The organism is Aeoliella fuhlenseeensis (assembly GCF_052161615.1).
Lineage (GTDB): Bacteria > Planctomycetota > Planctomycetia > Pirellulales > Lacipirellulaceae > Aeoliella.
This window is the reverse complement of the sequence record NZ_CP197417.1, coordinates 2,364,533-2,421,768: the sequence shown is the minus strand read 5'-3', so window position 1 is coordinate 2,421,768 and position 57,236 is coordinate 2,364,533. Positions and strand designations below refer to the sequence as shown.

56 protein-coding genes (2 of these 56 running past the window's edge) are annotated in these 57,236 nt (G+C 60.1%); 22 read left to right on the top strand and 34 right to left on the bottom strand.

Annotated elements, in window-relative coordinates:
* On the bottom strand, positions 1-1,726 hold the 5' portion of the coding sequence (locus SH292x_RS09425) for a TolC family protein (RefSeq protein ID WP_442485352.1). 1,307 nt of this gene lie to the left of the window's left edge; 1,726 of the gene's 3,033 nt are visible here — the first part of the coding sequence; the start codon lies at positions 1,724-1,726; its stop codon lies off the left edge, out of view.
* Positions 1,727-2,189: 463 nt separating this feature from the next.
* Here SH292x_RS09425 and SH292x_RS09420 point away from each other — a divergent pair, with 463 nt between their 5' ends.
* The 4 genes from SH292x_RS09420 (at position 2,190) to SH292x_RS09405 (ending at position 4,603) form a co-directional block, all read left to right on the top strand.
* Entirely contained in the window at positions 2,190-2,420 is a 231-nt protein-coding gene (locus SH292x_RS09420) for a hypothetical protein (protein ID WP_442485351.1), read from the top strand.
* Between the two features lie 106 nt (positions 2,421-2,526).
* On the top strand, positions 2,527-3,021 hold the full coding sequence (locus SH292x_RS09415; protein ID WP_442485350.1) for a hypothetical protein: 495 nt from the start codon (positions 2,527-2,529) through the stop codon (positions 3,019-3,021).
* A gap of 90 nt (positions 3,022-3,111) precedes the next feature.
* Positions 3,112-4,128 carry a hypothetical protein gene (locus tag SH292x_RS09410; protein WP_442485349.1) on the top strand — a complete coding sequence of 339 codons (1,017 nt, stop codon included), beginning with the start codon at positions 3,112-3,114 and terminating at the stop codon, positions 4,126-4,128.
* Positions 4,129-4,216: 88 nt separating this feature from the next.
* Positions 4,217-4,603, top strand: a complete 387-nt coding sequence (locus SH292x_RS09405; protein ID WP_442485348.1) for a cytidine deaminase — start codon at positions 4,217-4,219, stop codon at positions 4,601-4,603.
* Here the strand turns inward: SH292x_RS09405 and SH292x_RS09400 are convergent.
* Both SH292x_RS09400 and tatC read right to left on the bottom strand, forming a co-directional pair.
* On the bottom strand, positions 4,577-5,389 hold the full coding sequence (locus tag SH292x_RS09400; RefSeq protein ID WP_442485347.1) for a class I SAM-dependent methyltransferase: 813 nt from the start codon (positions 5,387-5,389) through the stop codon (positions 4,577-4,579). The two genes, SH292x_RS09405 and SH292x_RS09400, sit on opposite strands and share 27 nt — an antisense overlap.
* A 49-nt stretch (positions 5,390-5,438) precedes the next feature.
* Positions 5,439-6,425, bottom strand: coding sequence for a twin-arginine translocase subunit TatC (tatC, locus tag SH292x_RS09395; RefSeq protein ID WP_442485346.1), 987 nt, complete (start codon positions 6,423-6,425; stop codon positions 5,439-5,441).
* A gap of 209 nt (positions 6,426-6,634) precedes the next feature.
* On the opposite strand from tatC, the gene SH292x_RS09390 reads away from it, so the two are divergent.
* Both SH292x_RS09390 and SH292x_RS09385 read left to right on the top strand, forming a co-directional pair.
* Positions 6,635-7,603: a type I phosphomannose isomerase catalytic subunit gene (locus SH292x_RS09390; RefSeq protein ID WP_442485345.1), complete on the top strand. Its 969-nt coding sequence runs from the start codon at positions 6,635-6,637 to the stop codon at positions 7,601-7,603.
* A 939-nt stretch (positions 7,604-8,542) separates the two neighbouring features.
* A complete protein-coding gene (locus tag SH292x_RS09385; protein ID WP_442485344.1) occupies positions 8,543-9,490 on the top strand; it encodes an ADP-ribosylglycohydrolase family protein in 948 nt (315 codons plus the stop codon).
* A gap of 212 nt (positions 9,491-9,702) precedes the next feature.
* Here SH292x_RS09385 and SH292x_RS09380 read toward each other — a convergent pair whose 3' ends face one another.
* The 3 genes from SH292x_RS09380 to SH292x_RS09370 all read right to left on the bottom strand — a co-directional run bounded on the left by SH292x_RS09380 (position 9,703) and on the right by SH292x_RS09370 (position 12,264).
* Positions 9,703-10,149 (bottom strand): hypothetical protein, encoded by a 447-nt coding sequence (locus tag SH292x_RS09380; RefSeq protein WP_442485343.1) that lies wholly within the window; start codon positions 10,147-10,149, stop codon positions 9,703-9,705.
* Between the two features lie 722 nt (positions 10,150-10,871).
* Positions 10,872-11,435 (bottom strand): class I SAM-dependent methyltransferase, encoded by a 564-nt coding sequence (locus tag SH292x_RS09375; RefSeq protein ID WP_442485342.1) that lies wholly within the window; start codon positions 11,433-11,435, stop codon positions 10,872-10,874.
* On the bottom strand, positions 11,419-12,264 hold the full coding sequence (locus SH292x_RS09370) for a rhodanese-like domain-containing protein (RefSeq protein WP_442485341.1): 846 nt from the start codon (positions 12,262-12,264) through the stop codon (positions 11,419-11,421). Before SH292x_RS09370 ends, SH292x_RS09375 begins: the two co-directional genes overlap by 17 nt.
* A 276-nt stretch (positions 12,265-12,540) precedes the next feature.
* Between SH292x_RS09370 and SH292x_RS09365 the strand changes: the two genes are divergently transcribed.
* From SH292x_RS09365 to SH292x_RS09330, 8 genes are all read left to right on the top strand, one after another.
* A complete protein-coding gene (locus SH292x_RS09365; protein WP_442485340.1) occupies positions 12,541-13,062 on the top strand; it encodes a hypothetical protein in 522 nt (173 codons plus the stop codon).
* 321 nt (positions 13,063-13,383) lie between these two features.
* The gene (locus tag SH292x_RS09360; protein WP_442485339.1) at positions 13,384-13,740 is read left to right on the top strand and encodes a tetratricopeptide repeat protein; all 357 of its coding nucleotides are present in this window, start codon (positions 13,384-13,386) and stop codon (positions 13,738-13,740) included.
* Positions 13,741-13,774: 34 nt separating this feature from the next.
* Positions 13,775-13,960 carry a hypothetical protein gene (locus SH292x_RS09355; protein ID WP_442485338.1) on the top strand — a complete coding sequence of 62 codons (186 nt, stop codon included), beginning with the start codon at positions 13,775-13,777 and terminating at the stop codon, positions 13,958-13,960.
* A 325-nt stretch (positions 13,961-14,285) separates the two neighbouring features.
* A complete protein-coding gene (locus SH292x_RS09350) occupies positions 14,286-14,639 on the top strand; it encodes a BON domain-containing protein (RefSeq protein WP_442485337.1) in 354 nt (117 codons plus the stop codon).
* A 156-nt stretch (positions 14,640-14,795) separates the two neighbouring features.
* Positions 14,796-15,116 (top strand): RNA recognition motif domain-containing protein, encoded by a 321-nt coding sequence (locus SH292x_RS09345; protein WP_442485336.1) that lies wholly within the window; start codon positions 14,796-14,798, stop codon positions 15,114-15,116.
* A gap of 145 nt (positions 15,117-15,261) precedes the next feature.
* On the top strand, positions 15,262-15,432 hold the full coding sequence (locus tag SH292x_RS09340) for a hypothetical protein (RefSeq protein ID WP_442485335.1): 171 nt from the start codon (positions 15,262-15,264) through the stop codon (positions 15,430-15,432).
* Positions 15,433-15,466: 34 nt separating this feature from the next.
* Entirely contained in the window at positions 15,467-15,679 is a 213-nt protein-coding gene (locus SH292x_RS09335) for a hypothetical protein (RefSeq protein WP_442485334.1), read from the top strand.
* Positions 15,680-15,907: 228 nt separating this feature from the next.
* Positions 15,908-16,195, top strand: a complete 288-nt coding sequence (locus tag SH292x_RS09330; protein ID WP_442485333.1) for a hypothetical protein — start codon at positions 15,908-15,910, stop codon at positions 16,193-16,195.
* Positions 16,196-16,453: 258 nt separating this feature from the next.
* Here the strand turns inward: SH292x_RS09330 and SH292x_RS09325 are convergent, their stop codons facing one another.
* Positions 16,454-19,063, bottom strand: a complete 2,610-nt coding sequence (locus SH292x_RS09325; RefSeq protein WP_442485332.1) for a CHASE3 domain-containing protein — start codon at positions 19,061-19,063, stop codon at positions 16,454-16,456.
* 427 nt (positions 19,064-19,490) lie between these two features.
* Here SH292x_RS09325 and SH292x_RS09320 point away from each other — a divergent pair, with 427 nt between their 5' ends.
* Entirely contained in the window at positions 19,491-20,381 is an 891-nt protein-coding gene (locus tag SH292x_RS09320) for a pseudouridine synthase (protein ID WP_442485331.1), read from the top strand.
* Positions 20,382-20,494: 113 nt separating this feature from the next.
* On the top strand, positions 20,495-21,349 hold the full coding sequence (locus SH292x_RS09315; RefSeq protein WP_442485330.1) for a dihydroorotate dehydrogenase electron transfer subunit: 855 nt from the start codon (positions 20,495-20,497) through the stop codon (positions 21,347-21,349).
* A gap of 145 nt (positions 21,350-21,494) precedes the next feature.
* Here the strand turns inward: SH292x_RS09315 and rpsT are convergent, their stop codons facing one another.
* The 6 genes from rpsT to SH292x_RS09285 all read right to left on the bottom strand — a co-directional run bounded on the left by rpsT (position 21,495) and on the right by SH292x_RS09285 (position 28,612).
* Complete coding sequence (rpsT, locus tag SH292x_RS09310) at positions 21,495-21,764, bottom strand: 30S ribosomal protein S20 (RefSeq protein ID WP_442485329.1); 270 nt, start codon at positions 21,762-21,764, stop codon at positions 21,495-21,497.
* Positions 21,765-21,843: 79 nt separating this feature from the next.
* A complete protein-coding gene (locus tag SH292x_RS09305; protein WP_442485328.1) occupies positions 21,844-23,355 on the bottom strand; it encodes a tetratricopeptide repeat protein in 1,512 nt (503 codons plus the stop codon).
* A gap of 119 nt (positions 23,356-23,474) precedes the next feature.
* Positions 23,475-26,465, bottom strand: coding sequence for a secretin N-terminal domain-containing protein (locus SH292x_RS09300; protein ID WP_442485327.1), 2,991 nt, complete (start codon positions 26,463-26,465; stop codon positions 23,475-23,477).
* 272 nt (positions 26,466-26,737) lie between these two features.
* The gene (locus tag SH292x_RS09295) at positions 26,738-27,736 is read right to left on the bottom strand and encodes an isocitrate/isopropylmalate dehydrogenase family protein (RefSeq protein WP_442485326.1); all 999 of its coding nucleotides are present in this window, start codon (positions 27,734-27,736) and stop codon (positions 26,738-26,740) included.
* 109 nt (positions 27,737-27,845) lie between these two features.
* A complete protein-coding gene (locus SH292x_RS09290) occupies positions 27,846-28,217 on the bottom strand; it encodes a hypothetical protein (RefSeq protein WP_442485325.1) in 372 nt (123 codons plus the stop codon).
* Positions 28,218-28,219: 2 nt separating this feature from the next.
* The gene (locus tag SH292x_RS09285) at positions 28,220-28,612 is read right to left on the bottom strand and encodes a hypothetical protein (RefSeq protein ID WP_442485324.1); all 393 of its coding nucleotides are present in this window, start codon (positions 28,610-28,612) and stop codon (positions 28,220-28,222) included.
* Positions 28,613-29,286: 674 nt separating this feature from the next.
* On the opposite strand from SH292x_RS09285, the gene SH292x_RS09280 reads away from it, so the two are divergent.
* Entirely contained in the window at positions 29,287-30,135 is an 849-nt protein-coding gene (locus SH292x_RS09280; protein WP_442485323.1) for a fatty acid desaturase family protein, read from the top strand.
* Positions 30,136-30,194: 59 nt separating this feature from the next.
* On the opposite strand, the gene SH292x_RS09275 is transcribed toward SH292x_RS09280, so the two are convergent.
* Entirely contained in the window at positions 30,195-30,971 is a 777-nt protein-coding gene (locus SH292x_RS09275) for a hypothetical protein (protein ID WP_442485322.1), read from the bottom strand.
* Between the two features lie 198 nt (positions 30,972-31,169).
* Here SH292x_RS09275 and SH292x_RS09270 point away from each other — a divergent pair, with 198 nt between their 5' ends.
* Positions 31,170-31,358 (top strand): CPXCG motif-containing cysteine-rich protein, encoded by a 189-nt coding sequence (locus tag SH292x_RS09270; RefSeq protein WP_442485321.1) that lies wholly within the window; start codon positions 31,170-31,172, stop codon positions 31,356-31,358.
* 1 nt (position 31,359) lies between these two features.
* On the opposite strand, the gene SH292x_RS09265 is transcribed toward SH292x_RS09270, so the two are convergent.
* The gene (locus tag SH292x_RS09265; protein ID WP_442485320.1) at positions 31,360-32,463 is read right to left on the bottom strand and encodes a methyl-accepting chemotaxis protein; all 1,104 of its coding nucleotides are present in this window, start codon (positions 32,461-32,463) and stop codon (positions 31,360-31,362) included.
* A 244-nt stretch (positions 32,464-32,707) separates the two neighbouring features.
* On the opposite strand from SH292x_RS09265, the gene SH292x_RS09260 reads away from it, so the two are divergent.
* Positions 32,708-33,511, top strand: a complete 804-nt coding sequence (locus SH292x_RS09260; protein ID WP_442485319.1) for a polyphosphate kinase 2 family protein — start codon at positions 32,708-32,710, stop codon at positions 33,509-33,511.
* Positions 33,512-33,590: 79 nt separating this feature from the next.
* On the opposite strand, the gene SH292x_RS09255 is transcribed toward SH292x_RS09260, so the two are convergent.
* The 4 genes from SH292x_RS09255 to SH292x_RS09240 form a co-directional block, all read right to left on the bottom strand.
* Complete coding sequence (locus SH292x_RS09255; protein WP_442485318.1) at positions 33,591-35,957, bottom strand: penicillin acylase family protein; 2,367 nt, start codon at positions 35,955-35,957, stop codon at positions 33,591-33,593.
* Positions 35,958-36,126: 169 nt separating this feature from the next.
* Positions 36,127-36,762 carry a hypothetical protein gene (locus SH292x_RS09250; protein WP_442485317.1) on the bottom strand — a complete coding sequence of 212 codons (636 nt, stop codon included), beginning with the start codon at positions 36,760-36,762 and terminating at the stop codon, positions 36,127-36,129.
* Between the two features lie 208 nt (positions 36,763-36,970).
* Entirely contained in the window at positions 36,971-38,062 is a 1,092-nt protein-coding gene (locus SH292x_RS09245) for a protein arginine kinase (RefSeq protein WP_442485316.1), read from the bottom strand.
* Between the two features lie 60 nt (positions 38,063-38,122).
* Positions 38,123-38,656 carry a UvrB/UvrC motif-containing protein gene (locus SH292x_RS09240; RefSeq protein ID WP_442485315.1) on the bottom strand — a complete coding sequence of 178 codons (534 nt, stop codon included), beginning with the start codon at positions 38,654-38,656 and terminating at the stop codon, positions 38,123-38,125.
* A 256-nt stretch (positions 38,657-38,912) separates the two neighbouring features.
* Between SH292x_RS09240 and trpE the strand changes: the two genes are divergently transcribed.
* Both trpE and SH292x_RS09230 read left to right on the top strand, forming a co-directional pair.
* Positions 38,913-40,454, top strand: a complete 1,542-nt coding sequence (gene trpE / locus SH292x_RS09235; protein ID WP_442485314.1) for an anthranilate synthase component I — start codon at positions 38,913-38,915, stop codon at positions 40,452-40,454.
* Between the two features lie 45 nt (positions 40,455-40,499).
* A complete protein-coding gene (locus tag SH292x_RS09230; protein ID WP_442485313.1) occupies positions 40,500-41,060 on the top strand; it encodes a YqgE/AlgH family protein in 561 nt (186 codons plus the stop codon).
* On the opposite strand, the gene SH292x_RS09225 is transcribed toward SH292x_RS09230, so the two are convergent.
* The 13 genes from SH292x_RS09225 to SH292x_RS09165 form a co-directional block, all read right to left on the bottom strand.
* A complete protein-coding gene (locus tag SH292x_RS09225) occupies positions 41,057-42,244 on the bottom strand; it encodes a hypothetical protein (protein ID WP_442485312.1) in 1,188 nt (395 codons plus the stop codon). The two genes, SH292x_RS09230 and SH292x_RS09225, sit on opposite strands and share 4 nt — an antisense overlap.
* Positions 42,245-42,474: 230 nt before the next feature.
* A complete protein-coding gene (hisC, locus tag SH292x_RS09220) occupies positions 42,475-43,533 on the bottom strand; it encodes a histidinol-phosphate transaminase (protein ID WP_442485311.1) in 1,059 nt (352 codons plus the stop codon).
* Positions 43,534-43,602: 69 nt separating this feature from the next.
* Entirely contained in the window at positions 43,603-44,253 is a 651-nt protein-coding gene (locus SH292x_RS09215) for a response regulator transcription factor (RefSeq protein ID WP_442485310.1), read from the bottom strand.
* Between the two features lie 2 nt (positions 44,254-44,255).
* Positions 44,256-44,948 carry a hypothetical protein gene (locus SH292x_RS09210; protein WP_442485309.1) on the bottom strand — a complete coding sequence of 231 codons (693 nt, stop codon included), beginning with the start codon at positions 44,946-44,948 and terminating at the stop codon, positions 44,256-44,258.
* A gap of 332 nt (positions 44,949-45,280) precedes the next feature.
* On the bottom strand, positions 45,281-45,676 hold the full coding sequence (locus SH292x_RS09205; protein WP_442485308.1) for a response regulator: 396 nt from the start codon (positions 45,674-45,676) through the stop codon (positions 45,281-45,283).
* A 42-nt stretch (positions 45,677-45,718) separates the two neighbouring features.
* Complete coding sequence (locus tag SH292x_RS09200; protein ID WP_442485307.1) at positions 45,719-46,729, bottom strand: response regulator; 1,011 nt, start codon at positions 46,727-46,729, stop codon at positions 45,719-45,721.
* A gap of 17 nt (positions 46,730-46,746) precedes the next feature.
* Positions 46,747-48,081, bottom strand: coding sequence for a sensor histidine kinase (locus SH292x_RS09195; RefSeq protein WP_442485306.1), 1,335 nt, complete (start codon positions 48,079-48,081; stop codon positions 46,747-46,749).
* 5 nt (positions 48,082-48,086) lie between these two features.
* Positions 48,087-49,841 (bottom strand): pilus assembly protein TadG-related protein, encoded by a 1,755-nt coding sequence (locus tag SH292x_RS09190; RefSeq protein ID WP_442485305.1) that lies wholly within the window; start codon positions 49,839-49,841, stop codon positions 48,087-48,089.
* A 26-nt stretch (positions 49,842-49,867) separates the two neighbouring features.
* Positions 49,868-50,299: a TadE/TadG family type IV pilus assembly protein gene (locus SH292x_RS09185; RefSeq protein WP_442485304.1), complete on the bottom strand. Its 432-nt coding sequence runs from the start codon at positions 50,297-50,299 to the stop codon at positions 49,868-49,870.
* A 49-nt stretch (positions 50,300-50,348) separates the two neighbouring features.
* Positions 50,349-50,771 carry a TadE/TadG family type IV pilus assembly protein gene (locus SH292x_RS09180; RefSeq protein WP_442485303.1) on the bottom strand — a complete coding sequence of 141 codons (423 nt, stop codon included), beginning with the start codon at positions 50,769-50,771 and terminating at the stop codon, positions 50,349-50,351.
* 2 nt (positions 50,772-50,773) lie between these two features.
* Positions 50,774-51,697 carry a type II secretion system F family protein gene (locus SH292x_RS09175; protein WP_442485302.1) on the bottom strand — a complete coding sequence of 308 codons (924 nt, stop codon included), beginning with the start codon at positions 51,695-51,697 and terminating at the stop codon, positions 50,774-50,776.
* Positions 51,698-51,706: 9 nt separating this feature from the next.
* On the bottom strand, positions 51,707-52,615 hold the full coding sequence (locus SH292x_RS09170; protein WP_442485301.1) for a type II secretion system F family protein: 909 nt from the start codon (positions 52,613-52,615) through the stop codon (positions 51,707-51,709).
* 32 nt (positions 52,616-52,647) lie between these two features.
* On the bottom strand, positions 52,648-53,997 hold the full coding sequence (locus tag SH292x_RS09165; protein WP_442485300.1) for a CpaF family protein: 1,350 nt from the start codon (positions 53,995-53,997) through the stop codon (positions 52,648-52,650).
* Between the two features lie 202 nt (positions 53,998-54,199).
* Between SH292x_RS09165 and SH292x_RS09160 the strand changes: the two genes are divergently transcribed.
* A complete protein-coding gene (locus SH292x_RS09160) occupies positions 54,200-54,922 on the top strand; it encodes a response regulator transcription factor (protein WP_442485299.1) in 723 nt (240 codons plus the stop codon).
* Here the strand turns inward: SH292x_RS09160 and SH292x_RS09155 are convergent.
* Together SH292x_RS09155 and SH292x_RS09150 are read right to left on the bottom strand one after the other, a co-directional pair.
* On the bottom strand, positions 54,869-56,071 hold the full coding sequence (locus SH292x_RS09155) for an AAA family ATPase (protein WP_442485298.1): 1,203 nt from the start codon (positions 56,069-56,071) through the stop codon (positions 54,869-54,871). The genes SH292x_RS09160 and SH292x_RS09155 overlap by 54 nt on opposite strands.
* A 227-nt stretch (positions 56,072-56,298) precedes the next feature.
* Positions 56,299-57,236: the 3' portion of a porin gene (locus SH292x_RS09150; RefSeq protein WP_442485297.1), read on the bottom strand. 532 nt of this gene lie beyond the right edge of the window; only the last 938 of its 1,470 coding nucleotides appear in the window; its start codon lies beyond the right edge, outside the window — the gene reads right to left on this strand; it ends in the stop codon at positions 56,299-56,301.

Here is a 57,236-nt window from a genome sequence, read left to right as displayed (position 1 = left end):
GTGCAGGGGCTGGGGCTGGCTGAATCGACTCGGGCGCGAGTACTTCCTCGGGCACTTGGAGCGTGCCGTCCCCTTCGATCTCCACCAGCCGGCGCGCGAGCAGCGTACCCTTCACTTCCTCGTACCGTGCTTGGGCCGAGTAATAGTCCGAGACAATGTTGTTCACGCGATACACCGCGTCGAGGTACTCGCGAAGGTTATCGAGGTAGAGTTCGAGAGCAAAAGCAGGGCTCATGCCAGCGGGCGGGGTATCGTACTGCGCCTTGGCAGCTTCGCCATACGTCCGCAGGGCGTCCACTCGATCCTGCGCGACGCCATACTGCCGATAGTCCCACACCATCCGGCGATGCGCGTCTACCACTTCGAACGAAGCTTGGTGCGCCACTTGGTCGAGCAACGATCGCTCGCGCATGATGTTCAGTTGTCTGGACCGAACCTTGGCTTTGGCTTCGCGGCGGCCGAGCGGCACCTGGAACGTCAGGCCCATTTCCCAGTCGCGATAGTCGTCCGCCGATTGCATCTCGAGCGAGTTACCAAGCTCGTTGCCAAGACCATTCAGCCGCCAGAACGCGTTGAAATCGAGCAACGGCTTCAGGCTATTCTCCGCTAGGACCTCTTCCTGCTGTGCGACATAAACCGCTAGGCGTTGACGCAGGACGTCGGGGCGTTGACGCAGCGCGGTGTAGACAGCCGACTCCACGGATTCGACTGGCGGAGCGAGCGTCGTAATCGCAATGGTCGTAAGGTAGTCGCCATCCGCTGGATTCACACCGATCAAGTTGCGAAGGACGATCTGGAACTCGTTCACCCGCGATATGATCTCCAGTCGGACTTGCTCCAAGCGGTACATCTCGGCCTTCGCACGCGCCACCTCGGCCGCGGTGCCGGCGTCACTGGCACCACGTTCGCTGCGAATCCGGACAACCTCGCGGTACAGTGGCAGAACTTCGTCAATGGCACGCAAGTTCTTTTCCTCAGCGTGCAGCGCCCAGAAGGCCGTCTCGACGCTACGCACCAAAGCCAAGACTTCTTGCTTAAATCTCCAGTCGGTCCGCTCTGCTTCAGCCGAGACGATGCGAATATTCGCCATCGTCACGTCCATGCCCAGGTTGCGGAGCAACGGCTGATTGACGCGGAACTGCGTGTACGAGAAGTACTGAGGGTTGGGGTCGAGCGACACGGGATTCTGTGGATTGAACAGGTAATCCACCACGCCATCCACGCCAAAGCGAGTACCGCCAGGCAGCAATTGATCGAGCGAGGTGATAAAGTCGGCGTTGTCGAGTTGCGGCGGGCGATTACCAATGCCGCTGAACGAAGTGCCCGGCGGAATGTCCTGCCGGTTCCAATACATGTTGGTCGTCCACATCGGATCGAAAATACCCCACTGCGCGTCGGCCTCCGCCGCGGCAATCATCGGATCATAGGTGGTGATCTCGCCGCGAATGATGTCGTTGTCCGAATTCGCATCCACAAGTCCCAAGTTGCGAACCACTTCGGAGTTGGAGAGTGCGATGTTGATCGCCTCGTACACCGACATCGCATTCCGAGGAGCCGTTGAGGGATCCAAATAGGCTTGGTCGTCCGGCACATGCACAGTCGGCAAGGGAATGCAGTTCGCCGCGCGAGAAGGGCAGCAAGGATCGTACTGGTTCTCGCAGCAATCAAGCGGCGGCACCATCGGACGAACCTGACCCTGCACCGCCGGCGATGTAAGGCTGATCACAGCAATCGAGGCAAGCAGAAACCAATGCCCTCGTCGAGCGCCGATGGAGCGCGACTGGTTCAACAGCCCTGCCCCTAGGAAGGAAGCAAGGCGAGTGGTTTCAGAAAATGCCATAAGTTTGTCTGCCGCGACTCAATCCTTGAGCAATACTATCCTGGTACCTGGTCTCCGCTATCTCCACGGAGCCAAACGCTTCGCCGGTCAGAGCGAAGCAGCAGCACAGCTAGCAACCCGCGGCGGGTGTGCATGCTGATTTCCTCCACTCTGGTATCGAACACCTTGGGCGCCACTCGGAGTGGAATCTTCGCAGCAAGCCGCACTCGGCGGCTGTCCTTTGGCAAGCTGTATTGCCTAACGCGAATCTGAGGTCGGGAAACCCGAGCGCTCACCTTCGCGTCGCTCTTCTCGCCGATAATCGGGCTGTGATATGCTTCGCGGCGGCCACACCCAGCGAGCTCCTTTCATGCCAGGCGAACATCTGGACTTGTCGAGCGACAGCACCTCCGCGGAACGCCCCCGTTCCGTAGGCCGCCACTACATTGGCGTCCATTTCGCCTGCTGCGACCTCTATCAGCGGATCTACGTCAACCGCGATCAAACGGCTTATGCCGGCTACTGTCCGCGATGTGCTCGACGCATTCGGTTCGAGATCGGACCGGGCGGAACCGACGCCCGCACCTTCCGTGTCTCTTAACGCCTGATGCTAGCACCGCGACTTCGCGTTGCGTGAAGCGCCGCAATCCGCTACGGTTCCGCGACTTCGTGGTTCCCTCAGCCTTCCATTGCAGAGCGATCTCCCCGTGCTCGACTTCGATGTCAAACGCTCGACCCGCCGCTGCGCCGCCACCAGCGTCGAGTTTGCGCCGGGTTCGAAGTACTACTCGGTGCTCGAGGCCGAGGGAGCAGAGGTAGTTCGCCGCGACTACGCCCGCGACGCTTGGCAGGGACCACCGGCCAGCGCCATTGGTTGGTGGGAGTCACACGTGCCCCTCGAAGGCGTTAGCAAACCGAAGCTCGCTCCCAGCGAAGTGGCGCTCGAACTGTTCGACCGCTGGCGGGACGACCCCGAGCATCAAGACTCCGTCTACATCCTCGCGCTATTCCTGGTCCGCAAGCGAGTATTCCGTTTCGCCGAAGCCGCGTTCGCCACGGTGTCGTCCGATGGCGAAGTGTTACGCGTATACTGCGCTTCGCGAGCGGCGGAATACGATGTGGCCGTCGTGCCGGTAACGCGCGACCGAGCGGCCGAGATCCAACAACAGCTCATGGACTTGCTGTATAGCGACTGCCAGTAGTTTTAGTTCCTTCCGAGAGTGGCCCAGCCTCACCGCGTGTCAAATCCTTTACTTCACCACCGAATAATCGTAGTCGCCTTGCTAATCGGCATGAGCGGGATGGTGGGATGCGTACGCAACAACTTCTTCCGACCTCCCGGACCCGCGGCACCCGTTGTTCTGCAAGGCACCCCAACCGCCCAGCAAATCGTCGCGGCGGTCAATGCGAATACGGCACGCGTCCGTTCCTACTACACCACCTCCGCCAAGTTCACCGTTCCCGGCATGGCGGGCATCCCGATGCTACGCGGCAATATCGCGCTCGAACGGCCGCTCAACTTCCGGCTCACGGCGGGCATCGCGCTCACCGGTGGTGACGAGATCGACATGGGCAGCAACTCCGAGCTCATGTGGCTCTGGGTAAAACGGAACGATCCCCCCGCGCTGTTCTTCTGCCGGCACGACCAGTTCGCCAACAGCGGTGCGCGGCAAGTCATACCCATCGATCCCACTTGGATCGGCGACGCTCTAGGTCTCGTGCAACTCAATCCCGCGGCGCAGTACGAAGGCCCCGTTCCGCGGCCCGATGGCCATTTCGAGCTACGCTCGCCGATTGATTCTCCTTCGGGTCCCATGACGCGGGTGATTGTGGTCGACGCGACGCGTGCGTGGGTTCTCGAACAGCACCTTTACAACTCAACCGGTGGAGCACCGGTAGCCAGCGCCATCGCCGAAGATTTTCGTTACGACGAAACAGTTCAGGTTTCGCTCCCACGCCGGGTAACGATTCGTGTCCCCGCCTCCGACCTTGCACTCACCATCGACGTCGGTCAGGTAGCACTCAACGTGGCGATTCCAAATGCTGCAGTGATGTGGACTCCGCCCTCTCTCGAAGGCTATCCGCGTGTAGACCTCGGCAGCATGCCTGCTGGCATGGCGTTCGACCCCCGGTCTATTCCGGCGACCAGCACGTTGCCTCCCGTTCAGACGCCAGCGGTTGTTGCTACTCCGGTGACAGTTCCACCAGCCATTCAGCAGCCCGCGACGCTCCCGGCCACCTCGACGCCAAGTGCGTATCAGCTTCCGCCGGGCGGCATCGCGCTCGATCCCGTATATCCAATTCGGTAAGGCCATTCTGCTTGTGGGGTTGGAGTTTCAGCAGGCCGCGGTCACAATGATCGCGGGTGCTTCATCTCCCTTTCCCGAAAGCAGTCCTTTGGACATCGATACCACTCAACTGCTCCGCGCGGCCGAAGCCGCCAGCCAGCAGGCTTATGCTCCCTATAGCAAGTTCGCCGTTGGAGCCGCGGTGCAAGCCGCCGATGGTCGTGTCTTCACTGGGTGCAATGTCGAAAACGCCTCGTACGGTCTCACCAACTGCGCGGAGCGCTCGGCTGTGTTCGCTGCGGTGTCAGCAGGGGCTACCCAACTGGTCGCCGTTGCAATCTACACGCCAACGCCCCAACCCGCTTCGCCCTGCGGCGCTTGCCGTCAGGTGCTGTCGGAGTTCTCTCAGCGCATGAAGGTCATCCTAGGCTGTAAGGGCGATCAAGTCACCGAGTACGACCTCGCCGACCTACTGCCTCACGCCTTCGAATTCTGAGGACGTAGCCTCGTCTTCCCCGGCCTCCGAATCACGCTCGCCTCGCTTCCAGCGTTTGAGTTCCACTTCTTCAAGTGGCGAATCGTCGCGTGCCAGGAAGAATACGTGCTGCCAGGGCAACTCGTCGTACTGCCCCACGAGCTTAAACCCGTTCGCCTTGTACTCCTTCATCACTTGTCGCTGCGACATCTTGTGCAGAGGCTTAATCGGCACGGTGCGATCTTCGGCGCGATACTCCACAAGTGCAACTCGTCCCGAGGGAGCGAGACTCTTTCGAATCTCCGCCAGCATCTCGGCGGGGTGCGAGAACTCGTGGTACACGTCCACCAGCAACACCAAGTCGATCTCGCCTTCGGGCAGATTCGGAGAAGTGGCGGTACCGAGTGCCGACTTCAAGTTCGGCACGCCACGGGCTTCGGCTCGCTCTTCGAGCAGCTGGAGCATCTCGGGCTGGATGTCCACGGCCCACACGGTGCCCTGAGGCCCCACGAGCTTGGCGAGCTTCAGCGTGTAGAATCCGTTGCCGCACCCTAGGTCGCACACGGTTTGCCCGTCTTTGACCTCCAGCGCGGCGAGCAGCTTGGTGCATTCCTCTTCTCGCTCTCGCGACTCACGCACCAACCACGGGGCACCCGCGTAGTGCATGGTCTCGGCGATACGGCGTCCCATGTACTTATTGGACGCCGACCGTTCGGTGGTCGACTGCTGCGCGAAGAGACTACCGGTGTCATGCAGTGAGAACAAAAGAGCGAGCAACAACAACCGAGTTAGGAAACCGTGGTTCATCGCTCACTCCTTTACATTTACCTTCGAGAGACCACACATCCCCCAGCCATCAACTCTCGACTAGCGAACCAAAAGGTGTCTTGCGTCTTGGCATGTAATGGCAGAGCATGATTCCACCAAAGTACAGGAACACCAGCGGAACCGCCATCAGCACCATGCTTTGCGGATCGGCTGGGGTGAGTACCACGGAGATGATCAGGATTACGACCACGGCCATCCGCCATTGCTTCAGGTAGATGTCGACGCTGAACACGCCGATGCGTTCGAGGAACAACATCACCAGCGGCAACTGGAAGCTAATCCCAAAACCAAGCGGCAGGATAAGGATAAAACTCATCCAGTCGTTGATCACCGGGTAAGGGGCGATGTCCAGTGCGTGATAGAACCAAAACAGGAAGTCGAGCACGTAGTACAGCGCCCCGAAGAACGCGAGGGCCGCACCCGCAAAGAACAGCACCAAACTGAAGGGGAGGAAAATGTAAACGTAATGCCGTTCGTGAGGATAAAGCCCCGCGGCGACAAACGCCCAGACGAAATAAATCACGAAGGGGCTCGCGATCAATAGCCCCAGCACCATGCCGGCCTTCATCCACACCGAAAAACCCTGCGTCACGCCGGTGCCGATGATCTGCTGCGGATCGTCGGCGACCCGTTCCCACACGGTGATCGATAGCAACTCTTCGTCGGACTCGATGTTAAGCTGCTTCGGCTCCATGAAGACTTCGCGCGGGGCGAGTCCCCGCTCGATGCGTTCGGCGATAATCTCATCGATGTTTTTCGGAATCGTTTCGCCACGATCCTTTCGGATTTCGATCTCACGCTTGTATCGCCCCTCGGCGTCCTTCAGCATGTAGTTGTCGATCGCCGTTTGCAGCGGCTGCTTGATGAACTTCACGAAGTCGGTCGCGAAGTACATGCCGATGCCAAAGCCGATGGCGATCGCCAGCAGCGATTTGATCAGCGCTCCCCGTAGCTCCTCCAGGTGCTGCCCGAAGGTCATCTTGCTCTTCTCGAACAGGTCGTCGTGCTCGGCCATTGCGAATCGGGGACTGGGGACGGGTGGGGCAGGGGGGCGGGAGCCCGGCGGACGGGCGAAACTTCCATTCTAGCAGCCCGGCAAGCGGGGTCCCACTCTCCAGCATGTGCGGAGCTTTTGGACTGATGGCGGGCGGTAGCGAAAACGCGGATAACTCCGATAATGGCAACCAACTTTCCCTATCCCACCCCCACATTCTTCGGTTTCCCATGCTCTATCCCCTTCGCTTTCAGCCGTTGTTCAAGGAGTACCTGTGGGGAGGGCGGCGACTCGGGACACTGCTCGCCAAGCCCATTGGCGATGGTCCGACGTACGCCGAAAGCTGGGAAGCGGTCGACCACGGGGACGATCAAAGCATCGTGGCGAATGGTCCGCTCGCGGGCAAAACGCTCCACGAGATCGTTACCAACCACCGTGACGAACTCTTCGGCAAGCACGCGCCGCAGCCCGTGTTCCCGCTCCTGTTCAAGTTCCTCGACGCGAAGCAAACGCTGAGCGTCCAGGTGCATCCCAACGACGAGCAAGGTGCAAAGCTCGACCCGCCCGACCTCGGCAAGACCGAAGCCTGGGTGGTCCTCGCTACCGAACCAGGCAGCAAGATCTACGCGGGACTGAAGCCGGGCGTGGATCGACCAACTCTCGCCGCGGCGATTGAGCGAGGGACGAGCGACGAGTGTTTGCATGTCATCGAGCCCAAGGTCGGGGACTGTGTTTTCATTCGCGCGGGTACGGTCCATGCACTTGGGTCAGGCATCGTCATCGCCGAGATCCAGCAGGCGAGCAACACCACGTTTCGGTTGTTCGACTGGAACCGCGTGGACAAGGATGGCAAATCCCGCCCGCTGCATATCGCCGAGTCGCTCGAAGTGACCGACTACGTCCGCGGCCCGGTGGAACCACAAGTTCCAGAGCCCACGAGTGAAACTGGTATCGAGCGATTGGTCGATTGCGACAAGTTCGTGCTCGATCGCGCCACGCGAAGCGAACCTTTGGTGCTTGACCTTACGAATCGCTTCCATCTCATTGCGGCGATCGACGGCGAAGTGGAAGTCGAATGCCAAGGCTCGACGATGTCGCTGCCCCAAGGCCAAACCACCTTGATCCCTGCGTGCTGCGAGCATGTCACTCTCGCTCCTCGCGGAAATGCGACGTGGCTCGACATGTATCTGCCGGGGTAGTTTGGGAAGCGGCGTAATGTCGCAATTTGCGATTATTTCATTGGGTGCGACATTACTCGTTTTCGGTCCTTCGGAAGTTTCGACGTAAGTCTAGTCGCCTCAACTGCTTGCGAAGCCCGAGGCGACTCGACTCCAAAGAATAAAGTCGCAGGGACAAACCGCAGGTGCGACTTTACTAAGGGGGAAGGTGGAACTCGGAACGGGGAATCCTAGTAGGCCGTATCAAGCTCCGCGCCGATACGGCGCTTGAGGGTACCGACCTGCGCCGAGTGCGTCAGGGGACCAGTCCAACGAGCCCCCAGCATTCTCACCCTGGGGGCTCGCGGAACTCGTCCTCAGCCACCCAACGCGTGAACGAGGGCTAATGGGCCGCATTTTTCTCTGTATATTTCAGTTGTCAAAGAACACACGTTCACCACGCTGGTGAACGTGTTCATGAGAACACAAGCAGAGCGCGCTTTCTAGTCACATTTTTGAAAAAAGTCGAAATAGTCGTACAACGGAATTCATTCCGTTTTTTAGGCATTTTGCGACGTGACGCAGCTCGGCCCGATGGCGGTCTCGGCGATGCCCCGGACGATGGTGAGTCTCTCGCTCGACCTCCAAATTGTTCTGGCACGTTTACCCAGGGTAACCCCCGCGCTCGTGGAACTCGCGAGGAGGCAACCCTGGGCTGACAGACAGAACCCCTTTGGGGTAGGCAAGGTAGGTCGGCCGTCCCCGGCCGACTAGAGAAACCGTCGCCACTTCTGGAGGCCGGCATCGTCAGGTCCCGTCTGATCATCAACCGTTGACGAACTGGCAACGTCGGCTGATGGTCCTGACGACCGCGCCTACTGGGGGAATGGGACAATTCCGTTCGGCCACATTGCAATCGGCAATAGTTTTGCGACGGAAGGCGGTATGATTTGGTACTCCTACCTTCGCGAACTTTGACCAATGAGCAATCCTCCCCCCACTCTCGACGAGCGATTCATAGGATCGCTCCTCGGGCTCGCGGTGGGGGATGCGCTGGGGGCTCATTTCGAAGGTCGGGCGGCGGCTTACATGACACGGACGTATTCGTCGGCGCAGGAGTTGATCGACAACCCGCCGCCCGGCGAACTGTGGTACACCGACGACACGCAAATGATGATCGGCGTCGCCGAGACGCTGGTCGAGTGCGTCCGGATTGACGATCGGGTGCTGTGTCGCCGTTTCGCGGACAACTTTCTGCCGCAGCGGGGTTACGGACGGGGTGCGAGGCTGGTGCTCGAAGCGATGGTCGATGGGCACGACCATCAGTACCTAGCGGAGAATCTGTTTCCGGGAGGTTCGTTCGGCAACGGTGCGGCAATGCGAGTGGCACCAGTCGGCTTGATGTTTCGCGACAACCACGATGAACTGTGGGAGCAAGCTCGGCTGTCGTCGCTGCCAACGCATGTCCACCCGCATGGAGTCGAGGGAGCGCAGGTGATTGCGATGGCGGTCGCGGTCGCCACGAAAGTCGAGACATTGGATCGCGAGGCGTATTTTTACGAAGTATCGCAGCGGTGCACCTCGCTGGAGTTTCGCGGCCCTCTCACTCGCGCGGCGAAACTCGACGATCTGCGCGACCTCGGGCTGTTCGGAAATGGGATCGAGGCCACCGATTCGGTCGTCACCGCCGTCGCGTCGTTCGGCCTCACGCCCGATTCGTTCGCCAAGACAATTGGCAACGTGATCCTACTCGGCGGCGACACCGACACACTGGCCGCGATGGCCGGCGCGATTAGTGGAGCCTACCTTGGTGTTCAGGGCATTCCGGCTCACTTGGTCGACAGGCTGGAAGATCGAAAGCAAGGGAAGTCGTTTATTGAGGAGCTGGCGCGGGAGTTGTGGCGGGTTCATCACGCCGACCTAGGCTAGCTCAAGCGGCCATTGGCAATTCATTCCGATAGCCAAAGTAGGTCGGTCGTCCCGGCCGACGAGGGACAGCGTCGCCACGTTTGGAGGTCGGCATGGTCAGGTCCCGTCCGACCAAGAACAGTTGACGAAGTGATACAGTCGGCTGCCGGCCGGGACGACCGCGCCTACGGGAGGGGGAAGTCGCAGAGTAGAACCACTCCATGGGGAGCGCCCTACGCATCCTCGTCGTCATCTTCGTCCTCGGCCAGGTCGTAGGTGGGTTCTGCATCGGCGTAGCCATTCACCTGCCAACCGCAGTAGACCAGCACATCGGAAGCCGTGTCCCACGCGTGTCCACTGACCCAATCAGAACTGTCTTGAAGTCCCCGCTCGATAATAGGCACCACCCGCTCCGGATCGATCGGTCCTTCGGTCGTGGCGTTACCGAATCGCCTGGCAAGGTGCCCCATGCATAGAATGGCGTTCCCTCTTACCTGATCGTCGGCATGCTCCGAGCATTGGAGCATTAGTTCCCATGCTTGGCCTGGGCGATCGGTACTCAATGCGTAACCCACAAGCGCCACTGCGGCGCCGCGATAGTCGCCCGTCGAGAGCATCTGCGTTACATCCGCTGCCTCGGCGGAGGGCAGTTCGCGGTATTGATTGTTTTCTGACGGCATGGGATTCCACTGAGTCATTCGTTAGCGGGCACCAAAAGCATCCCGTTACAGGAAGCATGCGGAGCGTACGTTCTCCCCTACTCGGTGCCTTCGCTCCGTTCCGTCAATTCTGTCAATTCGAAACATCGCGGGCACACTGAGTACGTTCTGTCCAGAGATTCCTGCCACGCCTCACTGCACTTCGAGCACAATCGCCATCCGTCGACCAACCGCTCGGCTTTGATGGCGTTGGGAGATGCTGGATACGCACCGTATCGGGGGCGGACTTCAGAAATCGCGTCGTCGAAGAGCGTGTACTCGATCTTAGCTCCACAGATCCAAGTATCCTTTCGGCTATTGAAGTAAATCGTCTTATACCAGTCGTCCATATGACAACTTAGTTCTAACTCACCAGTCCTACCAAGCTGTTCCACACTCACCCCTCGCACCATGAACTCAATTGCGGCCACATCATTACCGTACGGTAGGATAATTAGAAGTCGGATATTAGACCCGTCACTCCACGGCATCGATATGTAGTAGTATTCTTGTACATAGGCATCTGCCCAGTTGATGCCGCGGACCAATGCATCGAATTCAGCAACGGTGCAAAGCTCTGTCATAACGAGGGATCCGTGCATTGTACGTTGTCTACGTAAGCAACTTGTTGTTGGAGTGCAAGGCGTCGCCGCGGACGGCATCACCAAGCCCACGTGCTACATCGTAATGGATTTCGGCCACCACTACCCCTCATGCTTACACACCATCCCATAATGCCACGGGGGGAGGTCGATGGGTTCGCTTGCGGTCGCAAGGCCTGCGACGGTGGCCCATTCGGCGATTTGTTTGGGGCGGGGGCGGATGTCGAGGCTCGGTCCGCGCGGGGTTTCGCCGTGTTGCCAGTGGATGATGAGCACTTCGCCGCCAGGACGCAGGGCGCCGGCGGCGTGGCGGAGCAGGTCAACTGGCGACTCGCAGTGCAGGATGTTGAAGAGCAACACCGCGTCGACCTCCACGCCAAATCCGTGCTGCACCACGTCCCGCTCTTGGCATTCGATGGAGAGCCCTTGGCCACGCTCGCGGGTGCGGACGAGCATCGCGGGGTCAATGTCGAACGTGTAGAGCTTGCCGGTGATGGCCTGGGCAATGGGCACCGTAAAGGTCCCGTAGCCACAGCCAAGCTCGGCGACGTCGTGAAATCGACCGGTGCCTAGGTGATTGATGCCCAGGCGGTCGAGGATCAACGGGACATCGAACAGCGATTCCCAGAACTCCTCCTCGGGCATGCCGCTATCGCGAACTCTCATCGGCCTTCTCAAACCCCGCTTCTACGAATTCATCAATCCCTGGCTTGACCGCACGGACGTTGTAGCCCTGTTCCTGCAGCACCTTGGCGGCTTTCTTGGCCCGCATGCCGACGACGCAGTAGGCGTAGAGGATTTTTTCCTCGCTTTTGGCGGGGAGGATCTTGGCGACTTTATCTAGGTCGAGGCTGCCACGACCGAGGGACGTCTCGGGGAGGTGCGTCGAGTTCGCGAGGTGCATCGTGTTCCATTCGCCGATGGTGCGAACGTCGACCAGCACCGCCTTGCCTTCGGCGACGCGGGCCTTGATGGTTTCGAGCGAGTCGGTAGTGTGTTCGATCACGTTGCGCTGGCGGGGATGACGGGGGTCCTGCTTGGGGTTCACGTAGTTCATCACCCAGGGGCCTTCGCCATGAAGTTGGATGAGCGTCTCGCCCTCGGCCAGCGCGAAGTGATTGACACCCGAAGGCCACTCGGCATGCTGGCCGGCGATGAGGGGCGTTGTGGCCTGCTTGTCGAACTTGTCTCCGGCGCCGACGTGTAGCTTGCCCGAGAGGACGGTGAGCCGTTCGGCGGTGGCGTGGAAGTAGGGGGGAAGCTCAAACCCATCGGGGAGCTTGATCCACACCAGGTACGGACCTTCCGTCGCGGGGTCGCCCAGCAACTTGGCCATGGTCGCCCCCTTGGGGTAGGCCGCGGGGCCGGGCTGCCAGTCGAGCTTGGGGGTGGTGAAGGCTGTGGGGGGAACGCTCGAATCGGTAGTGGGTTCGGCATGCGCCGAGGTCGCCAGGATGGCGGCCAGCAGCAGCGCGATGGTGCAGCTTGATAGCATCGTGTTGTTAGCCTCTCGCTAGGTGTCCGAGGAAGTGGGAGGGTAGGACAGGTCGCCGCACCAGTATAACCGGCTTCGCGGCGAGGCACCGGACGAATGGTTTTAGGTGGGGGAAATGGGCATCGCCGTGCAGGAATTATCGTAGCGCAATGGCTCGTGGGGGAGGCCGTAGAGTGCGAAAATGCGGGGATTTCTATTGCATGTCACTTAATTGCTGGTACAATAATTGTATCTGCAAATAGTGCATGTCAGATCCTTCTCCCCCTTAGCGAACCTATGGCCAAGCACCAAATCACCCGTGACGATTTTCTGGAAGACCGACAGGGACGGACCTTTGCCGACGTGCTGAACGACTCGCAGCAGCCTTTTGACGAAGTGCTGGCGTTTTTTAGCGATAAGGATCGGCAGCGGCGGATGGAAGAGTCGGAGATTCATCACGATCGCGCTCCGCTGGCCGGCGTCGTGCGAGAGTTGGAGTCGCAACCAGCAATCAATCAGTTCCTGGGCGAAATCCACGCCAAGCGCAGCCAACGCCTGCGTCAGGCGATTGGTGTGGTCGTGCGAATGGTGATGGAGCGTCGCGGTTGGAAGAAGACCGGCAAGAAGGGATCGCTGGGCGTTCGCGCCGCGAAAACTCGCTCCACTCCCACGCACAACACGGGTGGCCTGGCTCTCTGGTTCATCCGAGCCGAACGCTACACGCTACCCGATGGCATGCCGTATCGCACGGTGATTGCCCGCCGCGAGGCAATGCCGACGCCAGCCCCACGCAAGCGTACGACGAAGGCCCAAAAGTAAGGCAAACAGACTGTCGATTTCTACCACTCGTGACTCGTTGGTCACTTTAACCGACGAGGGGTACGCCTGCCGAATTAACGTCGTTGGGTTGGCGGCAGCGCACCTGCTGGCCATGCATCTGAGTCGCGCGTTCGTTTTTCAGACGAGCGAACCATTTGTGGCGGGCGTTCGGCCCAGCGAGTTTAGTTTTCGGGTTGCTTACGGGTCCCAGTTGACGCAGCGCGACTTGGCAAGATTGCTGGCGACCTTCCCCGGAGTGCGGCTCGAGATCGCAACGCCGGCTCGCCCCGCACGGATACCGACCAGAAGGGGAGAAACGCAATGGCCCTCCTAAGCTGGCTCCGTGGCAAACTGTCGCACTCGTATCGAGCGAACTGGATCCTCGGTCGCGCCATTCTCAATGCGCGCGCGGGGCGTACGGACGCAGCACTCGAGAGCTATAGCGAGGTGATCAAGATGGAAGGCGCTTCGGCAAACACACGGGCGATGGCGCTGTTCAATCGTGGTCTCTTGCGGAACGCTGCCGGCAACACGGAAGCGGCGGTGGCAGATCTGGAACAGATTTTGGAAATGCCCGGCGTTCGCGAGCAAGTGGTCACCGAAGCAAGGCGGAAACTGATGAGGATGACTCGCAGTACCGACCGAACCTCACCCTCTGATGGACACAGAGCACAGTAACACGACGTTACGCCCACTCACTTGGAGGTTTGCGATGATGATCAGCGAACGAGACGCCACCAGATTGTGGCAGCGATTGTTTCGAGGCCAGCCCATCACGGCGCTGACCTTCGAAGAAGCGAATCGCTTGATCGATGGTCTACCGGAGACCAGTCCGCTTCGATACCGCTTGGCAACGGAGCTAGTTGAACTGCGTGCGAGAAATCCTGACCATGAGTGAGAAGAAACCAATGCCGCTAATACTGTCACGCACTCGTCCCGTTTGTCCGGTGTGCGGCCATTCGATTTACTCGGCCAGTGCCATTCATCCCCAATGCGCAGGGGTCCAAGCCGACCGGTTGCGCATGACAGGGGTTCGTGGCAAGCCACGTGTCGTGTCGTCGAAGCGGCACGGAGCGGTGCAGACCAAGATGTGCCCCGATTGTCACAAGAAAACCATTGCGACGACTGGCAGATGCGAGTGCGGGTTTCAATTCGCGGGCGTCAACTAATGCTTTCGGGCGTCAATTAGCGCCTGCTTTTCTGCGATTACCAAGGACGTAAATATGTTTGGCCAAAACCAGCAGTCGGATAAAGAGCTTCAGAAGACCGTATCGAAGCGACTGGAGCGCACCGGCACGGGATCGCAATCAAAAGTGCAGGCAGTCGTGCGACGCGGTGCTGTCACCCTGACGGGCAAGCTGCAGTACGAACGGCAGCGTAGTCCTATTCTCAAAGCGGTGCAGTCGGTTGCCGGCGTTCGCCAGGTGATCGATCAGCTTCAAACGCCACCGAAAGTACGGCCGCATTCGCAGCCCACGGAGCATCGAAAACCACGTGTCGACGAGCCCGTTGTGCTAGAAGATTCGCCGATTAACGATATCGGCTCTATCGCGCAGGACCCGATTCCTGTAGAATAAGGGCGGTAGGTCAGCCGATCGTGATGACGCTTTCAGCCCTCTCTTGGGTTGGTCCCCGACGCTCCTTCGCCCGCCCCGCCTCTCCGATTGTCATTTTGGCAAGCTGGATTTCTGGGCAAAGAAGATGCCCCTTCACGTTCTGATGGGAGTGGTCCGTTGGGAAGAAAACTTTATTGCGGCAATCTTGGCTACGACGTTTCGGCACTCGATCTCGAGAAGCTCTTCGCCCAGTTTGGCCAAGTGCGTGACGCTCAAGTGGTGTCGGACCGCGATACCGGCCAAAGCAAAGGCTTTGCGTTCATCGAAATGAATTCCGATTCCGAAGCAACCGCGGCGATCAACGGTCTGAACGGCACCATGCAGAATGGCCGCCCGCTGACAGTGAATGAAGCCAAGCCTCGCGAAAGTCGCGGTGGTGGTGGCGGCGGCGGTGGTGGCGGCCGAACCTTCGGCGGTAACCGTGGCGGTCGCTATTAGGCCTTGCAACTCCCCTAAAAGAGCTCTCCACACGGAGCTCGTAGCGCTGCGGTGCCGTGCGCCTGCAGTGCGATAGTCGCCTTGAGAGAAATCAATTCATGGGTTGGTCTTCAACCAACCTCTCCGCGTTATGAGGTAGAAGCTTTTGTCAAGAAACCAGAACACGGTCGAGAAGCGCCGCCGCGAAATGGACAAGAAACTGAAGGCCGAGGACAAACGGCGCAAGCGCCTGGAACCTAAGAAGCCTCAAGACGAATCGCCGCTGCCCGCTGAATATGGCGATCGCACTGACGACGTTCCGCCCCGCGGCGTTTGACCTACCCACTTTCGAGAGACTGAGCGAACCGAATATGACCACCATTGCCGAAGAACGAGTGTTGAAGCGTTTTCTCGAATTCCACATGAAGCCCGACAAGATGCTGTGCTTCTATGGCCTCGACCTCGAAGCCAAAGCGCCGGCCCTCAATAGCCTGGTCGACAAAGAGTGCCTGGTCCGCGAGAAGTTCGCGGGGGCGTTCTCGCTGACGCTCAAGGGCTACCGGCATATGCGGCAGTTCGCTTAGGCGAGCATGGGCTTTGCCTCGGCCACTCGCCGTAACCCTCCCACTCCCCGCAGACCGTGCGCTCGTCAAAATGCGCCTAGGCGTCGATTTTGCGGGGCGAATGAGGGCTAGCGGTTGGATGGCCGATGCTAGCTCCGGTGCCCGCTGGCATGGAGTCGGCTCGTATTGGCACCCGCGGACGTGGCGGCTACAATCGCCGCCCCCCATCTCGCAAGCGAGGACGGAGCCTTGATACATCGCATTTTCCTAATTGGCGTCCTCCTTGCGCTCATCGCGCCGGGCATCGGCTGCTCGCCATCGGTCCGCATGCCGCGGTTGTTCGGCGGCGCGCCCGGTCCAGCTGCCTATCAGCAGCACAACGCCGAGAACTTCGACCCCTATCCGACGCCGGACCTTGGTCCCGAAGTCGAAGGGGCACGCCCGATGGCCTTCACCACGCCACGGCCCGAAGTCGAACGCGCCCGGCAGTACACCAACCAGCAGCGCCAGCCGCAGTTCATCGCCCCCGCACCTTAGCAGAGCTTCTAGCGGCATTCTGGGCGTCATGAAGAAGAATTGATCGCGGATTCTCTCCTTGGGCTGCGCTCTGACAACAGATAGGGAAAAGTCATAACATAAGGGAACGAAGGCAACAAAGAACTACAGAACAGTTCTACGAAGTAGAACCACATCAGAGCGAAGGTTTCCTACTTTCGTGCCCTGAGTTCTTCGGCCTCTTTGTTCCCCCCTGTTCCAGACTCTTCTGTTAACTAGAGGAGCGCCCCCAAGAGCAAATCACTCGCGCGCCGTCGTGAGGCGGTGGATTTTTTGGACCATCTCGTAGCCATCGATCGGTTTGGAGCAATAGTCGTCGCAGCCGGCGGCTAGGCAGCGCTGGCGGTCTTCGACCATCGCGTTGGCGGTGAGGGCGATGATGGGGAGCTGGATGCCGCGCTCTCGGAGTTTTACCGTGGCGTCGTACCCATCGAGCACCGGCATCTGCATGTCCATCAGCACGATGTCGATCGAGCCATCGATCGACGCGTCGCCGGTGATCATGTCGAACGCCTCTTGCCCGTTGGTGGCTTCGATGACGCGGCCATCGGCCTTCTCGATAAACCGCCGCACCAGGAAGCGGATGTCGCGGCGATCGTCGACCACCAGAACCGTGCAGTCGAGCTTCGTGTGGACTGGAGCGACCAGTTGCTCGGGCTTCTTGACGAACAGCGTGGCGTGAATCAGATCGACGTCGGTCACGTTGCCGCAGTCGATCGTAAGCGTAAACGAGCTGCCCTGGCCCTTACGGCTGTCGACGGTGATCGTTCCGCCTAGCGCTTCGGCGAGACGGCGACAAATGGCGAGGCCCAAGCCGCTCCCTTGGCGGGTGCGGGTGGTGGAGCTGTCGGCTTGAACGAACGGATCGAAGATCCGCTCGATAGAATCGGGGTCGACGCCGATGCCGGTGTCGTTCACTTCGATGGTGAGTTGGTTTTGCTCCTGCTGGTAGCGAACGACCACGCTGACGTGCCCCGAGTCGGTGAACTTGATGGCGTTGCCAATCAGGTTCACCAGAATCTGCCGCAATCGGACGGGGTCCGTCTCAATGGTCTCGGGGATGAGGCCCTCGCAGGTGATGGCGAAGGCAAGCTCTTTGTCGGCGGCCGACACGCTCAACAGCGACTGAATTTCGGCGAACAGATCGTGCGGCTTGACCGGCTCGCGTTCGATCTCGGTGCGGCCGGCGTCGATCTTTGACAGGTCGAGGATGTCGTTGATGATTTGCAGGAGGTAGCGGCCGTTGCTCGCGATGGTGTCGACCGATTGCAGGTTGTCGGGGTCGCGAAGATGCTCGCGGAGTATATCGGCGTGCCCGAGGATGGCGGTCATCGGCGTGCGGATTTCGTGGCTCATGTTCGCGAGGAAGAGCCCCCGCGACTGGCTCGCCGCCTCGGCCGATTCGCGAGCCCGTTTAAGCGTGGCGGTAAGTTGCACCCGTTCGGTTACATCCTCGGCCATCCCGACCACAAAACGCTTGCCATCGAGTAGCGCCGCCGGGCAGGCTGCGTTGTAGGACCAGGTGCGCGGCTTCCCATCGGCGCCAGTGAAGTGGAGTTCGAACGCCCGCAGAGGTCGCGACTCGGACTCCGTGATGTTCGATAGGTCGATCTCGCCATACGCCTCAAGCAACCACGGAGGCAAGTGGCGATGCTCGGGGAACGTCCAGCCGGTGACCTCGTTCCACGCGCGGCTGACTTGCAGGATCTCGCCATCCTCGGTGTGAATGACGATCGGAATTGGTGCGTCCTCGAAGGCGCGCCGGAACTGCTCCTCGCTCTTTCTCAGCCGGCCTTCCCACGCCCGCCGCTGCGAGACATCGCGGAACACGAGGACGCTGCCCATGATTTCCTGATCTTCGCAGCGGATGGGGGCGGCGCTGTCGTCGATGGGGATTTCGCGACCGGTTCGCGAGATCAGAAGGGTGTGGTTCGCCAAAGCGACGACTCGGCCCGTCTCAAGGGCCTCGAGCGCGGGGTTGGGCACCTCGACTCGGGTCGTCTCGTTGACGATGTGAAACACCTCGGTGATTTCGACACCAAACGCGTCCGCGTTGCTCCAGCCCGTCAGCTGCTCGGCCACCGCGTTGAGGCTCGTCACACGGCCTTCCGGATCCGTGGCGATAACCCCGTCGCCGATGCTGGCGAGCGTCGTGCGAAGTCGCTCTTCGCGATCAGCAATGGCCGTCGCGGCTTGGCGAGCTTGGTTCAGGTAGCGCCGCGTCGCCCAGGTGACGAGCGCCAGCGCTACCGCCGCGGTGACACCACCGACGGTCGAAGTGCCAACGGCCTTCGCGAACGCTTGCTGGCGTGCCGCCACACGATCGGCCACCGCCTGCTGCTCGACTTTTTTCATCTCGTCGATGACTTTGCGGAGAGCGAGCATCTCGGTTCGGGCACGATTGGAGAGTACCACGGCAATCGCTTCGTCCGACTGTCCTTCTCGCTTCAAACGAATGGTGCTCTCGAACTCCTCGATCTTCGCTTCGACACGGTGATCGAGAGCCTCCAAATGAGCCTGCTGGACAGCGTTGTCGCTGGTCAAGTCCCGGATGATCTGCAGTTGTTGCCGGAGACCTTTGGAGGCCTGCTTGTACGTTGCTAAGTAAGACTCGTCGCCGGTGATCAGATAGCCGCGTTCGCTTGTTTCCGCGTCGGCGGCCAGGGTCGCAATACGCTCAAGTTGGGTCTCGACTTCGTGGCTATGGATCAGCCAATCGGTGGCACCACGTAGCGTCCGGATAGCGGAAATGCCCGCCAGCATGTTGACGAGCACCAGCACAATGCAGATGAGTCCACCAAGGGCGAGTAGAAGATCTCCCTTGCGGAGACCCTGGAGTCGCTGGGTCAACGACCGAAACTTCGACATCAATTGGGGCCCGATCGGTTCACGGCAATACAGAACGACAAACGCAGCTCGTCGCGTTGCACCACGGCGACCCACCTTCGTGTTGGCGGCTTGAAGCCCTGATGGAGCCCCCAGGCCTTGCAGAATGAACCAGCACTTAGCCTCCCCATAATACCACGCCTAAGTCGGCCGACTAGTCGGTCTAGCCGATTTTAGGGGGCAGCTTGTTCAGTAGCTTCACCCCGGGGCCAGAGCTTGGCCGCCAAGAGGCCTTGCTAGTGATGGTGCGAGCAGCAATTGTCGGCGACGCCTAGCCCGTGCCCACCACCACGCAATTCCTAAGCAAGCCACTAATAATACACCCCGCTTTCGACTAAATTAGAGGGAAACTATCTGACCAAATTCCTCCTGATTCGAAACGACCCCCGCCGTGGCTCGCCCCCCCAAGAAACGCCCGACCACCAAGTCCTCGCCCCGCGGCAAAGCCAAACCGGCGAAGAAGCGGCCCGCTCGCGGCAAAACCGAAGCGCCGAAGAAGCGTGTGCCTCGCCGGCCGCCGGGGGCACGCCGCAAGGGGCCAACCGCACGCGTGAGCGAACAGCCGGGCGAACGGCTACAGAAGATCCTCGCCGCCGCCGGCATCGCTAGCCGCCGCGAGTGCGAAGAGCTGATCCTCGAAGGCCGGGTGCAGGTGGATGGCCAGGTGGTGACGGAGCTCGGCACCCGCGTCGATCTGTCGGCTCAGGAGGTCCACGTCGATGGCGACCCGCTGCCGAGACCTCGCAAAGCGTACTTCGCAGTGAACAAGCCGACTGGCGTGGTTTCGACCGCGAGCGACCCTAGCGGCCGCCCCCGCGTGACCGACCTGCTGCCGCCGAGCTTGGGACGACTCTACAACGTCGGCCGCTTGGACATGGCGAGCGAAGGCTTGATCCTGGTGACCAACGACGGCGAGCTCGCCAATCGCCTGACGCACCCCAGCCACGGCGTTGAGAAGACCTACAACGTCGAGGTCGCTGGGCTGCCTGGCCCCGAGGTGCTCGATCAACTTCGCAAAGGGGTGTACTTCGCCGAAGGCAAAGCCCAGATCGTGCGTGGCAAGATCAAGAGCCGTCGGAAGCAATCGGCGGTGCTCGAAATCGTGCTCGCCGAGGGTCGCAACCGCGAAATCCGCCGCATGCTCGCCAAGGTCGGTCACAAGGTTCAGCGCCTAATTCGCGTGTCGGTCGGCCCCGTGAAACTGGGCGATATGCCGCCGGGCAGCTACCGCAAGCTTTCGCCGCAGGAAGTTCAAGAACTGAAGAAAACGGCGAAGATGTAGCAAACAGGGTAGCCGGACTCGCAAGAGTTCGGGTGCCTACGAGTGCGGCCCGAATTCTTGCGAATCCGGCTACCAAAATCGCTCCATCGCCATCCCCTAACTGCCAACCCGCTATGCCGCTTGCCCTCGAAGCCGTCGCCCGCACGGTCCCCGTCGTCGAGAACGTCCAACTTGCCACGCGCACCTATCGCGTGCGGCTCGAATATCCGGAGATTGCAAGGCAGATCGTCCCCGGCCAGTTTCTAATGCTGCGGCTGGCGGGGTGCGACGATCCACTACTGGGTCGAGCGTTCGCACTCTACGACACCATCGACGATGCGTCTGGCTCGCCCGCGATGGTCGACGTCGTTTACCTCGTCGGCGGTAAGATGACGTCGAGGCTCGCCCGCTACCGTGCAGGGCAGATGCTCGACATCTGGGGTCCGCTGGGCAACGGGTTCACGGTTCCCGAATGCGATCGTCTGATCATGGCCGTCGGCGGGATCGGGCAGACACCGATGCTCGCGCTCGGCAAGGAATACTTGGGCCAGAGGTCGTATGGCGATGCCTCACGCCCCGTTCAGCATGGCGCCAAGGCAACGATGCTCTACGGCGTTCGCTCGGTGGACCTGGTCGCGGGCGAGGCCGACTTTCGCAGCGCGGGGTTTGACCTTCGCCTCGCAAGCGACGATGGCAGCGTCGGGCTGCATGGTTTCGTGACCGAACTGCTCGCCCAGACGCTTGAAGAAACTACCAGCGAGCGTCGGCAAGTCGTGTGCTGCGGCCCCGAAGTGATGATGGAGCGCGTCGCCGAAATCTGCCACGCGGCGAACGTGCCGTGCCAAGTATCGCTCGAAACGCCGATGGCCTGTGGCATCGGCATCTGCTTTAGCTGCGTGGCGAAAGTTCGCCAGGACGATGGCACGTGGGACTACCGCCGAACGTGCGTCGAAGGACCTGTGTTCGACGCGCAGGCCATCGAGTGGTGAGCCGATTGACCTGAAAGTCCAGCTCTCTAGGAGAGCGACCGAATCTGCGGAAAGGCAACGAAAATGGGGGAGGGCTCTCTGAGCCCGAAATCATCGGCCTCGGAGAGGCCTCCCACAAATCTATTGAATGGTAGGCTCGAAGGGCTTACTTGCCCTTGAGCACCTTCACGACCTTCGACAGGCGGGACTTGGTGCGTGAGGCGGTGTTCTTGTGAATCACGCCCTTCGCAGCGGCTTGATCCAGCTTCTTCGTGGCCAGACGCAGCGCCGACTCGCTCTCCTCCACGCTGCCAGCGGTTACCGCGGCGCGGAGCTTGCGAACTTGCGTCCGAAGGGTCGATCGGGTCGACCGATTGCGGGCATTGCGGACTTCACTTTGACGGAGGCGTTTTTTGGCGCTTTCAGAATTTGGCATTTGTCGAAAACCGTTTAGTCTCTTGGATCCATTGCGGGGCGAAATATCCCTCTTCGCGTGCCAGCATTGTGGCGAATCGCTAAGTATTCCGCATTTGGGCTAGTTTGTCCAGCCGGTCGGCCACATCGCGGTAGCCAAAATCGGCCTCTGCCAGTTCGGTGAGGTGTTTTTCGGCCTTTTCCAGCTCCCCCAGCCCCATCGCCAGCACCCCGGCCCGGTAGCGGGCCAGCTTGTGCAGGTCGGAAGTCGCGTCGGGGGCAGCCGTTACGGCCGCCTCGTAGCTGCTCATCGCCAGGCGGAATTGCTCGATCTTTTGGAAACATTCCCCCAGGTGAAGCTGCGTATCTGCCAGCCGTCGGCTATCGCCGCGGGCCTGCTGGAAGGCCTGAATCGCCTCGCGAAACTTACCAGCCCGTTTGAGCCGCAGCCCCAGTTCGTACTGGTAGGCGAGGTTCGTCGGATTGCGTTCAGCACGGGCGGCGTAAACCTCCAGCTCGCGCTGGTTGGCTTGGCCCGCCATCCGTCGGGCGAGGTCGCGAGCCGCATCGGTGCCTTCGATCTCCGCCTTGCGATTCGCCACGTCGGTTTGCTGACGCATCCGACGGAGCTGGGTGTCTTCGAGCCGCTCGCGAGTGTCCAGATCGCCGCTGGAAACGGACAGGGCTTTGGTCAGCACCCGTTCCGCGTCGCGAAAGCGATCGGCCTTGGCATATTCGTCGGCTAGTTCCTTGTAATTCTGAAGCTCAGCCGGATAGAGCCTAATCCTTTCGAGCAGTTCGTCCTCGCGCGAAACCGCCGGCGCGGTAGGCTCTGCGGACGGGGCAGGGGAGGGCTGCGCGGGCTGAGGCTTCTTCAGCATCTCGCTCGCCGCTTCGTCGGGCGCGGCGGTGGCGCTGGCACCTTTGCGAAGTAGCTCTTGATTGTAGCCACCCTTTTGAATGGTCTGTTCGACGCTCATCCGCGAGATGGTCCGTGCCACCTCATGATCCATCGGCTTCGCTTCTTGCACTCGCTTAAGGCACGAAATGGCCTGATCAAACTGCCCCACGGCGGAGAGCGCCTCGGCAGCTTGGCGGTTGGCCTGTTCGTGCTTCGGGTCGGTGTCGAGCGCCCACTTCAAGTAGTAGAGTTGGCACTCGGTGGCCCCAAACGCCTTGGCAGCCGTGGCCATGTCGAGCAGCGTCGCGATGTCGCCGGGGCCTTCGTCGAGCGCCTCGCACCCGGCGGCGAAGGCTTGATCCCAGTCTTTCTTCTCCAGCGCCTTGGCCATCGTCGAGCGGGCCGCCTTATGCTGGCGACTCAGGCCGCCCAGCAGCGAACGCTTCTTCGCCTCGGGATGCTTGCGAGCCAGATTGGCCCGCAGGTGTTGCAGGTATACGAGGTTCGCGGGATCCTCGGCCACGCACTGGGCGAACATGTCGTGGGCGTACTGGAAGTCGCCCTTATCGAGGCTCTTCTTGCCATGCTCGAACAGTTGCTGCAACCGCTGACGTACAGCGGGAGACACCGTCTTGGCGTGAGGCGTGGGTGCAGACATGCGGGGCAGACTGGCGGTGGAAGTGCTGGCGGTCGAGGGGAGCGAGGATATCACAATCTTAACTCAGTGCGGGTCGGTTCGGAATGTCCGCTACCGTTTGACTTGGGGACGGCGTCCCTCTTCCATTCGCACCAGAGCCTCAGATTGTTCAGCTTCCTAATAGCCTGACTGGCCTACTCACTCGCCACAGGAGCCGCCTGAGCGGGCTGTCCCGGTTGAGGGCCACCTTGGCCCGGCTTGCCCTGGCCGTTGTTCTCCCCTTCGCCCTGTTCGCCCGGCTTGCCCTGCTGCTCGGGACGGTCGCCCACCCAAGGCGTACCCAGGGCTTCGCTGAGAGCCCGCTGAAGGGCTTGTGCCGAGACGCCACTTCGAACGGTGTGGACCGCCACCGAAGTCTGCGGCGCCGCCGCGTCGTCCAGGCTCTTCACGATTTGCATCACACTGTCAAACAGTTCTTCCTGCACCGAGATAACGATGGTGTTCGATATCTCGTCGACACCGACCGAAAGAGCTCCCTGGAAGCCAACTTTCACGGGCTTCGGCTTTTTGGCATCTTCACTCGAGTCTCCTCCACCTTGACCGTAGCGAATGACGGTGGTCGTTTCACGGGAAGAGGTGGCTCCCTTTTTGTCCTCGGTTTCAAACTCCTTATCCCGCGTACTCAACAGGTCGCGATAGACCTCCTTCAAAGCGGCAGCTACGACCTTCGCGCGCGAGTATCGCAGCTTGATGGCCGCTGTGCGACGGGCGGTTGCTTCGTCTTTGCTCGAAGGCTGATCGTACGACTCGATGAGCATTGCGATTTCGCGCAGTTGGTCGGCCGAGGCGTTGGCGACCAGCAGCGTGTTGCTGCTGGTATCCCAGTCGAGTTGCAGCTTGCGACGCTTCGACATCTGCGCTGCGGTGGGCTTCGATTCGCCCGGCATGAACTCGCCCCAATACGGATCGTACCGCGGCTCGGACTTCTCGCCAGTCATCTCGTCCTTATAAAGATTCTTAAGTGTCAGGTAGATCGAATAGGCGGTAACGTACTTCACCGGAAAGATGCGAAACCGCTCTTCTTGCGGGGCGGCCGACTCGACCAGTTGTTCGAGCTGGTCGAGCGCCTCCGGGTCATCGCTTGAGAGCTGGAGCTTTCCATCAGGAGTGACTCGGATCTTCACGGGTGGTTTACCGCTCACCGGCGTCGCGCGGGGTGCAGCGATGCTCGGGGTGTCGCCCGTCGGCTTGGGTGCCGATGCCTCGGCAGCGAAGCGGAACACGGCCGCTTCCGCGGGCGCTGCATTCGCTTCGCGATCGGTCGGCACTTCGATCGGTGTCTCCGTCTCGGGACGCGTAGCCGGTTCGATGGCACCTTTTGGCCCTTCGATGATCAGTTCGTTCTCACCAATTTGCGGCCAGACGCGACGAAGCTGCTCAAGCAGTTGCGCCGTGCTCTCGGGCGTCATCCCCTCGACCACGCGAACGCGGTCGCTCTGGTCCGGGGTGTCGAGTGGTTCGCCGAGCTTGATGAGGAAGTCGCGAACTTGCTTCAACTGCTCAGCGGTCCCGCGGACGATCAGGCGATTGTTCTCGATGTCGGCATCAATGCGAACATCGGCAGGGGGCGTATCTTTCTCCTCCTCCATCGGATACCCGCCGCCCCAGTAGCCATAGCTGCGATACCGGTCCTCCTGCGATTCTTCCTTTTTGGCCGGTGCGAACATGGTCCGCAGCGTCCCCGCCACGGCGTCGGCCGGGTGGCGGCGAAGTCGAAACACCATGGTTTCCATGCCCGCCTCGTCGAGCTGCTCGATCATCTGGGCAATTTTCTCGTGATCGGCCGCCGACGCGCGAGCGAACAGAATGTCCGCGCTGTTGTCGGCGCGGAGCTCGGTGAGCGGGCTCAGGTCGCCTATTTCCTCAAGCGTCGACTGTAGCTTCTGCGGGTCGATGGTTTCCAGTTTGTAACTTTTCGGCACTCGGCGGCCAGCGTCGCCCGCGAGTTCCACCAAGTCGGCCATCTCGCCGCCAGCCGGCACGTCGAGCAGTTCAACGGTGCGGAGTATTTTTCGTAGCGAGTCGGGCGGGGCGTTGATCAACACGCTGTTGCGATGCGAGTTGTACGCCAAATAAACCTGCGGCCCGTCCTTCTGCAGCATCGCCGAGACATCCTTGCCAGCCCCCTGCATCTGCATCAACAGCTGCATCTTCTGCTGTTGCATGGCGAGCTCTTCCTGCGAAGGTCTGGAGGCCGGGTCGAGTCCGAGGATGACGTACAGGATGTCGATGATCTTCTCCGCGCGGCGGTGCTTCAGGACGATTTCCACCGGCACCACTTGGCTGTCGGACGCCATTCGTTCTTCGTTGAGGATCGTACTCACGAGCCGCGCGTTGGCGACCGTCGAGATCATCAGAATGCGACGCGTGGCGGGGAGCGGAATGATCTTGGCGTGCTCGCTCGCCGTTTTCTTCATGTCCTCGGCCGCGGCTGCTACTTCCATCTCCCGAGGCAACTGGAACGTAATCTTCACGAAGTCATGCGGCTGCATGTCGTAAAGTTGTTCCTCTTCCACGCGCGGAATCAGCGCGGGGTCGAGTTTGTCGATCTTGAACACACTAAGCACTTCGCCGGTAAGGATCAGCGTGTAGCCGCGGGCATGGAGCTGGCGGTTCACCAGATCTCGGGCCTCGGCGAGTGTGTAGGGATGCTGCGTCGTCAGGTTCAGGTAACCACCCGGCAGTTCGGTCCAGTCGAGGCTGTAGCCGGAGACGTTCGCGAGCCACTGGAGCACGTCGGGCCACGTCTGGCCATTGAAGCTGAACGTGACTTTTCCCTTGGAGTCGGGCTTGGCCTGGAGTTCGCGCGGATCGGCGATTTTGGGTGGCTTGTCAGGGCGCGTTACCGGACCCGTTGGCGTCTCGGTCTTGGGTTCTTCCTTCTTCTCACCCTCTTCGGCAGGCTTCGCCTCGGGCTGTGGCTCGCCCTCCGGTTGGGGCGGACCACCTGGTTGCGGTTGCGGCTGAGCATACGGACTCGCACCCGGCGGCATCGCTCCTGGTTGCAACGGCATGGGACTCGCCGCCGGCCCCGACAACACTTCCACCGTTTGGGTGCCGTTGGGCCCCTCGACGACGATCGTCTCGCCGCGAGCGCCGGCCATCGCGCCGATGGCCAGCAGCATCAGCAACCAGTGTGGTTGCCGAACGGATGTAATGAATGGATGAGCGTGCCGCCTGGCTGTCCGTCGCACTCGAAGCCCCCTTCGCAAAAAGTAGTCGGCCGCCGTCGGCCAGCCGCCAGTATAGGCGCGGACGGATAGCTCCATCAACTAACTTAGATGCTTCCGAGCGACCAAAGGGTCCAGAATTCTTCCAAGAATTCGCAAAGAAGTTTGCCCGTTATTGCGGCAAAGTCCTGGAAATACCCCAACGAAGCCAAAATGCACGTCCGATGCTACGCCATCGCTGCCAGCACGGCGTCGGTGTACTGGGTGGTCGACGCTTTGCCGCCGAGGTCGCCGGTGAGCGATTTGCCCTCGGCTATCACTTGCCGCACCGCGTTCTCGACGCGGTCGGCGGCTTCGGCTTCGCTCAAGTAACGCAGCATCAACACCGTACTCAAAATGAGTGCCGTGGGGTTGGCGAGACCCTTGCCCGCGATGTCGGGCGCGGTGCCATGCACGGCTTCGAACACCGCACCGGCTTCGCCCACGTTGGCGCTTGGTGTCACGCCAAGGCCGCCCACCAAGCCGCTGGTGAGGTCGGAAAGGATGTCGCCGAACAGGTTCTCCATCACCAGCATGTCGAACTGGTGCGGGTCGATTACCAATTTCATCGCCGCCGCGTCGACTATGCAGTCGTCGAACTGGATGTCGGGGTAATCCGCGGCGACCTTGGCGCAGGTGTCGAGGAACAGTCCGTCGGAAAGTTTCAAAATGTTCGCCTTGTGGACGCAGGTGACTCGCTTGCGTCCCTGGCGACGCGCGGTATCGAAGGCGAACTTGGCGATCCGCCGCGAGGCCTTCTCGCTGATGATGCGGAGGCTCTCGACGACCCCGGGCACTACGGTGTGTTCGATGCCGCTGTAGAGGCCTTCGGTGTTCTCGCGGATGACGATCAGGTCAACGTCGTCGTAGCGCGATTTGATGCCGGGGATCGAACGGGCAGGGCGGTAGTTGGAGTAGAGTTCCAGCTTCTGCCGGAGGGCGACGTTCACGCTGCGAAACCCGACGCCGCTCGCGGTGGCCGTGGGACCTTTGATCGCCGCGTCGGCAGCCCGAATCGCATCGAGCGTCGCCTGCGGCAATGGATCGCCGGTGGCCTCGAACGTGGCGAGCCCCGCCTCGGCCTGCTGCCAATTGACTTTCACCCCCGACGCATCGACCACGCGCATCGCGGCCTGGACGACTTCGGGACCAATTCCATCACCGGGGATGAAGACGATGTTGTACATGAAGTGTAGTTGAGAGTTCGAAGTTGGAAGTTGGGGTCTCAAATAGCCTGAAACATACGTGCGTCCGTTTTAAGACTACCAAGCATTTGCTTACCAAACTCTACTTCAATCACTGAGTTTTCGGTAGCGGACTCGCGTTCCACGCATCGAAGGCCGATTTCAATGCGTACTCCGCGGTTTGCCGATAGATATTCGGTGCGGAATCAACGTCGTGATAGGCAAATCGCGAAAGGTGGATTTCGAAATCCTCAAGCTTTACGCCAAGCTTTTCGCTAGCTTCCTGAACTCCACGTAGCGCCTCTTGCACGAATATGTCAAAACACTCTGGGATCGCGCCGTCGTTAGGCGAACTCAAAAAGTCCACGCTAACCTTTCCCTGTCCTGCCACCGCCCTGCGCAGTTGAAGCTCCAAACCGCCTAGAAAGGCGGGCTCAGTGCCTTGATTAAACAGATAGCTTGAGCCAATCGCGAACTTCTGCACAATTACTCCCTCGCATCCATCGGCACCGTGAGCGCACTCGCGCCGCCCGCCGTGATGCTGATCACCAGAAAGCCTTCTTCTGGAGGGCTCTCTTCGAACACTGGGGCCAGGTAGTCGAATGTCACAGGCACATGCTGTTTGGACTGGTTCCAGCTTTCGGCGCGGGCGTAGACGGTGGTCTCGGAGCCCTCGTTGTTGGCGATGGCGTCGTCCACAGCATCGTCCCCCAGCCACGCGCGGGCGATCAGGCTGCCAACTTCGTCTTCGCAGTCCACCAGCATGATGACTGGCGACTTCACCTTGCGGGAAATGGCCTCGTCGTAGGTTTCGAATAGCAGCGCAAGGCTCGACTCGGTGAGGGTTTGTTGCTGTTCGAGGGGATCGTCGGCGGACATGTTGGGCGAGCCGGAAGCGTAAGCGCCCGGAGTTGAATGAAGGGAGACCGTGACTCTGCTCCGGGCGCTGACGCTACCGGCTCACCCAAACCATTGGAAACGAACGCGTCAAAAAAACAAGGCTCGGCCCCTCCCGAAGGAGAAACCGAGCCTTGCGTATTGTTGCTCTGAGCACCGCACCGCTTTCACTCTAAATTTGAAAGAGGGGCAGCTTTTTCTCAGAAGCAGGTGGTGGCTGTCCTGTTGGGGACAACCCGTCGGTCATCGTCAGGTTAAGCCACCTCGCTGGCTACTAAAACAACTGTCGTACAAAGTACCACCTCCTTCCAAAATAAGACCAGGCGCGAGCCAAGGTGAATGCCAGAGACACCGAGGCGGGGGCCAAACAGTCCGTCGCACTGCGTCAGTGCGACCCAGTAACCTCACTATAGTCGGCGAGTCCGAACACCGCAGCGCGAAAAATCGCAGGATTTTGGTCCTACGCAGGCTTTTCACGCACTCGCCGGACTGGACAGACCGGCAGGGTAGGGGAGAGGTTCGCGCGAGATTCGTAAAGTTCGAGCCGCCAGTGTTACCTGGCGGAGGGATCACCTACTATAAAAAGGGTTCCGGCGGGTGGTGCCGCCCAACGCCTCCTTCCAATCCGCGGTCAGACAGGTAGCACAGTTGACTCGATGAGGAACCCTCGCGACCTTCAATCGCTGCTCTACCTCGTGCTCTACGTGGCGCTGATCGCCGTGCAGTGGGTGTTTGGGTTTTCTTGGGTTCTCTTCGGAGTGTTGCTGTTCGTCACCGTCGGCCTCGAGATTATTCACCACAACCATATTCATCTTGGAATCTGGACAAGCAAACCTCTCAACCGCGCCACCAACTATCTGATCAGCGTGCTCACGGCGATTCCAAGTGCGATGGTCGAGAGCGGGCACCTGAAGAACCACCATGTCCACCAGCATGGTCCGCTCGATGTCACGCGCACCTATCGCTTCGGTGGCGATCACAATCACTTCTGGGGTTACGTCCTCCACCCATTCCAAGCCTTCGCGGTGCTGGTCCCGATGTTCTGGCAGCAGTTTGTCGAAGGCCTGCCAAAGCGAAGTCGCTTCTCACGGGATTTGCTGCTGCAACTTTCGATGATTTTCGCGACATGGAGCGTGCTTGCGGCGGTCGATTGGCGAAAATTCTTACTGTTCGTGCTGGTGCCTCAGGCGGTCGGCTGGCACTGGCTGTTGGCATCCAATTACTTTCAGCACGCCCACTGCGACGATCAGTCCGAGGCGAACTACGCACGCAATTTTACCGGCGTTATCAACTGGTTTTGGTTCAACATCGGCTTTCACACCGCCCACCACGACCACCCTGCGGCCCATTGGTCGACGTTGCGACGACTGCACACTAGCGATTACCAGCATGTGGATCTGCGATTGAACCACAAAAGCTTTGTCGTCTACTTCACCAAGACCCTAATTCTTAGCCCGCTGGTACCCGGGCTACGCAGCGAGAGCTTGCGCACCCCAAAAGAATGAACCGTGTCCCATAGACGGCCTTTGGACTGCTGACCTACCACGATGAGTAGAGAGCTCCGCTACGCGCGAGGCCGGCGGAGATGAACGACGAAGCCGACGAGGGCGAAGGCTGATAGGACAATCGCACTCGGCTCCGGCACCACGGAGCGCGTCCCCAAGTACTCCTCCAAGAAGATCGCCGCGTGGTGGAGGCTGCCGCCGGGGGCGGTCATGTAGGGGGACATCACCAGATAGATGCTGTCGCTCGGGGCGATGTGGGGCGAGCCGGAGTGGAGCGTGAACTCGAGCACGTAGAGCGAGCCGGCGGGGCTGCGGTTGAGTGCGTAGAGCAGTCCGATGTCGGACTTACCTGCGGCGGGGACTGAGGCGTGGAGCAACAAGTCGCCGAGCGCGTTGGAGTTGGCCATGGTCGAGCCGGTGGCTTCGATGGCGATCAGTTCGCCCGGCGAGAGCGACTGAAACACGGGTACCGTGTCCGGCATGGGCATCATTGGCGGGGCTACCCATTTCTGCGTCGACTCCCAGTGGAGGTAGAGCGGGTAGTCTTGCAGACCGGCGACGGGGCTGAGGATGTCGAACTCGGGCGAGAAGGCAAACGCCGCGTTCGAGTCGAGCGGGTTGGCCTGCCAATGGTCGTGGACCGCCCCGGGATAGGTCCGGACGCCAAAGTCGGGAGCGGAGGGATTGGAATTTGCTCCCTGGCCGACGAGTTTGCCGTTCTCGACACTAACCTGAATCCGCCGGCCAACATGGGCATCTGCGCCAGGGGTGGCGAAGAGGGCGAGCAGGAAAACGGCCGACAAAACGGCGAAACGCGACACGCCAATACTCATCACTGTTGCCACTCCTCACAAGCTTAGAATCAACTGCCCACCCAAAAACCGCACCAATGCAGTAGTATATCCACTTGGGGACCGGGGCTGCGACGCAAATAATAAGCAGAATGGGGATAACCCCCGCCCGGCAGAGGCTGTCTCCTGGGGCTCGCTGACCTCGACCCCAGCCACGCGACTGACTTAGCGACCTACCAAATCATGCACGACGAGCTGTCTTACGTTTGCGACCACTGTGGCGAGGAGATCGTCATTCCGCTCGACCTGTCACAGGGTTCGTCGCAGGAGTACGTCGAAGATTGCCCGGTGTGCTGCTCGCCGAACGTGATCCATGTGGAGTTCGACGAGGAGTTTGACGCCGAGCCACGTTGCTGGGCAGAACCAGAGTGAACTAGGCCACGGGCTGAATAATCACGGCGTGCCAGCCAGTGCTATAGGTTTCGAAGCCGGGGGCCTGGGCGTGAGCGATCGAGCACAGCTTGCCGCCAAACTGCGTGGTGGTGAAGTTCTTGGGCTCGGCGAAAAGCTCGTCCATGTTCGGTAGCGCGAGCGTGCCGATGAGTTGCTCGCCCTGCGAGTCGGCGAGTATTCGTCCCTGTTCGTCGCACAGCACGCAGCGGGTCACGCTTTTCTCAGCTTGGGCGAGTGGCAGTTTCTCGACGATGGTTTGAGCGAAGTCTTCCCAATTGAACAACACGCCTAGAACACCAAGAATGCGACCGTTCGCGTTGCCGTCGGTGCGGACCGAGCACGAATACGAAAGCACACTCTTACCATCGACAAGCTGGGAGCGATGCGCCGACTCGAACCCGAACTGATCTCCGCTCGAAGTTCGCATCGCCGTTCGAAACCATTCGGCTTGATGCACATCGACTCCTTCGGAGGCGAACTGACCGGGGCGACCGTTGGCGACGATTCGCCCCTCGGAGTCGGCAAGTACCAAATCGTGATACACCGTGTACGCATTGAGAATCACTCCCATGCGTCGCGCGGCGTACTCGAATGCCTGCGGTGTCTGCTCGCTGAGTGCGTCGACAATGCTGCTGTCGGTCGCCCACCAGCGGACATCGCAAGTTCGTTCATAAAGGTTGCGATCGACCAAGTCGATGCAAGTGAGCGCCAGGTCCGACAACCGTGTGCCGCGGACGCTGGAGCCGATGTGCTGCATCAGGTCGTCGATGGTGCGTTTGGTTCGCGAGGCGAGGTCTTCGGCTACTTCGGCGGTCTTCGCGCCAAGGGCCTGCATCTCGGAAGCCACGACGCCAAACGCCGCGCCGAGCTTACCGGCACGTGCGGCCTCGATGCGGGCGTTGAGGCTCAGGAGTTTGGTGTCGGCGTTGATGTCGCAGATTTCTTCGATCGCCGCGTCCATGGTGTCGGACAGATTGTGCACCATTTGCTGCAGCGGATCGCGGTGAAGCACTCCAGAATCCTTCGCGAGGCCTACGGCCAGTTCACTTGTGGGTACAGCGGCGGGGGAAAGGGTGGCGGGCATGGCAACGACCGGCGGGGCTGGAATCGAGTACACAAGCGGTATTTCCACCGCGAAGCGAGCTATTCTTAGGAGACCGCTCTTAGGGGCGAACAGGCACGATTCGGAGGGGAGTTGAACAAAAGCTAGTTCAGGCATGGGGTACACCATTGCGGCAAACCCAATAAACTAAGGCTTTCCACAATCCACTGCTCCACCTTGTCGGCGCGACTTCTACAACCGCTATCACCCCACGAACTCCGTCGCCATGTGCCAACCCATCACCATCGAGCCTGGTCACCACGTCAATCTCGCCGCCATCGATCCGGCCAAGGTGGATGGGGTGTGGGACAAAAAGTCGGCCGCCAAGCAAATCAAGAGAAACACTGAAAAGAGCCGCGACTTGGCGTACAAGCTCTACGCCGAGAACCACCGCGCTGTGCTGCTGGTGCTGCAAGGAATGGACACGTCCGGCAAAGACGGCACGATCCGCACCGCGATGACAGGCATTAATCCGCAAAGCTGCCAAATCGTTTCGTTCAAGCAGCCGAGTTCGCTGGAGCTCGACCACGACTTCCTGTGGCGCATTCACCGCGAAGTTCCACGTCGCGGCGAGATTGGCATCTTCAACCGCTCGCACTACGAAGACGTGCTCATCGTCCGCGTCCACAACCTGGTTCCGGAGAGCGAATGGACCACGCGATACGAGCGGATCAACGAATTTGAGCGAATGCTGACCGAAGGCCGAACGACAATCGTCAAATGCTTCCTGCACATCAGCAAAGACGCGCAGCGCGAGCGCCTACAAGCGAGGCTCGACGATCCCGAAAAGCGGTGGAAGTTCTCGAAGGGCGACCTCGCCGAGCGAAAGCTATGGGACGACTACCAAGAGGCGTACCGCGTGGCACTTGAGCGTTGCAACACTCAGCACGCCCCGTGGCACATCATTCCTTCGGACCTGAAGTGGTACCGCAACCTAGTGGTCAGCACACTACTGCTGAAAACGCTAGAGCGGCTCGATCCGAAGTTTCCGGAGGCGGAAGAGGGGCTGGAAGGGATTCGGGTGGAGTGACGAAAAAAGCGCAGTCCGACGAGGCGTAGCTCGTCGGCTATTGGGTACTCCCCCCAATCAGTCTTCCGATCGACGAAGGCTAGTCGAATTTTAGCGTCTTTCGCTCCACCCCTAACTGCTCCACCTTCTCGCGCGATAGCGGCGCGGGATGCAGTTCGCGGCGTGACCATAGGTCGAACGTGCTCAGCCGAGACTTCGCGTCGGTGCGTTCCGATTGACCAATGGGAAGGATTGTTTCGGCGAGATCGGGATCGTGCATCGGCACCCACTGGGTGTAGGACTGGGCCGTCTGGCAGGCGATGGTTCCGCCGTCGATGATCTCGAGCGAAGGGAGCTCAATGGACTCGCGAGCATCAAGGGCCGGGAAGCCATCGAGGCTTTCGTAGAACCCCAGGCGCTGCGTTGTCACTGCCTCGCGAGCTTGTTGCTGCCAAGTACTGGGATCTTCGCCGTATTTTTCTAAGCAAGCGAACCACGCGGACGCGAGCGACGCGTCGATGAACTGCTGGGTGTACTCGTCGAGCTCTGGATCGGGATCGTTCGCGATGCTGGCGGTAGTGGTTTTTAGGAAGTACGCGATGCCCGACTCGCCGCCGCCGTACACGAACGCCAGCGGCGTGTTGACGAACCGGAAGAACGTGTTGAGTTCCATCGCCACCGCCGAGCCTTCCTTCTTGAGCGACGAAGAGGCACCATCGCGGTACCACGGTTCGAGCTCGGCGAGTGCCTGCAGTGCTTCGATGGAAAGGCTGTCTGGGTTGTGCTCGCGAAGGTAGAGGCCGATGGCGACGATGTCGCGGCGGGCGGGGTTGGTGCTTTCGAAGTGGATCGCTTTGACCTGGCCGGGCGTAAACTGCTGGCGTTCGTCGAGCCGTTCGCGAAGCCGCCACGAGCGGACGGTGTCGCCCCCCATGCCAGTCATCGCCCCAAACGGAATGGGGTACCAAGCGCCGATCGTGCGATGATTGCCGCTGTACAAGTAGCCGGCCTGGGGATTCATCACTTGCGGTGCGAGTTCGTGGGGCACGTACTCGCGCCAGTCGTCCGACATGGTTCGCGCAGGGCGGGCCTCACGGCCGTGAGTGGGATCGTTCGATGAGCGCACGGGAATGGCACCGATCGCGCGATACCCAATGTTCCCCGCACGATCGCCAAACACGACGTTGGCACTCGGAAACCGCCAATCTTCGAGGGCATCGTCGAACTCACCGACATCCTGCGCACGCATCATGGCAATCGCACCTTGGATGGTGTCGCGGGTCGGCTCGCACATCGGAATACGATTGAGCGCCACCTCGCCATCTCCTGGCTGGGCAAAGGCGTACGCCGTGGCGATCGGACCGAGGTGGGTTTGGCGAACGCTGAAGTCGATCGCCTCTTTGCCTTTAACGGCAATGGGTTCGTCGATCACCTGCATGGCACGCCAATCGCCATCGAACTTGTAAGCATTTGGATGACTGGGGGCGGTCTGCAGCACGAACAAGTCGGCTTGGTCGGCACCGAGTGCCGTCATGCCCCACGCCACGCGGTCCGTAAAGCCAATGAGGATGATCGGACTTCCGGGCACTCCCATGCCGCGAGCGTTGAACGTCTTTCCATGGACGTGGTACTCGTAGAACAGCGAAGGATTGCGAACCGCGGTTTGCGGATCGCTCACCAAGACCGACGAGCCGGTCGTGGTTTTCTTGCCTCCCACAACCCAGGCGTGGCTGAACTTGGGGCCTTCGGGGCTCTCACCCACGTCCACCATTCCGCGCGCCTTGGCGTACTCGTTCACTTTCGCGACCCATTCGTCGGAAACGTCGCTGCGCTGCACCACCGCCGGTGCCTCGTCGGGTGGCATCGGCGAGAGTCCGGCGGGGGGCTGCATGAGGGCCATTTGTTCGGCATTTCGAGGCCGGCTCACCATCAGGTCTCGCGTGCCATCGGTAGCGAAGAACTGCGCAAGGTGCCACCATGACGCCAAGCAATCGGCAGGCGTCCAAAGTTCGGGCTTAAGTCCTATCTTTGCGAACATCGGATTGATCTCGCCGCGATGCTGTTCGAAGTAGTCGTTCACTCCACGGCAATAGGCAGCCAGCAATCCCTTCGTTTCGTCGTCCAGGTTGTCGGCCGTGATCTTCGCCGCGCGATAGAAGCCGAAGGTTCGCATCTTCTTGTCATGGTCGATGGAACCCTCATCGCGACCGAGCTTCTGAACGTCGCCGATGACTTCCGACAGTCGACCCTGAATGATTCGCAGCGAGTAGGTCATTTGAAATGCGCGATCCGCGGCGGTCGCGTAGCCGAGGCCGTACATGGCACCTTCGTCCGAATCGGCGAACACGTGAGGGATGCCCCACGGATCCCGGAGAATTTCTACTTCTGCAGCGAGTGTTGGCCTCCCCAAGGTAAGGATTACCAGTAACCCCAGGGCGCGTGATGCTTGTTGACGTGGCAAGTACATAACGAAGTTCCTGGTGTAATTAGAAGATCGACGGAGCATCCAAGCCGCGCGCAGGATAACCCACGGCGTGCCGTGACGCAATAAAACGTCGAGTTTGCCGTTCGCGCATGCAAAGGGCCCCGGCTTGTCGCCGGGGCCCTTGGGTGGGTTTCAGATTGTCGCCGAGCAATTAGCGAACCAGCAGGCAGCAATACCAACCGTCGCGGCCTTGGACCATGGCGGCACCGCCATAGGTGCCGGGCTCGTCGAGGCAGCAGCTTAGGAACCGGCCATTGGTGTAGCCAACCCCTTCGCACTTCGCGCCGCCGAGCGAACCGCCGATGTGGTTCTTGTAACCACGCTGGGCGGCGATAGTCGCCTTGCGAAGCGCGAGTGCCTGCAAGCCGGCGTCCGGAATCAGTGCCCGCTGACCTTCGCGTCGACGTTCGGCGTTGGCCTTATCGAGTGCCGTCACTCCGTCGGAGTGACTAAACGATTGACCCGAGCGAACCAAGTTGCCGACGATGTTGGTCGCAACAGGTTCGCCATCGGTATTCTTTCCTTCCTTGCCTCCAGCGGTGGTGACCGCCGGCATATCCTTGGCCGACAGTTGGTCGACCGGCACTCCATCGATGGCGACGAGTCGTTCGCCCGGATTCAGTTTGATTCCGTGCGGGTTGGCCGCCATCGTAGTCGATCCGAGCATCAAGCTGGCCAGCATCAAAGTCGCTGCACCAAAGTAGCCCATCTGCATCGTAACCTCCGTCTCTATCCGCTTGTCGTTAGTCGCCAAGTGGCACAGCGCCGCTTGGCTGAACGAGCGCATGGTAAGCGTTCGACGAGAGGGAACAACCACCTTAGCCCCCCTTGGCGCGGTAAACCGCGTTTACCCAATTTAACAGGCCAGGGTAGTGTGTTTGGATGAAGAGGTGGCGAAATGCTCGGGGAAATGCGTGTCGTCGCCGATTATGCGTCGACTTTTTGGCCACCAGGGCCCTAACGGGCCCCGCTCGCGGGCGGAATGCGAGATGCTTCTAATTCTGCGTCGACTTCTGTCCTTCGCCACCCAAGTGACGACGGAGGTAGCTCGCCCGTTCAATATTGCGATCGGACGAGTCGAGTTCCATGCCGGCGAGCTTCTGTAAATGAGCCGGCTGCGTGTGGACGAACAGTTTGTTGACGGTCGGGATCGCTACATCGCCAATCAATCCGAGATTGACCCCCATCCGCAAACTCGAAAGCAAATGCAGCGTCTCTTCACTGCTGATGGTTTGGGCGTTGCGAAGGATGCCGTAGGCACGGCTCACACGATCGTGCAGCGTCTCTTGGCTCTCGCGGACCAGGAACTCGCGGGCCTGGCGTTCGTAGTCGATCAACACCGGCACGACGTCCGACACTTTCTTGATGAGCTCTTGCTCGCTCAGGCCGAGCGTCACTTGGTTCGATATCTGGTAGAAGTCGCCCATAGCCTGCGAGCCTTCGCCGTACAGACCGCGGACGGCTAGGTTAATCTTCTGCAGGCTGCGGAATACTTTATCGATCTGGCGGGTGATGACCAGCGCGGGGAGGTGAAGCATGACGCTCACACGAATGCCGGTGCCGACGTTGGTGGGGCAAGCGGTGAGATAGCCGAGTTTCTCGTTGTAGGCGTAGGTTACCTGCTCTTCAATCAAGTCGTCCAGCACGTTGATCTGGTCCCACGCCGACTGAAGATCGAGGCCGCTATGCATCACTTGAATGCGGAGATGGTCCTCTTCATTGATCATCACGCTAAACTGCTCGCGTTTGTCGATGGCGACTGCGCGGGCCCCTTCGCTCTCGGACAGTTCGCGGCTGATGAGTTGGCGCTCGACCAAGAAGGCCCGGTCGATCTCGGGCAAGAGGCTAACGTCGACGTACATCAGCTCGCCGGGAAACTTCTTCGAGTCGCTCGACGCGGCAATACGGGCGTGCAAAATCTTCTCGATCTCGCTACGGTCCGCCGGCGTCGCGCGGGCGATGAAGGGGAACTCGGCCAGATTGCGAGCCAGACGAATACGGCTCGAAATGACGATATCGGACTCGGGCCCCGACCCTTTGAGCCATTCGCCACTTCCGCCGACAAGTTCTTCAAAGTTCAGAGGCATCAAGGTGATCTGGCAGCGGCGAATAGGAAGGGTACAGGAAACGCAGCATCAACTCGCGGCTTACGCCGTGCTCGGCGGCATAGGCGGCTGCCGCGTCTCCTCAATGCCGCGAATCTCGTCGCGGAGCTTCGAAGCCTTTTCGTAGTCTTCGCGAGCAACGGCCTCTTTCATCTCCCGGCGGAGACGGATGAGCTGTGTCTGCTGCTCGGCATTCGCGCCAAACCCCTTGGGCACCTTGCCGACATGCCGGGTCTCGTCGTGAATGTTCATTAGCAGCGGTTCAAGCTCCTCGGAGAAGCAAGTGTAGTCGTGGGGACAACCCAGTCGGCCTTGCTTGCGGAACTCGCGGAAGCTGATACCACATACCGGACAGACCTGCTTATCGAGTCGCGCGAGCTCCTCGGCGGTCTCGCCCACAGCGAGCTGTTGCGCGAGCAACCCTGCCATAGCCGGCATCACGTCACTGGCGTCGCTCACCGCTGGGGCGAGGAACGACTGGGCACAATCTTCGCAAAGGTGCAACTCGTTCGGCTCGCCATCCACCAGATCGGTGATGTGAAAGGTCGCCTGCTTGTCGCACTTTTGGCATTTCATGGCAGTAGCGGAGGTCGCTCTCGTGCTCGGCAGAACTAAAAGGAAGAGTGTCCAATGGGATTCTATCGGTGAGGGGGGGAGTGTCAAGGTGAGTGAACGCTGGCAGGGCGTCGCCAAACCTTTGCGGCGCAAGTAGATAGGGCAGCCGCGACCGCTTGCAGGCCGCCGCGCGGTGGTCTAGGCTGGAACCTCACGGCAGGGTCGTTTGACGAGGCGTCCGGCGTGCTGCCGAAGGGCCCGTGATTCAAGGTTCGCTATGCCTCATTTTCCGACGTTCGACGAATTTAAAGCCCTTGCTGCGACGGCCGACTACGTGCCGGTGTGCCGACGTTTGCTGAGCGACTCGCTGACGCCCGTCACTGGTTTTCGTGCCATCGACGATGGGCGATCGGCATGTTTGTTCGAGAGCGTGATCGGCGGAGAAAAGGTCGGCCGGTATAGCTTCGTCGCGAGCGAGCCCTATCTGCTGCTCGAAGCGTCCGGCACCACGGTGACAGCGACCGAGTTCGGTAGGCCCGCGGAACTCGGCGAGAACACAGGCGACTCCGCTGCCAGGAGCAAGACGTTCGAGTGTTCTAATCCCCTCGATGAGTTGCGAAAACGCGTCAACGCCGTCCGCGTAGCCAAAGTGCCTAGCTTGCCACCGTTCGTCGGCGGAGCAGTTGGTTACGCCGGTTACGACACGGTTCGCTACGTCGAGCGGCTGCCGAACGCCCCGACCGACGACCGCCATCTGCCCGACATGGCTTTTGCGTTCTTCGACCACATGGTGGTGTTCGACAACGTGACCAAGACAGTGCTGGTGATCGCACTCGCTAAAGTCGATGGACAGAACACCAAGCAAGCCTACGAACAAACCTGCCGCCGCGTCGACCGCCTAGTCGAGAAGCTATCGACCAAGCCTGCCGGTCTCAAGCCGGTCGACATTGCGACGGGGGGCGACGTGGCCATCGACTACAAGGCCAACTTCACCAAAGCCGAGTACGAGCTGGCGGTAGAGAAGTGTGTCGAATACATTCGCGCGGGCGACATCTTCCAGGTGGTGCTCAGCCAGCGACTCGAACTGCCGCTGGTAAGCGATCCCTTCGAGGTGTATCGCACGCTGCGAGTGGTGAACCCGAGCCCCTTCATGTTCTTCTTGCGAACACCATCATCAACGCTCGTCGGAAGCTCGCCCGAGATCATGGTCCGCGTTGTGGACGGAAAAGTGACGGTTCGCCCTCTTGCCGGCACCCGTCCCCGTGGCAAGACGGAAGAAGAAGACCAAGCCCTCGCCGACGAGTTGCTCGCCGACCCCAAGGAATGTGCCGAACACGTGATGCTGGTGGATCTAGGCCGCAATGACGTGGGCCGGGTGGCGAAGTACGGGTCGGTAGAAATCTCCGACGTGATGGTCATTGAACGTTATAGCCACGTGATGCACATTACGTCGAACGTGACGGGCCAGCTTACCGACGACCGCGATGCCTTCGACGCTCTGGCGGCCTGCCTTCCCGCCGGCACCGTGTCTGGCGCACCGAAAGTGCGGGCGATGGAAGTGATTGACGAGCTCGAACCGCATCGCCGCGGACCGTACGCGGGAGCGGTGGGTTACATCGACTTCGCGGGCAACATGGATACGTGCATTGCTCTGCGAACACTGGTCGTCACCGGTGGCAAGGCGTACGTCCAAGCGGGAGCTGGCATCGTCGCCGACAGTGTCCCCGCCGCCGAGTACCAGGAAACGCTGAACAAAGCCCGCGGGCTATTGAAGGCGATCGAGATCACCGAGCGCCGCGAAGCGGACTCCAAGCGTTAAGTTTCGACGACGGTTGCGGACATAGGTATCGGAGGCCACGCTCACGTGAGTTTCATCGGTGGCAAACTGCTGGTTGCCTCGAAGCACCTACGCGATCCCAATTTCGCGCGGACGGTCGTGCTAATGCTTGAACACTCGCACGAGGGGGCGCTCGGCGTAGTGCTCAATCGACCGTCGGATAAGACCGTATGCGACGTTTGGGAGTCGCTTGGCGAAGGCCTGGTGGATAACGACGAGTTCGTCTACCTCGGAGGCCCGGTGCCTGGACCACTGATCGCGGTTCACGCAATGGAAGAGTTGGGTGAGAAGCAGGTGATACCGGGCGTCTACATGTCGGTGCAGCGAGATGTCATTCAGCAACTCGTCCACACGCCTGATACCCGGCTGAAATTGTTCAGCGGCCACTCGGGGTGGGGCGAGGGACAACTCGAGGGCGAGCTAAAGGCCGGCGGCTGGCACGTAGTCGATGCCCGCCTCGACGATGTGTTTGGCGACGAGGCCCATTTCGACCGCTTGTGGAACAAGGTCCTCAAACGCATTGCCCTGGGCATCATGCTGCCGGGCGTTTCGCCCGACGATTTGCCACCCGACCCCAACTGGAACTAGCGGCGGTACTCGAAACCGGCGAAGCCACCGTGGTACACCAGGTCTTCCGACTCGGTGACTCCCAGGAAGGCGTCGTCGGCGAGTTCTACGCCGTTGATCATCATCACTTGGTAGCCCGAGCGTAGGGCACAGCAGCTGTTGACCTTCCAAACGAGCGACAACGACGCCTCGCCTGCAAACGCCATCCGCGCCCGCTCGACCTTCACGCGATTGCCCGTGGCGTTTCGCAGGGTCTGGATCTGTCCCGTCTCGTTGACGGTCGTTGTGCCAGGATTATCTTCGAGTACGGTACGTGTCGTGGTAACGGCCTGGAACGTGTCGGCACGATTGATCAAGTTGCAGTACACGCCGGCATTGACGAAGCCCTCCACGTAGACCTTGCGCGACATCTTCCACATGTCTCGGCGAAGACCGAGCTGAAAGCCAATCAAGTTGTTGTCGACCTGCGTGCTGTAAAGCTCGGAGGTGGTTACAGCCGTCTGCGTCACGGCGAGAGGATGGCTCGCGTACTGGTTAGTGCGGTCTTCGATCACCTCGTCCAAGCCGAAGTAGCGGATACCAGCGTACGGCTTCCACACCGACGTATTGAGCGCCTGGCAATTCACTTCGACGGTATTTAGGCTCGAGTTGTACGTCAGCGTGCGACGCTCGTCGACACCCACGATCACGGGCGGACCGACAATCGGCGGGCTCGATTCCACGGGCAGCACGATATTGGCGTTCCACTCTTCAACGGCGGTGATTTGAGCCACCAATTCGTAGTTCTTGCACTGAGGCCAGTAGGCTGCGACCAGAAGCCGTATGCCGGCACCATGATCGAAGTTTTCGTACTGCTCCGCGTCGGCGAGTGTAACGCCCATCGCGCCAGCAAGGGCGTCGAGGTTGGTCTCTTCGCGGAACATGATCACACCATCAACGGCGACGCGCCAGCGAGGCCCGACCATCCAGTCGTCGCCGCAGCCGGGCCCCGTGCGGTAGGGCGAGCCGCCACAGCCCCAGTTGCTACCGCCGCAGCACTCGACGCCCGCCGCGCCTAGCTGCTGATAATAGTCGCCACCAGGATAAGCAGCTGAAGTGCCAGGCGGATTTTGCTCCGTCTGGTCAATCGGAGGTGCAGACGCCGTGCTTTGAGCACGGGCCACTTGCCCCGAGGCAATCACTACGGCTCCCGCCAAAAGGAGCATGCGCGCAATGTTCCACCAAGCCATATCCAACTTCCCCCCCATACTGGCCGGGCAACCACGCCGTCGAGGCAAGTCACTCAGCCGCCGATGCGTTCGCGCACGCCGTCCGCGCACGACCCATTGCACCGCTTACGCAAGATAGATCGGTCACGGTGCAGCGATGGGGCCAGTACCATCGCTAGAAATGGCAAAGTTTTCGCAAACCCCCAGGCTTTGCTAGCAAGCGAAGGCTACAGCATCGCCAGCAAGGCTTCGACTTGGTCGTCCGTGCCGACGCTCACTCGGATCCCCTCAGGCCAACCGGGGTAAGGCATGTAGCGAACTAGGACGCCCGACTCTTTGAGCGTCTCGTAAAGCGAACGCAGATCGCGACTAGGATCGGTGCACCACACAAAATTGGCTTCGGACTCGGTGACCTGAAATCCCTTCGATCGCATGCCGGCCGCCAGCCGCTCGCGGGTGGCGAGCACCTTGGCGAGATTGTCGGCCAGCCAGGCCTGGTCGTCGATCGCCGCGGTGGCGGCGGCTATGGAGAGTGCGTCGCAGTTATAAGAGTCTTTCACCTTAGCTAACTGCTGGATGACCTGCGGTTGCGCCACGCAATACCCAAAACGAAGGCCAGCCAAGCCGTAGGATTTGCTTAGAGTCCGGGTGACGATCACACGAGGATTATCTGCCACCAAAGCCAGGCAATTGGTCTCGGCAAAGTCAACGTATGCCTCGTCCACGACGATGGGGCAGGGCAGTGCAGCCGCGAGGCGGGCAACCTCGGCCGGTGAAAGCGTGGTCCCACTCGGGCTGTTGGGGTTCGCCAGAAACGCAAGTCGGAGCCCTTCGAGGGGCCGCGTAAAATCTTCCGCCAGCGTCCAGTCAGACTGATAGTCAATTACCTCGACGGTCGCACCCTGAATGTCGGCGAGCGTCTTGTAGAGGATGTAGCTTGGGCTCGGATAGCGAACCACGCCCCCTTCGCCCACAATCGCACGCGTGATGATCGTCAGCAGATCGTCGCTACCATTACCACAAAGAATCCAGTCGGGCGTAATCGCGGGCAGGTCCTTCTGCAGCACCTCGGCGGCGCGACTCCGAAACGCCCCCGCCATCGGATCGGGATACTTCTGCAATCCCGCCGCGGCCGCCTGCTTGATCGCCTCGACCACCTTGGGCGAAGGAGGATACGGATTCTCGTTGGTGTTGAGCTTGATGACCTTCTTTAGGCGAGGCTGCTCGCCGGGCGTATAGCCTGTCATCTTCTGGATGGCGTCGCGAAACATGGAGGTGCAGAGCATGGGGACAAAGGTAGATCGTTTCCAATCCACCAGTTGAATCCATCGCCCCGCTTCCTGCAAGGCAACCCGCTACTCGTCGCTTAGAAAAGCTTTCATCAGCTCCGGAATGCTGTTGAAACCGGTCTTCTCGAAGATACGAAGTCGATGCTTCTCGACCGTCTTAGGGCTGATGCCCAACTCACGGGCGATTTCGACGGTGGTCCTGGCGTCGAGGAACAGCCCCAGCACCTGCCGCTCGCGGCCGGAGAGCTTCCACACGGCTTGGTCGCGAGTTGCGCGCATCTGCTTTCGGTGGCGGTCGCGTTCGAGGGCGGTCTGCACGGTGTCGTTCAACGCCACGAGATCAACCGGCTTCTCGAGAAAGTCGATCGCTCCGTTGCGAACTGCCTGCACCACATCGGCCGTTTTGCCATAGGCCGAAACGACAATCAGGGGCAAGTGGTGAAATCTCCTTCGGAGTGCCTCCTGCAGGTCGAGTCCCGTCATGCCGGGCATCTTGAGATCGACTACCGCACATTCAACCTCGCGCGGCTGGTAGGTCGACAGAAAATGATCTGCCGATTGGTAGACTTCGACCGCGGTATCATGCCCCGTAAACTGCGCCTTCAGCACGGCACAGAAGTCCGGATCGTCGTCAACCACATGCACCACTCGCTGCGTCACCGGCATTTGCCGCATTGCATCCGTAGGCATTTGATCCAGTAGCGATGATGTGCCCATGATTAGTTTGCACCTTGTAGCAAAGAACTTTCTTGGTTGTTCAGATTCAGAGCAACTACATACGCGGTGCCCCGGCGACTTGGTCGCCACGAAATACTTGTCTTGCAAATCGATGCAACTGACTCAAGCCACGACTGCGTGGCGACGTCATAGAACTCATCTAGGTCGGACATAACCACGATACGCGGCGAAGTCCCTTCATCCGCGGAGGCCGTCTCCAGCTCAACCGCGATGTGCCTTGCATTTTGCCTTATCCGCCCCCAGATGAGTTCAAGCAGCAGAACCAGTAGGTGCTGTGGATGACCTGCGAATTGAACTTCTTGCTCAGGCAACTGGATGATTAACTCGCAACCGGCTTGGTTTGCGTCGAGGAGCGCGAGTTGGTACGCGGCGTTTAACACATGAGTTGCGGATGCACAATCGTTGTTGCTAACGAGATCGTCGCGGAGATAGTTGAGGTCACGAACCACATTGGCAGACGAGCGTATCGCTGCTTCGCACCCACGAAGTTGTTCGTCGAGTGCAGCCGCTTGGTCACATGGCAGCTGGTCCAGAAGTCGGATCGCCAGTTGCACGCGCGCTAGTGCCACTCCTAGAGGTGCATTGACCTCGTGGACGACGTTGGCCGAAGCGTGCCCGAGTGCCCGGGCGTACCGCGCCCAGGACTCGAGTTGCGAATCGTCACTAGGGTACATGGCAATATTGCTGTTAGTGGAGAAATTCCGCACTCAAATGGATGGAGGCCGACTTCCGATTTACGCTGATAGTTACCTTTGCGCTATGGCGAAGTCACGTATCCACTTCGCCATCGCTGCGACACTCTCGGTGAAGCCTCGCCTGCCGACCGACTGCTTGGGCACCCCTGGCCCAATCCGTCGGCGGCGAGTGAGGTAGTTCGTTGGATAGTCGGTCGGACGCCAAAGCATAGGACGCGCTGTCACGAGCGAACGACGCGTGCGCGGATAGAAATCTGGCTAAACTTCGAGGTTCTGGCGATGCAATCGGACTTGGCTGGGGTTTCCCTTAGCTACGAAGTCTTAGCCATTCCAACTGCTGATACACCAAGACAACTTAAGACCTCAAGTAACTCCTCTCCATCAAATGGTTTTGCCAGGTAACCTTTAGCGCCTGCCGCGAACCCAGAAGTTCGATCGAGCTCGAGCGCCTTGGCCGTTACGAATACGATGACCGTGTGCCTGAGGGCCGGATCATGGCGCAGTCGAGTGCAAACCGTGAGACCGTCAATGTCTGGGAGCATCACGTCGAGCAGGACGGCATCGGGCTCCCAGGCCTTGGCGACTGCGATGGCATCGCCGCCGGTCTCGACGCATCGCAAGTCGAACTCGTCGGAGAGCAACTCCTCAAGAATTGCCAAGTTCATGCGATTGTCGTCCACAGCAAGGATCTTGCGTCGTCTTGGCATGCGAGTACTCGGGGATGAAATACATAGGCGGTGACTTTGCCATCAGGCGGCAGGACCTGTGGAACACGTAGCACCTTGCAACTGAGGCAATACACTCTCCAGTGCCTCGACGATCGCGGGGTCTAAGCATCGTGCTTGCCGGCGGACGCTAGAGGCCGCTGCTTCCAATCGATCGTTCTCTTCACAAGAGCCCGCCAGCAATTCTGCTTCGAAAGCGTCCACCACTCGCATCAAACGAGCTACGAGTGGAATCTCGGTGCCACGAAGTCCATCTGGGTAGCCGGATCCATCGAAGTTTTCATGATGCGACCGAGCCACCACCGCCGCTACGGCGAGGCTGGTCATTTCCGGAAACTGCTGGCTTAGCCGCCGCAACAGGTGAAATCCAACCAAGGTGTGCTCTTTCAGGCTATCGATTTGGTAAAGATCGAGCGGGCCACGGTGATCGCGGAGCTTGAGCGGTATCGACAGCATCCCAACGTCACGAAGTACGCTGGCGTAACGAAGGTCGTCGAGCAACCGCTGATCGATTTGATTGCCGTACCGCGTCTCCTTCAGCGACTCAGCAACTAGCCCGGTAAGCTTGCGCGCAAGTTCCAGATCGGCGATGATACCCTCGTCTCGAAGTTGCGAGACAAATGCGATGGCATCGCCCACGGGACCACACGATTGTCCGAGACGTTTAGTTCGCAGAGCGAACTCGATCTTGGTGCGGAGATCTTCTTCGTCGAAGGGCTTTGTAACATAATCGTCGGCACCAGCGTCGTACCCCTGTAGGCGATCGACGAGCGACGACATCGCCGACACCATGATCACGCGGCAGTCCCGCAGATCGGGGGTCGAACGAATCCGCCGACACACTTCGTAGCCGGACTGCCCCGGCATCTTGACGTCGAGCAGCACGACCTCGGGCCGCGACTGCTGCGCCATCACCAACCCGTCGATGCCAGAAGTGGCGAGCTCGACGCAGTAGTCGCCAGCCAGCGTTTCGGCCAGGATGCTCAAATTCACCGGGCTATCGTCAATCGCCAGAATTGTAGGAGAACTGTTCATGGTCATTCCGTGTTCGGTCAATTGCTAGATAGCTCGATTGGAAGCTCAATGCTCGCCCGTGCCAGGTCCTCATTGCCGGCGAGTGTTACGCGAGGCAGTGAAAGGGTAAACCTCGCACCGCCGGTCGCGCAGTTCTCCGCCCAGATCGCCCCGCCGCACCGTTCGACGATCGTGCGACAAATGGCTAGACCGAGCCCTGTGCCGTTGGTCTGGCCCTTGGGTTTCATGGCTTGCGCAAATCGTTCAAAAATGGTTTCTAGTGCCTCGGCCGGAATACCGGGACCTTCGTCTTCGACGTAGGTCAGCACTTGGCGATCGTATTGCTCAATGCCCACCGTGATGGTCGAACCGGGTGGAGTCATCTTGACCGCGTTGCTAAGCAAGTTGCGAAGCACTTGGGCAAGCCGCTCGCCCTCGACTGGCACCATCGCCTCGCCCGTAGGCGCCAGCACTTTGATCACCAACCGCTTGTCTTCCGCCATGCCACAGAACTCGTTGGTAACTCGGCGAAGGGTTGCTCCAAGCTCGGACATGCCCGCGCAAATCTCTTCGCCGTCGGACTCAAGCTTGGCGAGGTCTAACAATTGATTCACCAAGTACAGCAGGTTGGTGCTGCACTCGTGGATGTTATCAAAGTATCCTGACAATCGAACGCGTTCGGCCGATTCGACACGTTGCTGCCCGAATCGCGCGAAACTCAAGATGCCGTGCAGTGGCGTGCGGAACTCGTGCGACATGTTCGCCAGAAACTCTGACTTCGCGGAGCTAGCTCGCTCCGCCGCTTCCTTGGCAGTTTGGAGTTGCTCGGTTCGAAGCTCTACCGTCGACTCGAGCTCATGATTGCGACGCTCAAGAGCTGATTTGGTCAGCAGCAACTGCTGGGCGTATCGCTCGCGCTCGTCCCGGACTTGTTGCTCGCGAGTTAAATCTTCGATCACCAATACGCATTCACCGACGGGCGAGTGCGGTAGGCCTTGCAGTAGAATCCGGACGGGGACTGTCTCACGCCCCTGGTCGAGCACAGTCCCCAAGATCCGTGGCGCATTGCGATCAACTCCCAAGGTTCGACTGAGCGTCGCGATTCGCACGTCAAGCGTCACGTAGTCGCTCGTCTTCAAGAATTGGGCGATGCTCTTGCCGGACAGCCCGCCACTTGATCCAAACAGTTGATTCGCCGCATGGTTCGAGCGCAGTATACGTGAATGTCGATCGACCCAGACAACGCCATGGCCGAGCGTCTGTTCGATCGCCGCAAGTCGTCGCGCATCGCGACTTTGCCGGCGTGTCATGCCAGAACGTATTCGCGCAGCCCAGCGGGCGAGCCCGCGTGGTAGTTGCAAAAGCTTTTTCATAGTGCTTACTCGAAGAGGAGTACATCGCGGGCCGGGGCGAGCAAGGTGGTGGGAGCGATCACCGTGTTGGTAACCGTGACCACCCGCATGGTCCCCGCCACGAAACGCATGTCGTACGTCCCCGCCCCGCCGACGAAAGTCACGTGGCCCCACTTGGCATAGATCGTCCCCGTGATGTCGCCACCGCCCAAGAGTTGTTGGGCTTCGAGAATGATCGGCCGACGATCTTGCCGCCGCTGGTAAAGCAGCATGCCATCGAAGGGGCTACCCGCATCGTTAAGCCCCGTCAGCGCTCCACCCGGAAGCAGCATGGCAATCAACGTGCTTGGAAGTAAACCGGGGAGCGCGCTGGGAGGACTAGCTTCCGGATCGCCCGTTGTGTCGGGGCTTCCTGTGCTCGCACTGAATCCGGCAGAGTCGGTGATATAGAACATCACGCCTTCGGCCTGGACAGGACCAAGAATGCAAAGCGACATCTGCGTGGCCGGGCTTTTGCCACGAATGACATAGACCCCCGGCTCGAATCTTGCGCCGCCTAGTCGCGAGATTACGGTGATCGAATCGTACACGCCAGGCTCGAGCGTTGGCTCACACAACAGCTCCGTCAAATCACCTAATAGCGGAGTCAGTAGTGGCTTGAGTAAGAACGACAGGCTGTTAAACAAGTCAGTCAGCAGGGCCGACGCGTGGGCGGGAGCGACTGCGATTCGTATCGAGTGGCCTGGGTCATGTGCAGTTGCGATAACATTCGCGCTGTCAGAGGCCAGTGACGGAACAGGGAGCGATGCCAGCGGGTCGGGCACGGGAAGTCGGTTTGCCTGCAATGGTTTCGGTGCTCCCTGACTAAGCGCGACGTACATCTCCGGATGGTCGACGCCCCCCACCACGCGGATGCCCTCGGCCTGAATCTGCGTCGTCGGCAAGATCGGCATGCACGCCACTCCCCACGGCGGTGCGGGGCCGTCACCCACCAAGTTGCTGTGCTGATCCAAGCCTCCCCAACCGGTATTCACAAGCACCGCGCCCTGAACAATGAGTCTGCCAGCGCCCTCTACTTCAAGCCCAGCAACCAATGACGGAAGCGGTGTGAGACTGATGCTGGAAGTCACTTGATTGAGGACCGTTAGCAGCGTCGATGACAGCGTTTGCTCGAGGGAGGTGGTCAGAATTTGTGAGAGTCCGTTGCCAAGCAATGGGACCGATTCCACAAGCTGCGTCACCCCTGTCTGTGGGACTGCCGAATTCGCGATGCCACTCACACTGATGTTCGACAGAATCTCCGGCAATCCTCCGAGCGATAAATTGTCCGGATTCGGATCGAGCACCACGATGGCTGCCCCAGCGGTGGCGTCCGAAGCACCTGCCACGCAGCGAGCTTCGACCCGGCGTGTCCCTGGCACGAACCGTGCGAAACCGGGTGCGTAGTTCGTGCTGACAATCACTTCGGCGTGGGTGGACAGACCAGCGAAGTTTCCCGTCAGTGGTGGAATATTCACGGTCACGGCGGCCGCCGTCTGGCTCGACGCGGCTACCATGCTTTCGGCCATAGCCACAGCCGTCGTAGGTGATTCTCCCTGCATCAGCGCAAATGCGGCGGCCGCGGCCCCGGCGTCGGCCACTCCTTGGAGCTGCTCGCGGCGATCGAACATCATCCCGCTGTCAATCACTAGGCCCACCACGCCGACTAGCGTGGGAAGCAATAGACATAGCAGCACCAAGATTTTTCCTTGGCGGCGATTGCGTAAGTACGGGCGACGCATGCGACAGGCTCCGTGACCTTGTAGGTTCAGTTGACGACCTGCAAAGTGGTAATGGCTTCAAGAGACAACGTGCCCCACGGCATCAATCCCGCAACCAGCGGCGAGTGGTCGTAGCGAACCTCCACTCGCACCCGATTACTAGGTTCGCTCGCACCATCGAGCCACACGACGCGAACACGAACGTCATCGGGCTGCATGGTCGGGATGGCGTGACTCAACTCGGCGACCACGACGGCCGAGTCGGCCAACGTTCCGTCGAACTCCTGTGGTCCCCAAGACGTTACTACTTCGCCCATTAATGTCCCGCGAAGCGATACTTGGCGGCCGATACGGTGCGCAACGTCGCCCAGTGCGTTGTATCGCACCGCGGCAAGCCCCAAGTCGAGCATTGCCAACAGCGCAAAGAACAGCACCGGGAGCGTCAGCGCCGCTTCCACCGCGGCAACTCCGCGCCGCATGCGATTTCCTGTTCGAGTTGTGAGGATTGCAATCATACTTATCACACGCCTAGCGAAACTGCCCAAAGGTCGACCGATGGCGAAGCGTGACCTCACTCGGCAACAGCGGCCAACTAACCGCAGTGCGAAACGGGTACGACACGTCCACCGACACCAGCACCATGTCGCCAGGTCCAGCGCTAGTTGTGATGTCGACGACAAGGTCGCCCGCGTCGAACTGGGGAATCTGACTCATTGCTTCGACCACCGCAGCCTCCACCGAGTCTTGCCACACACCCTGCGTAAAGTCTGTGAACTGCTGCGTCGCGCCCCGCACCGCCCCCGTCGCGGCGGCGGCGGTAACGTACTGGTGATAGTAGGTAATGCGTCCAAAGTCGCACGCCCCCAGCGCGAGTAGCAAGAGCAACGGGAGCGTGCAAGCGAACTCGATCGCCGCCGCGCCACGTTTTCGGCGTTGGTTGTTGATCTGCATGATTAGGGGCTCGCGAAGGCAACTTGAATCTGGATGATCGCCGGAAACACGAGCACAACGAAGATCGCCGGAAAGATCAGCAGTAAAGTCGGCAGCAGGATCTTCACCGACGCCTTTTGAGCGTTTTCTTCCGCGGCTTGCTCGCGCTGCGTCCGCAGCATGTCGGCGTGGCCACGAAGAGCCTCGGCTATATTGGTGCCAAAGCGTCCGGCTTCGCGTATGAACGCACTCAGCGTGCGAATGCCATCGCATCGCGATCGAGTCGCGAAACGTTTTAACGCCTGATCCACGGTCGCCCCCAGCTCAATGTCGCGCTGCACGATCCGAAGCTCATTCGCAAGCGTGGGGTGTGCCAGCCGCAGCTCCTCGCCGACTCGGCGTAGCGTGTCCTGCAAACTTAAGCCCGCTTCCAAACAAATCGTCATGATGTCCAGAAAGTCGGGTAGCGAGTACTGCAGCTCACGGCGGTGGCGTGTGATCGCCCGCTCGAGCCACATGTAGGGCAGCATCATGCCGACGCACGCGAACAAGCACCCCGCGGACAACGCTAGATGCAGCGGTAGCAGCCCCGTTATATACAGCAACACGCCAACGAGCGCAAACGCGGTGCCGCAGACGACTTTGGCAAGCAGGTACTTGTAGTGCGCCCCCGGCGAATAGATGCCGGCTTCCGCGAGCCGATACATCAATCCCGAGCGGCGGTCGCCCCCGTAGAGCCCCAAACGCTGCAGTATTCCATGAACCTCCGTCGCCATCCGCGGCGTCGCGTCCACATCTAGCGCCGTAGAGCCCGCGCTTCCGATCGCTTCTACACGACGGCGTACGCATCCGCGGTAGGAACGCCCAACGCCCATGCATCCGTAGATGCCAGCAACCACCGCAATGAACGTCAGAACGGACAGCAGAGTCGGGGTGATGCTTTGCATGATAGGCTCCTAGTACTCGAAGCTGACGATCTGGCGAATCCAAAGCACGCCGGCGATCTGCGCGACGGCCGTTCCAGCCAGCACCCAGGGCCGCTCAAGTAAGGTTCCGATGTAGTCGGGCGCAAGCAGCTGCAAGCCGGCGAACGTCAGCAGGGGAAGCACAAGCAGCACCACGGCCTGCATCCGACCTTCGCTCGTGAGCGCCCGCACGCGTTCGCGGAACGTTAGCCGTTTGCGAATCATGTTGGCGAGGTTGTCGAGCAACTCGACCAGATTGCCACCCGCTCGCGCTTGAACGAGTAAGGCCACCACAAAGAGCTGCAGTTCCATGATTCCCTTGCGCCTCGCGAGTTGTCGAAGGGAGGACTCACGCGTGATGCCGAGGTTTTGCTGCTCGTAGCAGCGGGCGAACTCAGTCGAGAGTGGCGGGGGGAAATCGTTGGCGATAATTTGCATGGCCGAAGAAATGGTTTGTCCCGACCGCACCGCCCGGCTGATGGTCGAGAAAGCCTCGGGAAGCTGCCGCACGAAGATGCGGTGCGAGCGGACCTGCCTCGTACGGAGTACCATGAAGGGCACCACGGCCGCCAGCACCGCCAGGGCAGCCGCTAACCACAGTGACCACCAAGCTCCGACTAACCCCATCACGACAACGAGCACCGCCCACCACGCCGCGAAGTTCCATACCGAACCTCCAACGCAGGCAAGCTCGAGTTGCACCTGAGCCCAATCGTGCCAGCTTTGATGATCCTCCTCGTCCGTCCGGTCGAACCGCCGTAAGTCCTTAAACAACGATACGGTTCCCGAACCCTCGTCGCCCGCGATCGCCTTAAGCCGCTGCCGCACGCCAAGGCGGTAGCGAAGGTAGCCGTCGTAAACGAGCGCAGCCAAGCTAGCGCATAACAATGCAAACGCCATTGCGATCAGAGTGCAGGACCACGATAGTTCCATCACAGCCCCCTAACGCAATCGAAGCGGTCAATATCGCAGATGCCCGACTCGAACAGACTACGTGGCACCACCACTCCGCACGCCTGTAAGCGTTCGAGGCACTGTGGCTGGATGCCCGTGGCTTCGAAATGCCCCAGCACTCGCTGGTTGTCATCGAGCCCGCGCTGTTGGAATCGAAACACGTCGTGCATATTGAGCGCGTCGGACTGCATGCCGGTGACTTCGGCGATTTGAATGATCTTTCGCTCGCCCCCCGGCAGCCGTGCCACCTGCACCACAATATGGATGGCTGCAGCTATCTGGCGATGGATAAACCACATCGGCAGCTCCGGTGCAGCCATGCCGATGAGCATCTCCAGTCGACTCAGCGCGTCGCGGGCGTCGTTGGCGTGAATGGTTGACATGCCTCCGTCGTGGCCCGTATTCATGGCTTGGAGCATGTCGAACGCCTCGGCACCACGGCATTCACCCACAATGATGCGATCGGGTCGCATTCGCAGGGCGTTGCGGAGCAAGTCACGCGACGACGTTGCTCCCTTGCCCTCTAGATTCGCGGCTCGCGTTTCCATGCGGGCGACATGAGGCTGCTGCAGTTGAAGTTCCGCGGCGTCCTCGATGGTCACGACTCGTTCGTCTTCAGGGATGAAGGCCGATAGCGCGTTGAGTAGCGTCGTCTTACCACTTCCGGTTCCCCCCGAGACAACGATGTTCAGCCTAGCCTTCACGCACGCCGCCAAGAATGCCATCATTCGTGGCGTCGCGGTCGCGCGGGCTACAAGGTCCTCGCCCGACAACGGCCGGGCCGAAAACCGCCGAATAGACACCAGGGCGCCATCGAGCGCCAGTGGCTTGATCACCGCATTGATACGACTTCCGTCTGGCAAACGGGCGTCGACCATCGGGCTGGCTTCATCAATCCGGCGGCCCACTTGGCTGGCGATTCGTTGTACGAACTCGACTAGGTGATTATTGTCGCGGAACTTGATGCCTGTGCGTTCAAGCTTTCCGCGACGCTCGACGTACACGCAATTGGGGCCATTTATCAGAATGTCCGTCACCGTGGGGTCGTGCATTAACGGCTCCAGCGGTCCGTGCCCCATCATCTCATTGATCAGCTCGTCAATCAGACGATCCCGATCGGCTTGGGTCAGCAAGTCGGTGTGCTGACTGCACAGTCGCTCGGCACCACGGCGTAATTCATGACGAAGAACGCTTGATTCGACGGATCGCATCACGGCAAAGTCCATCTCGCGCACCAACTGCTCGTGCAACTGCGTCTTGAGTTGCTGAAACCGTTGGTCACGACTTCCCTCATCGCGAAGTGTTGGCGTTGCATAGGGTGAAGGCATGATGTACCACTCGCTAGAAGGGGACACCGGACACTCGGCGTTCTAGCAACGTTACGCCGCGCGACGGTCGCCGCTGTCGAGCGTTGGGGGTTTCCTTATCCCATATCAGGTAGCGCCACCGACATTCCGATAGGCGCGACTGAACCCGCGACTGCGGTTGCTACGATATGTGTTGTAGTTACTCGCATCGGAGGGCAGACGGATGCAAAATGTATTGCGCATATGTGTGGTGGACGATGATCAGCCAGTGCGTGACTCGCTGTTTCATCTCCTGACGAACGAAGGGTACTTCGTCGAAGCGTACGACAACGCGGAAGAGTTGCTTCATGACTACAAGCCAGGCATTTTCGCCTGTTTTGTGCTCGATGTGCAGCTCCCTGGGATGGATGGACTCGGGCTCTGGCAGGCGCTTCGCGACGCAGGCGACGAAGCGCCGTGCATACTCATGTCGGGACATGGCAGTATCTCCACGGCAGTGGCGCCCCTCCAAAGAGGGGCCATCGACTTCTTAGAGAAGCCCTTCCAAGTCGAGCAGCTACTAAAGGCCGTTCAGGTAGCGTGCCGGGAGTCGCAGAACATCCAGGAACTGGATGAACTTACCTCCAATGTCTCCGACCGAATTCGTTCGCTCACGCAGCGCGAACTTCAAGTGATGGAGATGGTCGTTGATGGCGCGCTCACCAAGCAGATTGCCAAGCGACTGAACATTAGCGAGAAGACGGTTGAGGTTCATCGCAGCCGTGTGACTCGTAAGCTGCAAGTCGAGTCGGTAGCACAACTGGTTCGCGTCATCACCAGCTACGCACTGATTCACACGCCGGGAATGCGGCGCCGACAAGACTCAGCGGGCATCTGCCGCCTAAGGCACTACTTACATCTTGGCAGTCGCAAAGAGCCCCAAGGCCTCTTTGGCCTTCAACCCTAGACTGGCAAAGCGTGAGACGGGGCGAGACTCACCCTTGGCCGAGGACATGCTCTCAGCCAATCGCAGCAGCGCTTGCGAAGTTTTCGACTTCGGGAACTCCAGAACAAGTGGATTCCCAAGGTTGATTGAGCATACAAGCGACTCCAGGTCGTTGGGTACGCCTTGAACGTCCACCACCTGGAGCACACGGCCGACGTCCGCTGGCGACAACGCCCCGGCTTGGCCGAGTCCAATCGCGGCCACGTGGAGTTGCTCGCGTCGCACGCCTTGCCGCAGCAATTGGTCGACCAGTTGCTTCGTACGGTGAAGGGACACAACGTCCAGGTGCATGACAATCAGGGCCTGCTCGCAGCACCCTGAGGCCAGTACTGGTAGCGCGTGGCGGATGCTTTCGACGCTCAACAAGACCTGCGAGTGCGAGTGCCTAACCAGGTCAACAACTCTCGCCACCGCCGTGGCATGTAGCACCCCTTCTTCGACGGGTGTAATCGGGCCCGCGAGTACCCGGACCCCGGACTCGTGAATCGCAAGCGCCTGCTCGACCACAATTTGATCGAGCGAATGCTCCTGCGTTATCAAGTCGATGATCGAGTGCCGCGGCGTCAGCTTGAACAGCATGGCCATGTCGCCACCGCTCAGGTGCAGGTCGACCAGGGCGCAAGGCGGCGAGGTTTTGGCGAGGGCTGCCGCTAGGTTGGCGGCTACCCAGGCCGAGTCTCTCGGTGACGAAGTGGGCAGCACGAGCGTCGATTGCCCCTTTGACGCCCGTGCTTGCCCGTCGGCCCGTGTCCGAAGGATCAAATGCCCCAGTTCCTTCGGCAGGCCCTCGTCGTCCATCAAAAAATCAGTTGCCCCTGCACGGATCGTGCTGAGGATTGTCTGATTGTCCGTTGTCTTTGCAACGACCACTACGGTGGCGTCACGGCCCACCGTCGCCCGTACTTGCCGAAGGCATTCCAGCCGTGGCGCGTCGATTTGCGACAGACCAAAAAGCAACATCCCACCAGCAGCGAGCAACATCTGCGGCTCAATGGTATTGAGCGCGGCTTCCGAAACGTCGAGCCGTGTTTCGCTCGTCGGCAACTGCCCCAAGACTTGGCGCAGCCTCGTGGCGAGTTCTGGACTGTCAGTAATGATTTTGGCTTTCATCGGCGAGCGACTTCTAGCGCTGCGATCCGCCACAACGGTGGTGGTCTATCAAGTTCCGTGGCAATCCAATAGGGATGACTTGTTGAATTCGCTGCTCCCGTGAGCGGAGTCGATCCCCTACCAGATGGTCAACTCTACTTTGCGGTCGACTGCACAACCGCAAAGCAAGTTAAGGAAATCCCTACAACTAGAGCCGATACCGCGAGAGGGCAGGGGGGTGCTGTTGATTAGAAGCCGAGCTGGATTTGCCCGCGGAACAGCACGCCATCGTCGCCCGCGTAAATATCGGCGAGCGTGCTCTCGGCGGCACTGTGCTTAATCCGCGAGACATCAAACGTAAGCTTGTTGACGATGTCGGTTTCGCATCCGAGATAGTAGTTCAGCCCGCAAGCGTACTCGAAACTATTGCCGTACATGCCCGATACTTGGGACATGCGGCAATTGATGTCGAACTTCTGAGGCACAATGAACTTACCCGCTTCGGCCCGGAATCCGTAGGTGTAGAGATCGTTCATTGGTAGCGGGCCCGTAGCGGTGAGGTCGAAGATCGACCGCATGAAGTACTCGCTGCTGAAGCTCCACCCACGGTATTTCGCCGCGAAATCGAGCGACGAGACGATTATCCGGTCACTCAAAAGTGTCACGCCCGGTGCCAAAGCACCGGTCTCGTTGATTAGCGTACCATCGCTCAGACGGACAAAGTTGTTATCGCCGAGCACGAACGTCACGCCGGCGTCGCTGCGATCGTCGGACTTGTCGTACGCAAAGCTGCCACCAAATCGCACGACGGGCGTATCGTGATTCTGGAAGTCCGTTTCGCCGAAGCCGAACTCACCGAGCGGGTCGCAGAAGATCGTGCCGGCCACGGCGAGATTGTCGTCGAGGTCTGCCGACTCGCGGGTCGAGCTTCGCAGACCATTGGTCAGCGAGGTCTCGTAGTGCCATCCATCGACGCCGAGCAACTCGAAGTCGCCCAGAAACCAAATACCGTCGCTGAAACCAACGCGGAAGAATTCGGTGGCGAGCGAACGATCGGCGAGACGCAAATGCCGCGAAGAGAGCAACCACTCGCGCGACGAAGCCGTCTTCCATCGCCCCACGCGGACGTTGAAGGCCGGATCAAATTCGTAGTTGAAGTAGAAGATCAGCCCGTCGGTGAGCGACC

Coding starts and splice junctions, on each gene's coding strand:
- SH292x_RS09335 (WP_442485334.1), top strand. CDS start 15,467: ATGACCACCATTGCCGAAGAACGAGTGTTGAAGCGTTTTCTCGAATTC.
- SH292x_RS09350 (WP_442485337.1), top strand. CDS start 14,286: ATGTTTGGCCAAAACCAGCAGTCGGATAAAGAGCTTCAGAAGACCGTA.
- SH292x_RS09355 (WP_442485338.1), top strand. CDS start 13,775: ATGATGATCAGCGAACGAGACGCCACCAGATTGTGGCAGCGATTGTTT.
- SH292x_RS09190 (WP_442485305.1), bottom strand. CDS start 49,841: ATGCGTCGCCCGTACTTACGCAATCGCCGCCAAGGAAAAATCTTGGTG.
- SH292x_RS09360 (WP_442485339.1), top strand. CDS start 13,384: ATGGCCCTCCTAAGCTGGCTCCGTGGCAAACTGTCGCACTCGTATCGA.
- SH292x_RS09365 (WP_442485340.1), top strand. CDS start 12,541: ATGGCCAAGCACCAAATCACCCGTGACGATTTTCTGGAAGACCGACAG.
- SH292x_RS09285 (WP_442485324.1), bottom strand. CDS start 28,612: ATGTCCGCCGACGATCCCCTCGAACAGCAACAAACCCTCACCGAGTCG.
- SH292x_RS09210 (WP_442485309.1), bottom strand. CDS start 44,948: ATGTACCCTAGTGACGATTCGCAACTCGAGTCCTGGGCGCGGTACGCC.
- SH292x_RS09370 (WP_442485341.1), bottom strand. CDS start 12,264: ATGCTATCAAGCTGCACCATCGCGCTGCTGCTGGCCGCCATCCTGGCG.
- SH292x_RS09380 (WP_442485343.1), bottom strand. CDS start 10,149: ATGCCGTCAGAAAACAATCAATACCGCGAACTGCCCTCCGCCGAGGCA.
- tatC (WP_442485346.1), bottom strand. CDS start 6,425: ATGGCCGAGCACGACGACCTGTTCGAGAAGAGCAAGATGACCTTCGGG.
- SH292x_RS09265 (WP_442485320.1), bottom strand. CDS start 32,463: ATGCCCGCCACCCTTTCCCCCGCCGCTGTACCCACAAGTGAACTGGCC.
- SH292x_RS09215 (WP_442485310.1), bottom strand. CDS start 44,253: ATGGGCACATCATCGCTACTGGATCAAATGCCTACGGATGCAATGCGG.
- SH292x_RS09390 (WP_442485345.1), top strand. CDS start 6,635: ATGCTCTATCCCCTTCGCTTTCAGCCGTTGTTCAAGGAGTACCTGTGG.
- SH292x_RS09385 (WP_442485344.1), top strand. CDS start 8,543: ATGAGCAATCCTCCCCCCACTCTCGACGAGCGATTCATAGGATCGCTC.
- SH292x_RS09195 (WP_442485306.1), bottom strand. CDS start 48,081: ATGAAAAAGCTTTTGCAACTACCACGCGGGCTCGCCCGCTGGGCTGCG.
- SH292x_RS09180 (WP_442485303.1), bottom strand. CDS start 50,771: ATGCAGATCAACAACCAACGCCGAAAACGTGGCGCGGCGGCGATCGAG.
- SH292x_RS09255 (WP_442485318.1), bottom strand. CDS start 35,957: ATGTACTTGCCACGTCAACAAGCATCACGCGCCCTGGGGTTACTGGTA.
- SH292x_RS09205 (WP_442485308.1), bottom strand. CDS start 45,676: ATGCCAAGACGACGCAAGATCCTTGCTGTGGACGACAATCGCATGAAC.
- SH292x_RS09410 (WP_442485349.1), top strand. CDS start 3,112: ATGAGCGGGATGGTGGGATGCGTACGCAACAACTTCTTCCGACCTCCC.
- SH292x_RS09250 (WP_442485317.1), bottom strand. CDS start 36,762: ATGCGCTCGTTCAGCCAAGCGGCGCTGTGCCACTTGGCGACTAACGAC.
- trpE (WP_442485314.1), top strand. CDS start 38,913: ATGCCTCATTTTCCGACGTTCGACGAATTTAAAGCCCTTGCTGCGACG.
- SH292x_RS09225 (WP_442485312.1), bottom strand. CDS start 42,244: ATGCTCCTTTTGGCGGGAGCCGTAGTGATTGCCTCGGGGCAAGTGGCC.
- SH292x_RS09400 (WP_442485347.1), bottom strand. CDS start 5,389: ATGAACCACGGTTTCCTAACTCGGTTGTTGTTGCTCGCTCTTTTGTTC.
- SH292x_RS09155 (WP_442485298.1), bottom strand. CDS start 56,071: ATGAAAGCCAAAATCATTACTGACAGTCCAGAACTCGCCACGAGGCTG.
- SH292x_RS09240 (WP_442485315.1), bottom strand. CDS start 38,656: ATGAAATGCCAAAAGTGCGACAAGCAGGCGACCTTTCACATCACCGAT.
- SH292x_RS09185 (WP_442485304.1), bottom strand. CDS start 50,299: ATGCGGCGCGGAGTTGCCGCGGTGGAAGCGGCGCTGACGCTCCCGGTG.
- SH292x_RS09245 (WP_442485316.1), bottom strand. CDS start 38,062: ATGCCTCTGAACTTTGAAGAACTTGTCGGCGGAAGTGGCGAATGGCTC.
- hisC (WP_442485311.1), bottom strand. CDS start 43,533: ATGCTCTGCACCTCCATGTTTCGCGACGCCATCCAGAAGATGACAGGC.
- SH292x_RS09315 (WP_442485330.1), top strand. CDS start 20,495: ATGCCGCTTGCCCTCGAAGCCGTCGCCCGCACGGTCCCCGTCGTCGAG.
- SH292x_RS09165 (WP_442485300.1), bottom strand. CDS start 53,997: ATGCCTTCACCCTATGCAACGCCAACACTTCGCGATGAGGGAAGTCGT.
- SH292x_RS09280 (WP_442485323.1), top strand. CDS start 29,287: ATGAGGAACCCTCGCGACCTTCAATCGCTGCTCTACCTCGTGCTCTAC.
- SH292x_RS09295 (WP_442485326.1), bottom strand. CDS start 27,736: ATGTACAACATCGTCTTCATCCCCGGTGATGGAATTGGTCCCGAAGTC.
- SH292x_RS09160 (WP_442485299.1), top strand. CDS start 54,200: ATGCAAAATGTATTGCGCATATGTGTGGTGGACGATGATCAGCCAGTG.
- SH292x_RS09375 (WP_442485342.1), bottom strand. CDS start 11,435: ATGAGAGTTCGCGATAGCGGCATGCCCGAGGAGGAGTTCTGGGAATCG.
- rpsT (WP_442485329.1), bottom strand. CDS start 21,764: ATGCCAAATTCTGAAAGCGCCAAAAAACGCCTCCGTCAAAGTGAAGTC.
- SH292x_RS09420 (WP_442485351.1), top strand. CDS start 2,190: ATGCCAGGCGAACATCTGGACTTGTCGAGCGACAGCACCTCCGCGGAA.
- SH292x_RS09175 (WP_442485302.1), bottom strand. CDS start 51,697: ATGCAAAGCATCACCCCGACTCTGCTGTCCGTTCTGACGTTCATTGCG.
- SH292x_RS09170 (WP_442485301.1), bottom strand. CDS start 52,615: ATGGCGTTTGCATTGTTATGCGCTAGCTTGGCTGCGCTCGTTTACGAC.
- SH292x_RS09260 (WP_442485319.1), top strand. CDS start 32,708: ATGTGCCAACCCATCACCATCGAGCCTGGTCACCACGTCAATCTCGCC.
- SH292x_RS09200 (WP_442485307.1), bottom strand. CDS start 46,729: ATGAACAGTTCTCCTACAATTCTGGCGATTGACGATAGCCCGGTGAAT.
- SH292x_RS09300 (WP_442485327.1), bottom strand. CDS start 26,465: ATGCTGCTGGCCATCGGCGCGATGGCCGGCGCTCGCGGCGAGACGATC.
- SH292x_RS09270 (WP_442485321.1), top strand. CDS start 31,170: ATGCACGACGAGCTGTCTTACGTTTGCGACCACTGTGGCGAGGAGATC.